The 50504-nt window shown below is 44.8% G+C and carries 39 protein-coding genes and 1 other RNA gene (1 of these 40 only partly in view); 19 read left to right on the plus strand and 21 right to left on the minus strand.

Going from position 1 to position 50504, the window contains the following annotated elements; genetic code table 11:
- Positions 1 to 2550 carry the 5' portion of a TonB-dependent receptor gene (locus KYS23_RS17080; protein ID WP_218397418.1) on the minus strand. It extends 96 nt beyond the left edge of the window, so 2550 of the gene's 2646 nt are visible here — the first part of the coding sequence; its start codon is at positions 2548 to 2550; the stop codon falls past the left edge of the window.
- Between the two features lie 197 nt (positions 2551 to 2747).
- Positions 2748 to 3776, minus strand: a complete 1029-nt coding sequence (locus KYS23_RS17085; RefSeq protein WP_159532636.1) for a LacI family DNA-binding transcriptional regulator — start codon at positions 3774 to 3776, stop codon at positions 2748 to 2750.
- A 189-nt stretch (positions 3777 to 3965) separates the two neighbouring features.
- Here KYS23_RS17085 and KYS23_RS17090 point away from each other — a divergent pair, with 189 nt between their 5' ends.
- The 6 genes from KYS23_RS17090 to KYS23_RS17115 all read left to right on the plus strand — a co-directional run bounded on the left by KYS23_RS17090 (position 3966) and on the right by KYS23_RS17115 (position 10380).
- On the plus strand, positions 3966 to 5051 hold the full coding sequence (locus KYS23_RS17090) for an acyltransferase family protein (protein ID WP_159532638.1): 1086 nt from the start codon (positions 3966 to 3968) through the stop codon (positions 5049 to 5051).
- Positions 5052 to 5061: 10 nt separating this feature from the next.
- Entirely contained in the window at positions 5062 to 5940 is an 879-nt protein-coding gene (locus tag KYS23_RS17095) for a glucosamine kinase nucleotide-binding domain-containing protein (RefSeq protein WP_159532640.1), read from the plus strand.
- Between the two features lies 1 nt (position 5941).
- Entirely contained in the window at positions 5942 to 6943 is a 1002-nt protein-coding gene (gene nagB-II / locus KYS23_RS17100; protein WP_246604473.1) for a glucosamine-6-phosphate deaminase NagB-II, read from the plus strand.
- Positions 6944 to 6945: 2 nt separating this feature from the next.
- Positions 6946 to 8070: an N-acetylglucosamine-6-phosphate deacetylase gene (nagA, locus tag KYS23_RS17105; RefSeq protein WP_159532644.1), complete on the plus strand. Its 1125-nt coding sequence runs from the start codon at positions 6946 to 6948 to the stop codon at positions 8068 to 8070.
- Positions 8071 to 8108: 38 nt separating this feature from the next.
- Positions 8109 to 9431, plus strand: a complete 1323-nt coding sequence (locus KYS23_RS17110; RefSeq protein ID WP_218419549.1) for a sugar MFS transporter — start codon at positions 8109 to 8111, stop codon at positions 9429 to 9431.
- 100 nt (positions 9432 to 9531) lie between these two features.
- Entirely contained in the window at positions 9532 to 10380 is an 849-nt protein-coding gene (locus KYS23_RS17115; RefSeq protein WP_159532648.1) for a LysR family transcriptional regulator, read from the plus strand.
- A gap of 152 nt (positions 10381 to 10532) precedes the next feature.
- Here KYS23_RS17115 and KYS23_RS17120 read toward each other — a convergent pair whose 3' ends face one another.
- From KYS23_RS17120 to KYS23_RS17155, 8 genes are all read right to left on the minus strand, one after another.
- Complete coding sequence (locus KYS23_RS17120; protein ID WP_159532650.1) at positions 10533 to 11345, minus strand: NPP1 family protein; 813 nt, start codon at positions 11343 to 11345, stop codon at positions 10533 to 10535.
- Positions 11346 to 11590: 245 nt separating this feature from the next.
- Positions 11591 to 12898: a M24 family metallopeptidase gene (locus KYS23_RS17125; protein ID WP_218419551.1), complete on the minus strand. Its 1308-nt coding sequence runs from the start codon at positions 12896 to 12898 to the stop codon at positions 11591 to 11593.
- Positions 12899 to 12949: 51 nt separating this feature from the next.
- Entirely contained in the window at positions 12950 to 13861 is a 912-nt protein-coding gene (locus tag KYS23_RS17130) for an EamA family transporter (RefSeq protein ID WP_159532654.1), read from the minus strand.
- Positions 13862 to 13932: 71 nt separating this feature from the next.
- Positions 13933 to 15705 (minus strand): M28 family metallopeptidase, encoded by a 1773-nt coding sequence (locus KYS23_RS17135; RefSeq protein ID WP_218419553.1) that lies wholly within the window; start codon positions 15703 to 15705, stop codon positions 13933 to 13935.
- Positions 15706 to 15833: 128 nt separating this feature from the next.
- Positions 15834 to 17039, minus strand: a complete 1206-nt coding sequence (locus KYS23_RS17140; protein ID WP_218397409.1) for an FAD-dependent monooxygenase — start codon at positions 17037 to 17039, stop codon at positions 15834 to 15836.
- A 162-nt stretch (positions 17040 to 17201) separates the two neighbouring features.
- Positions 17202 to 18443 (minus strand): FAD-dependent oxidoreductase, encoded by a 1242-nt coding sequence (locus tag KYS23_RS17145; protein ID WP_218419554.1) that lies wholly within the window; start codon positions 18441 to 18443, stop codon positions 17202 to 17204.
- Positions 18440 to 19786, minus strand: a complete 1347-nt coding sequence (gene pepP / locus KYS23_RS17150) for a Xaa-Pro aminopeptidase (protein ID WP_218419555.1) — start codon at positions 19784 to 19786, stop codon at positions 18440 to 18442. Before pepP ends, KYS23_RS17145 begins: the two co-directional genes overlap by 4 nt.
- 151 nt (positions 19787 to 19937) lie before the next feature.
- A complete protein-coding gene (locus KYS23_RS17155; RefSeq protein ID WP_159532662.1) occupies positions 19938 to 20504 on the minus strand; it encodes a UPF0149 family protein in 567 nt (188 codons plus the stop codon).
- Between the two features lie 394 nt (positions 20505 to 20898).
- On the opposite strand from KYS23_RS17155, the gene ssrS reads away from it, so the two are divergent.
- The 7 genes from ssrS to serA all read left to right on the plus strand — a co-directional run bounded on the left by ssrS (position 20899) and on the right by serA (position 27504).
- Positions 20899 to 21080: non-coding RNA, 6S RNA (ssrS, locus tag KYS23_RS17160), on the plus strand.
- A 21-nt stretch (positions 21081 to 21101) separates the two neighbouring features.
- Positions 21102 to 21998 (plus strand): ribokinase, encoded by an 897-nt coding sequence (locus tag KYS23_RS17165; protein ID WP_218419557.1) that lies wholly within the window; start codon positions 21102 to 21104, stop codon positions 21996 to 21998.
- Between the two features lie 23 nt (positions 21999 to 22021).
- Positions 22022 to 22963: a nucleoside hydrolase gene (locus KYS23_RS17170; protein ID WP_218397407.1), complete on the plus strand. Its 942-nt coding sequence runs from the start codon at positions 22022 to 22024 to the stop codon at positions 22961 to 22963.
- A 70-nt stretch (positions 22964 to 23033) separates the two neighbouring features.
- On the plus strand, positions 23034 to 24653 hold the full coding sequence (locus KYS23_RS17175; protein ID WP_218419559.1) for a hybrid sensor histidine kinase/response regulator: 1620 nt from the start codon (positions 23034 to 23036) through the stop codon (positions 24651 to 24653).
- A gap of 30 nt (positions 24654 to 24683) precedes the next feature.
- Complete coding sequence (locus tag KYS23_RS17180) at positions 24684 to 25295, plus strand: 5-formyltetrahydrofolate cyclo-ligase (RefSeq protein WP_220100332.1); 612 nt, start codon at positions 24684 to 24686, stop codon at positions 25293 to 25295.
- An 81-nt stretch (positions 25296 to 25376) separates the two neighbouring features.
- Positions 25377 to 26033, plus strand: coding sequence for a ribose-5-phosphate isomerase RpiA (gene rpiA / locus KYS23_RS17185; protein WP_013782974.1), 657 nt, complete (start codon positions 25377 to 25379; stop codon positions 26031 to 26033).
- Between the two features lie 241 nt (positions 26034 to 26274).
- Positions 26275 to 27504, plus strand: a complete 1230-nt coding sequence (gene serA, locus KYS23_RS17190) for a phosphoglycerate dehydrogenase (protein WP_159532672.1) — start codon at positions 26275 to 26277, stop codon at positions 27502 to 27504.
- A 109-nt stretch (positions 27505 to 27613) separates the two neighbouring features.
- Here serA and KYS23_RS17195 read toward each other — a convergent pair whose 3' ends face one another.
- The 5 genes from KYS23_RS17195 to KYS23_RS17215 form a co-directional block, all read right to left on the minus strand.
- Positions 27614 to 28357: a DUF481 domain-containing protein gene (locus KYS23_RS17195; RefSeq protein WP_159532674.1), complete on the minus strand. Its 744-nt coding sequence runs from the start codon at positions 28355 to 28357 to the stop codon at positions 27614 to 27616.
- A 185-nt stretch (positions 28358 to 28542) separates the two neighbouring features.
- Positions 28543 to 29346 carry a DUF481 domain-containing protein gene (locus KYS23_RS17200; protein ID WP_159532676.1) on the minus strand — a complete coding sequence of 268 codons (804 nt, stop codon included), beginning with the start codon at positions 29344 to 29346 and terminating at the stop codon, positions 28543 to 28545.
- 228 nt (positions 29347 to 29574) lie between these two features.
- A complete protein-coding gene (locus KYS23_RS17205) occupies positions 29575 to 30399 on the minus strand; it encodes an HDOD domain-containing protein (RefSeq protein ID WP_159532678.1) in 825 nt (274 codons plus the stop codon).
- Positions 30400 to 30456: 57 nt separating this feature from the next.
- The gene (locus tag KYS23_RS17210) at positions 30457 to 30759 is read right to left on the minus strand and encodes a DUF1289 domain-containing protein (protein WP_218419561.1); all 303 of its coding nucleotides are present in this window, start codon (positions 30757 to 30759) and stop codon (positions 30457 to 30459) included.
- A gap of 167 nt (positions 30760 to 30926) precedes the next feature.
- Positions 30927 to 31637 carry an SIMPL domain-containing protein gene (locus tag KYS23_RS17215; RefSeq protein WP_218397403.1) on the minus strand — a complete coding sequence of 237 codons (711 nt, stop codon included), beginning with the start codon at positions 31635 to 31637 and terminating at the stop codon, positions 30927 to 30929.
- 530 nt (positions 31638 to 32167) lie between these two features.
- Between KYS23_RS17215 and KYS23_RS17220 the strand changes: the two genes are divergently transcribed.
- Positions 32168 to 33037: a DMT family transporter gene (locus tag KYS23_RS17220; RefSeq protein WP_218397401.1), complete on the plus strand. Its 870-nt coding sequence runs from the start codon at positions 32168 to 32170 to the stop codon at positions 33035 to 33037.
- A 232-nt stretch (positions 33038 to 33269) separates the two neighbouring features.
- Here KYS23_RS17220 and KYS23_RS17225 read toward each other — a convergent pair whose 3' ends face one another.
- Both KYS23_RS17225 and KYS23_RS17230 read right to left on the minus strand, forming a co-directional pair.
- Positions 33270 to 36392: an efflux RND transporter permease subunit gene (locus KYS23_RS17225; RefSeq protein ID WP_218419562.1), complete on the minus strand. Its 3123-nt coding sequence runs from the start codon at positions 36390 to 36392 to the stop codon at positions 33270 to 33272.
- Entirely contained in the window at positions 36392 to 37633 is a 1242-nt protein-coding gene (locus KYS23_RS17230) for an efflux RND transporter periplasmic adaptor subunit (RefSeq protein WP_218397396.1), read from the minus strand. The genes KYS23_RS17225 and KYS23_RS17230 overlap by 1 nt, the downstream gene beginning before the upstream one ends.
- A gap of 326 nt (positions 37634 to 37959) precedes the next feature.
- On the opposite strand from KYS23_RS17230, the gene KYS23_RS17235 reads away from it, so the two are divergent.
- On the plus strand, positions 37960 to 39039 hold the full coding sequence (locus KYS23_RS17235) for a LysR family transcriptional regulator (protein WP_232370671.1): 1080 nt from the start codon (positions 37960 to 37962) through the stop codon (positions 39037 to 39039).
- Positions 39040 to 39085: 46 nt separating this feature from the next.
- Here KYS23_RS17235 and manD read toward each other — a convergent pair whose 3' ends face one another.
- On the minus strand, positions 39086 to 40294 hold the full coding sequence (gene manD / locus KYS23_RS17240) for a D-mannonate dehydratase ManD (RefSeq protein WP_218419564.1): 1209 nt from the start codon (positions 40292 to 40294) through the stop codon (positions 39086 to 39088).
- 109 nt (positions 40295 to 40403) lie between these two features.
- On the opposite strand from manD, the gene KYS23_RS17245 reads away from it, so the two are divergent.
- The 3 genes from KYS23_RS17245 to KYS23_RS17255 all read left to right on the plus strand — a co-directional run bounded on the left by KYS23_RS17245 (position 40404) and on the right by KYS23_RS17255 (position 44193).
- Positions 40404 to 41132 (plus strand): FadR/GntR family transcriptional regulator, encoded by a 729-nt coding sequence (locus KYS23_RS17245; protein ID WP_218397394.1) that lies wholly within the window; start codon positions 40404 to 40406, stop codon positions 41130 to 41132.
- A 79-nt stretch (positions 41133 to 41211) separates the two neighbouring features.
- Positions 41212 to 43554 carry a GH92 family glycosyl hydrolase gene (locus tag KYS23_RS17250; protein ID WP_159532692.1) on the plus strand — a complete coding sequence of 781 codons (2343 nt, stop codon included), beginning with the start codon at positions 41212 to 41214 and terminating at the stop codon, positions 43552 to 43554.
- A complete protein-coding gene (locus tag KYS23_RS17255) occupies positions 43555 to 44193 on the plus strand; it encodes an HAD-IA family hydrolase (RefSeq protein ID WP_218397390.1) in 639 nt (212 codons plus the stop codon).
- Between the two features lie 88 nt (positions 44194 to 44281).
- Here the strand turns inward: KYS23_RS17255 and KYS23_RS17260 are convergent, their stop codons facing one another.
- The 3 genes from KYS23_RS17260 to KYS23_RS17270 are packed head-to-tail and all read right to left on the minus strand — an operon-like array spanning position 44282 to position 49566.
- On the minus strand, positions 44282 to 45784 hold the full coding sequence (locus KYS23_RS17260) for a CoA-acylating methylmalonate-semialdehyde dehydrogenase (RefSeq protein WP_159532696.1): 1503 nt from the start codon (positions 45782 to 45784) through the stop codon (positions 44282 to 44284).
- Positions 45785 to 45816: 32 nt separating this feature from the next.
- Positions 45817 to 47655 (minus strand): 3D-(3,5/4)-trihydroxycyclohexane-1,2-dione acylhydrolase (decyclizing), encoded by a 1839-nt coding sequence (gene iolD, locus KYS23_RS17265; RefSeq protein ID WP_159532698.1) that lies wholly within the window; start codon positions 47653 to 47655, stop codon positions 45817 to 45819.
- Entirely contained in the window at positions 47656 to 49566 is a 1911-nt protein-coding gene (locus tag KYS23_RS17270) for a bifunctional 5-dehydro-2-deoxygluconokinase/5-dehydro-2-deoxyphosphogluconate aldolase (RefSeq protein WP_159532700.1), read from the minus strand.
- 148 nt (positions 49567 to 49714) lie between these two features.
- On the opposite strand from KYS23_RS17270, the gene KYS23_RS17275 reads away from it, so the two are divergent.
- Positions 49715 to 50504: MurR/RpiR family transcriptional regulator (locus KYS23_RS17275; RefSeq protein WP_218419566.1), on the plus strand; the 790-nt coding region annotated here is incomplete at its 3' end.

Here is a 50504-nt window from a genome sequence, read left to right on the forward strand (position 1 = left end):
ATTGCCATTTATATTTAGTGCACCAAATCGCATATTAAGCGCTTCGGTAACGTTGTAGCTAAGCAAAATATCTATTTGGTTTCTGCCATCAACAACACGCCCTTCCCTTGCAAAAAACGCATCGGTATTGTCTTGAATGTAAGGGCTTCGGTGGTTTAATGCTATGCGAGCACTAAAAGTATCATTTTCCCAATAGCCAATAATATTCCAGGTCTCTTCAGAAGAATTTGTTAACACGAAGTCTTCGCTATCTTCTGCATCAATAAAGGTATAGTTAGCAGAAAAACCAAAGCCTTTTATTGGCAGTAGCTGATCTAGCCCTTGATTCCAGCCTAACTCGTAGCCTTTTATACTAGTGCCTGAATCGTCGTTGTAGGTACTGGTAATTTCATAAATATTGCCGCTGGTATCTACACAATCGGAAGGCGTACCACTTAGCGCCACATCGTTGTAATTGTCAGGGCAAACAAATTCAGACACAGAACCGTTCTTTATTTCTTTCCAGAACAAGGTTAACGCTACACTATCACCCTCACCGTAATACCATTCAAGGCCTACGTCGGCTTGATCGGCCGTCATCGCTTCCATGTTAGGCTGCCCAAGGTCAACCGTATACGTAGTTGTACCGAAAGAATTGCTTGCCGAGGTTTCAGAAGCGGCAATTTGCGTATTTGACGTTAGAATGGGGCGCACCAATACTTTAGCCGCCGCAAAGCGAGCTTGCACATCATCGGTTAGCTCTAACACCAAGTTTACACTGGGTAAAAAGTTGCTGTAGTCGTAGTCGTCTGCGTACTCACCCACAATCAGTCGAATTTCGCCGTTGTCTGGGTGACTGTCACCAGTAAGATAGGTGTTCACGGTTCTATCGGTGGTTTCATAACGCCCGCCTACATTACCGCGCAGAATTAAATCGCCCAAATAGGTTTCGAAATCTAGCTGCGAATATAACGCTAATACATCGCGGGTAATCCCATAAGACGATTGCGCCGCAAAGAACGTAGGCACAGTAACGCCTTCGGCAACAAGCGCATCTCGATAAGCTTGAATATCAGGTGCAACCCACCCATGTCCAATCGACATTTGGTTATCGAGAAAGTCGGTTACCATAAAGTTATAATCAGACATTAGCGGTAAATCGTCAGGGTCAGCATCGCCTATCGCGAATCTGTCTGTACGGTATATATTACGGTTAAACTCTTCTTTGCGGTATTTGGCTCCGAAAGAAAAACCAGTAAAAACTTCACCTTGTAAAGCACGTTCAGCGTCAAACTGAAGCGCTGTCTCTGACGCGTCCATATAGCGAGTGGCACCATTTGGGTATTCGTTACGTGGCATATCTGCTGGGTATAACGCAGGGTCTGTTAAGTCTTCATCTACGTTAAACACCACATTATTGCGGTCAGAAATATCCATGGTAGCAGACACGGTAGTGGCCAGAATAACAGCCTCTTCCGCGTGCACAGCGTCACCTTTGGTATAATGGGCAACGCCTGACAGCGTCCAGTTTTCTGTTTCGTAGGTAGACGCTAACGTAAACGCCTTACTGGTGGCTTGCTTGTCTTCTTCTTGACGGTTGTTTTCAAGGGTGAAATCGTCAATTCGAACGCGGTTATATACGCCATTTTCTGGTTCGCCCAATAAAGTTATATCTTCACGATCGAACAAAAATACCTGCTGATTTAAATCTTGCTGAGTGTCGTCGTCAGCATAAATCACCGTGAATACGGTTTCGAAATTATCTGTTGGACGCCATTGAATTGCGCCATTCATAAGGTAACGCTTGGTTTCCCGGTCTATCCTGCGATAACGAGGTCTTCGCGGTATGTCGTTCCCTTCATCATCACTGAACCAGCGCCCCATCCAAAAGTTATCAACGCGATCGTCAAGCTCCTGATAACCCGCATTTAAGAAAACACCTACCGTGTCATCAGCAAATTGGTCGATATAAGTAATGTTACCCTTTGGCGTGACATCGTCAGTGGGCGAAAACTCTGAATACTGCCCTTTCAAAGATGCCACCACTTTACGTTCGCTGTATGAAAGTGGCTTGGTCGTATCTATGTTGATAGTGCCAGATAAGCCGCCGGTATCCATGTCGGCACTTGGCGATTTGATAACAGAAATGCTTGACGCTAATTCAGATTGAATAATGTCGTACCGAAAACCACCCGTGAAATCGGCACTGGCCATGGTTTGCCCGTTAATAGTGGTACGCGCATATTGTGCGCCTAATCCACGCACACTAATTGTCGATCCTCGCCCATTAATATTCGAAATTTGCACACCCGGAATACGCTGAATGGCCTCGGCGATATTTTCAGTAGGAAACTTACCAATATCTTCTGAGGTGATAATGTCAGCAACTTTGGTCTCGTCTCGTTTCATTGCGGCTGCTTGTACCAGACTTGAACGATAGGTAACGTCTATACGTTCAATATCGTTGTTTTCACCTGATGGACTGTTTTGTGCCACGGCATGTATGGGCGCACCAAGGGCGCATACTATGGCAGTAGCAAGTATGGTTCTGTTTGGAAGTGACTGGTTCATTTGTGGTTCCCACATTCATTCACACTGTTGTTGTTTTCAGCTTCAGGCAACCAGCTGAATAGATTTTATTTATTATTATTTTCGGTGACTTTTTCATCACTCCATTTTGACGCTACCAACTTATGTCAACGTTGTCAAACGTGAGCAATAAGTTTTTACAGCAAAATTTCAGTGTGGGAATAGTGGTTACAGAGACCTTATTTGTCGTTCTGCGGCTTACTGGCAGAGTCGCGCAACACCACATCTAATGTAAAACCTGAAGAATCAACCGAATGTACATCTTTGCTTTGCATCATTTTGATGACCATTGCAGCAGCAGCAGCGGCTATTTCAAAGTTGGGTTGATTAACCGTAGTTAAGTGTGGCCATGTTTGTGTTGAAAAGGGGCTATTTTCAAATCCAACAATAGAGATGTCTTCTGGCACTCGAAGCTCTTTTAGCCTTGCCATAAACACTGCACCGGCGGCAATTTCATCGTTACAGGCAAAAATAGCCGTGGGTCTCGGCGACATTGAGAGCACTTGCTTTGTCATCGCCATACCAGATTCGAACGTAAACTCGCCGTCTACTATTAGGTTCTTATCAACCCTTGCGCCAACCTCTTCATGGGCATCTTTAAAGCCCTGCAGCCTACCTAAGCTAGATTCATGCGACGCATGATAGCCCAAAAACGCTAAGTGCTTATGCCCTAGCTCTAATAAGTAACTTGTCAGCTTGTGTCCTGCCTCTACGTCGTCGACATGCACAACAGGCGCAAGGTTATCAGGCGCAGATGCACCCGACAAAATACGTACTACTTTGGCATCACGGTTAAGCAAAAACGTCACCAGCTCTCGGTTTTCTGACAATGGTGGGGTAAGAATAATACCCCCTATTTGGCTTGAGTTAATCATCGCGGCCAACTCTTTACCCACCTCCTCAGAACGAGAATCTGTAGGGTGAATAACTAACTCAAATCCTTGCTTACGGCACTCTGAAATAATGCCATTTTGCATTTCAATTACATAGTGGCTATTTGGGTTATCGTAAACGAAAGCCAATGAAAACGGAGATTTCCGCATAACCCTGGCAGTATGATTGGGCTGGTAATTGAGCTGTTTTATACACTCTTGAACGCGTAATTTTACTTCTTCACTTACATTTTGTTCTTGGTTTACCACCCGTGACACGGTTTTGAATGACACGCCAGCTAGTTTAGCGACATCCTTGATCGTTGGCTTTTTCATGAAGGTAATCTTACGCGTTAAAGTTAAGTGCTTATCTTTTAAAAGCATAAAGATATTAGTAGTTACAGGCAACTGTAACTATCAATATCTACTTACACGAACAATTGAATGAAAATCCAATTTATTATTGACAACGTTGACAACAAAAAGATAACGTAGATAAATTGGTTATTTATAAAGCACTTCAACATGACAAACTCAAACCCCAAACAACGTTTGCTGTCGCTGGATGTATTTAGAGGTTTAACTATTATCGCGATGATAGTAGTAAACAGTCCCAACACGTACGGTGAATTCTCACATGCACACTGGATAGGTATTCATTTTGCCGATCTTGTTTTCCCGTTTTTTATCTTAATTGTTGGCGTAGCCATTAGCCTTGGTTTTAAAAATACCAACGCCGCCTCGCCGCAACTTCCCAGCGTGTTAAAGAAAGTATGGCGCCGCGCACTCATACTTTTTGGCTTAGGACTTATTGTAAATTTGTTCTACACCCATTTTGAGCAGGTACGAATTTTAGGCGTACTACAACGCATTAGTATTGTTTATTTGGTGTGTTGTTATTTAGCTATCTATTGTCAGCCTCGCACGGTGGTAAAAGTAGGCATTGGCATATTGGTGGGTTACTGGGTATTTATCTTACTGGTACCGGCACCGGGTTTGCCAATGGGCCATTTAGAACGTGGTGAAAATATTATTAACTGGGTAGATCGCTTTGTTCCGGGCATGTTGTGGCGCGGCGAATGGGATCCTGAAGGGTTACTCAGTACGTTTCCAGCCATAGTTACCGGCATTATGGGTATGGTAATTGGTCGAATTATTATTCACGCAAAGGGCGACCTTACAGTAGCAGTGATGAACTTATTCTTGTTTGGCTTTATTTCTTTTTGTCTGGGTTGTATTTGGAGCTTAGGTTTTCCGTTTATCAAACAAGCATGGACCAGCTCTTTCGTGCTGGCCACCGGCGGAATAGGCGCCATGCTATTAGCTACCATGATGTGGTACACCGATATTAAAGGTTGTCGTAAAGGAACAACACTAGCCGTTATCTTTGGTGCAAATGCAATTACAGCCTATGTGTTACATGTGATTATTGAAAAGGGCCTCGATAGGCAATTCGGCGGCATATCAGTCCATCATGCCTACGAATCTTGGGCAGCAAGCATAGGGCTAAACAGCTTTTTTAGCGCAACCGTATGGATCATCTTGTTTGTGGGTATTTGTTTCTTGCCGGTACTCGGTTTATATCGCAAACAAATCTTTATCAAAATCTAAGGTGGCACTTGTGAAGCGAAAATTCTTTCTTGGTATTGATGGTGGCGGCACTAAGTGCAAGGCTCGACTAGAATCGTTTGATGGAGAGCTGTTAGGAGAAGGACTATCAGGCCCATGTAATCCGGCTCAATCTGCCGACACGGCACTTTCTTCAATTATTGATGTAACAAACCAGGCGCTAACGTCGGCTAACCTACCGTTACCAACAATAAGTGAGTTAGACGTGTGCTTGGGCTTAGCGGGTGTGAACATTCCTGTTTATCGTAATCTTGTTGAAAACTGGCCGCTTCCTTTTTTATCTACCCATATTACTACCGACCTCCATATTGCCTGTATGGGCGCTCATGCAGGTAAAGAAGGCGCTATTATAATTAGCGGCACCGGAAGTTCCGCATTGGCGAATGTAAATGGTGAGCTTTCCAGTATTGGGGGACATGGTTTCCCGCTAGGAGATAAAGCGGGCGGCGCTTGGTTGGGATGGCGGGCGCTAAGTTACACACTGGAAGCCCTAGATGCTTTGCAACCTAAAACACCACTTGTCGACCTTGTTTGCGAAGCCTTAAATACAAATTCGGCGCAAGAAATTGTTGGCCAAGCACTGCATTACACCTCGAATGAGTACGGTAAGTTAGCGCCCATTGTGGTTCAACTTGCTAAAGAAAAAGAGCCTGCTGCGGTATCGATAGTAGAAGAAGGCAAACACTATCTAATGAGCGTTATTTCTCGCCTTGATACGTTAGGTGCAAAGCGGATCTCAATGATAGGCGGTTTAGCATCACACTGGTGCGAGTGGTTTCCAGAAGCAACTCTACAACGTTTAAGCCCAGTAATGTGTTCGCCAGAATATGGCGCTGTGGCGGTAGTTAAACAAATCATGAAGGACTTGTAGTATGAAAGAAGTAACTAAAATGGCCACTGAGGCCAAGCAAACGCCATTGGTTATTGCCCGCCAGTTTGTGAGCAATAGAAAAGAATACGATACATTGGCGCAAAACATAAAGCTTCACGATCCAGAGTTTGTTTATATTATTGGTCGCGGAACCTCAGATCATGCTGGCGTATTTGGAAAATACCTTATTGAAACAGAAATGGGATTACCCGTTGCCTCTGCCGCGCCTTCGGTAAACAGTGTTTATGGAAAATCGCTACGCTTGAAACGTGCACTTGTTTTTGTTATTTCTCAGTCGGGCCGTAGCCCCGATATTATCGCACAAACCGAAATGGCAAAGCGTGAAGGCGCACTGTGCGTAGCACTGGTAAATGATGAAACATCACCGCTAAAAGACATTGCTGATGTATTCATTCCTTTGTGTGCTGGGCCTGAAATTGCTGTTGCCGCCACGAAAAGCTATATGGCTACACTTTCTGCTCTGCTCAGTATTGTGGCAATTTATACCAAAAACAGCGCCTTAATTTCTGCCTTAATTGAGCTTCCTGCGTCACTTATCGCCATAATAGAAAGCCCCCCTATTTTAAGTGCTAAACAACTCGCGCCGCTAGACCGATGCGTAGTGCTTGGCCGCGCCTTTGGATACGCTATTTCTCGTGAAATTGCACTTAAAATGAAAGAAGTATGTGGTATTCAGGCTGAGGCATTTAGTAGTGCAGAATTTCTACATGGCCCTATCTCTTTGCTCAATCGTGATGTGGCCATTGTTAACGTGCATATTTCTGACGCATCTAGCGACCACCACATGGCACAAATTGCTGAAGTTGAAAGAAGAGGCGCAAGCGTCTATCCGCTACTTTACACTTCAAACGATATTCATCCTCTTATCGCCCCCTTACTTATTATGCAGCGTTTCTATTTAGATATTGAAATGGCCGCTCGAGAGCTGGGAATGAACCCCGACAGCCCTACTGGCCTTAAAAAAGTTACAGAGACAGTGTAGTCATGGCGGGATATTTTACTGAACAGCTTTTCGATGGGTACGTATTTCATACTAATACTCGCTTTGAGGTAAAGAACAGCCTCATTACGTCGCTTACCCCCAATAGTACGCCAGGAGATGCGACTACATTAGAAGGGTTAGTCATGCCGGCAATGGTGGATGTTCAAGTGAATGGTGGTGGGGGCGTGCAGTTTAATGAAGCCCCCACATTAGCCACGCTACAACAAATGGCTAATGCATACCTAAGTAAGGGGACTGGCAGTTTAATGCCCACACTCATTACCGACAATATCAACACCATGCAGCAAGGTGCCGATGCCATTGCACAAGCTCTTCAGTGGAATGCGGGCGCTATCGTGGGTGTTCATTTCGAAGGCCCACATTTAAGTATTGCCAAGAAAGGAATGCACAGTGCGCAGGTTATTCGCCCCTTGGGGGAGGATGAATTTGCTCTTTTCACACGAAAAGATGTAGGTAAAGTGATGGTTACCTTGGCGCCTGAAACGGTTTCAATTAACGATATAAAAAGACTTACCGAAGCAGGCGTTATCGTGTCTCTGGGTCACAGTAACGCTAGCGCAGATGAATGCTTAGCGGCATTTGATGCGGGCGCGACGGGTGCAACTCACCTGTATAATGCCATGTCACAGCTTACTGGCCGCGCACCGGGTTTAGTAGGTAGTGCTTTACACCGTAACAACATTTATTGCGGGCTGATAGTTGATCATCAGCATGTTCACCCAATCAGTGCCGAATTGGCAATTCGCTTAAAAGGCGACAATAGATTGATGTTGGTAACCGATGCCATGGCGCCTGCTGCTAGTGAGGCAGACCATTTCAGCTATCATGGTATGAAAATTTATAGAAAAGACAACGCGTTGAAACTCGACGATGGCACGCTGGCTGGCTCAATACTCACGTTAGAAGAAGCCATACAAAATACGCATTTCGATTTAAACGTTGCGCTGCAAAGCACACTAAAAATGGTTACCTCTACACCGGCTTCCTTTTTAGGTTTGCAGTCTAACATCGGAATATTGGCGCCTGGCGCAATAGCAAACTTCACCACACTTGATAAAAATTTAGCCGTTCAGCAATGTTGGCGAAACGGAATAAAAGAATATTAAAAAGCGCTAAACGTATACCCTTAATAAAAGGAATAATAATGATAACAACTCAAACCACCTCCAAAGCGCCACCTACCTTGCTCCCCATGGTAATTATTGGCACGCTGTTTTTCGTTTTTGGTTTTATTACTTGGCTAAATGGCGCCCTCATTCCTTTTTTGCAGATTGTCTGTAGTCTCTCAAGTACCGAAGCATTGCTTATCGCCTTTAGCTTTTATATTGCGTATGTGGTCATGGCACTCCCCATGTCTTTTGTACTCAATAAAATAGGCTACAAAAATGCAATGTCGCTTGGCTTAGTCATGATTGCGTCGGGGTGTGTTTTGTTTGTTCCTGCGGCAACAAACCAAACTTTTCTGCTATTTATTGTTGCGCAGTTCGTGGTGGGCTCAGGGCTGACCATTTTACAAACCGCGTCTAACCCCTATTTAGTAAAAATTGGCCCGGCTAAAAGTGCCGCTGTGCGCATTTCTATTATGGGATTATTGAACAAAGGGGCTGGCTGGTTAGCCCCAATCGTATTTACCACATTTGTACTTGGCGAGTTCGCAGGCATTAGTGAACAAAGTATTGCGGCACTTCCAGCAGCGGAACGCGCAATTCAAATAGAGCAATTGGCAGATAGCCTCATTAAACCTTATATGGGTATGGCAATTGCGCTTATTCTCTTAGCCATAGGTTTACGCTTTTCGAAGCTTCCCGAACTTAATTTAAATAATGAAGATGCACAGCTTGACGAAAGCGGTAAATCAAAAGGCTCAATATTACAGTTTCCCCAATTGATACTTGGTGTAGTGGCTCTATTTTTCTACGTAGGGGTAGAGGTTATTGCAGGAGACACCATAGGGTTAGCAGGCTCGAAATTGGGCGTTCCCGGCGCACTTGGCCTTACTTCTTACACTATGTTTTTCATGGTAATAGGATATACGCTTGGACTTGTATTGATTCCCCGATTACTCAATCAACACCAACTTTTAATGCTCTCTTCTGCGCTTGGAATGCTATTAGCGCTGACCATCCCTTTTACTTCAGCTGATAGCCATTCCATTTCAAGCTTACTCTGGGGTTGGACCGGCATTACCACCTTACCCAACCCTATTACGTGTATTGCGCTATTAGGCTTAGCCAATGCGATTGTATGGCCCGCTGTATGGCCTCTGGCGCTAGAAGGGCTGGGTAAGTTTACAGCAAGAGGTTCGGCGTTATTAATAATGGCCATTGCTGGAGGCGCAATTCTTCCCATGGCGTTTGGCTTTATTGCCGACAGTTACGGTGTGCTCAATGCCTACTGGATGACGATACCATGTTATGGCTTTATTCTTTTTTATGCAGTAAAAGGCTGCCGAATAAAGCAGTGGTAACCACACGTTATAAGCCTACTTTTGAGTAGGCTTAATTTTTCTATTTTTGCGTTTACCTTTATACTGCGTTAACTTTCCCATTTAGACACTCTTATACTGCATGAAACAGCTATCGCTAGATAATTTGCGCACTTTTGTGAGTGTTATTGAACTTGGCGGCTATGCCAAAGCCGGTGACTTTTTGGGTCGGTCGCAGCCCGCTATTAGTTTGCAAATTAAAAAACTTGAAACCCAGTTAGAGCGAAAACTGTTCACTAAAGTAGGTCAACGGCACTTACCTAGCGCCGATGGCAACTGGCTGTACCCTAAAGCCAAGGAGCTACTAGAGCTTAACGACAACATATTTAAGAGCCTAATTCCTGCCCCGCTAAGTGGCCGCTTACGTTTGGGTATTCCTAACGAATTTGCGTCCACCTTGTTACCTGGGCTAATTGGAGAGTTTTCGAAGCGCTACCCAGATGTATCTCTAGAGGTTACCTCATCGCTAAGTCGCGATTTACTGCACCCTAGCCAGCGCGAACATTTCGATTTAATTTTAGCGCTGGTCAACCCCAATGAAGATACGGAAGGGGAAGTGGTACTTGAAGATGAAGTAGTATGGGTGGGCGATGCTAGCCACCCGTTAGTAGGCGACAGCATTCCGTTAGTACTCGCCCCCGATGGATGCATGTACCGAAGCCGAGTCATAGAAGAACTAAAACAACAAACTTTTGCGTGGAAAATTACTTACACTAACGCCGATTTAAGCGGGCTGGTCGCCGCTATTCAGCAAGGCCTAGGCATTACCGCCCTCGCCCGCTCAAGTTTGCCGCAAAATGTATCCCCCCTTAACCACCCTAAGCTCCCCAAACTAGGCAGAGTGAATATTTGTCTATTCAACCAAGACACTCAACATCCTGTCATTAGTAAAACGTTAGCAGAGTTTATTACAAGTAGATTACGTGGGTAGTGCAGCTAACCAATAATTGATTAAACTAGGCGAGCTAGACACGATTTCACAAACTACACAATAAAACTAAGCCGCAATCTATAAGCACGATTGCGGCTTAGTTGTTTGCATCAAAAGTGAGTTTTTGCGTAACGCAAACTAGAACGGCGTTTTCAATAGATATCTAAATAAAACAAAGACTGTAGTGTCATCGTTTCATCTTGAAGGTAACTTGGGTTTCTTTCGCACGTATTTTCGGTGCCATCAATGATACCCGCTAACACTTGCCCACCATCTTCTCTGCACACGGTGCGCTCATGAGGTCGCTCGCTTCTCAGGTTAGGGTTCGTTGAGCCTGGGAAAACGTCATCGAAACCCACTGAATCAAGGGTTTGCGCTACAGGTGACCACGTTTCGCCTGGCCCACGGGGATCTTTCCAGTAATAGCAATATCCCCCCGTTAAAAACGTCCAGCTATCGGCACTAGCCCGTGAACGTTGGTCATGATAGTTACCATGAGAATATTTACCAACATAAACAATAGGGTGCTCACCATCTTTTTCTATTGTGTCAGCAGGTTTAGTATAACGACCATTGTGCTGCCAATAAGTCACATGCTCAAGCTCGTGCTCTACTACATGTACCGTAATAGCCTCCCAATCATCTGCGTGCCCACTATCCCAGGTAGTACATCCGTTTTGGTCACCGTAGTAGTTCCAGTAAGTAATCAACTTGTGTGTTTTACCGTTAACGTTTTCTTCGTATGTTTCCCAAAAAACGGGAACATTTGTGGCTTGATACTCACTTCGAGTAACACATTCTCCGCTATTTGCGCCATTAGCTGGGCTGGTTGGCCAACATTCATTATCAGTTCTTAATTTGTAAACAGGTTTGAAGTCATTCACGTCATCTGCATAGGTATTTTCAATCTGCCCTGCCAGCCCAGCAACAACGCACATTACGCTTACATAGAAATGTAGTTTCATTTCGTGCCCTTTTCTATTTAGGTTATTTGTTGGTTGTACATGCTTATCTCAAATAGCTCATTGAGATAATAAGAAGAGCGTTTACTTGCGCATATTGGGGACAATAAACAGCATGAAACTTATGTGACAGCCCGACTACCTTTTACGATAGTGGGAGAGAAGCCTGAAGGGGTGAGAAAAGAAAAGACTCGCACTCGCTACACACAAAGAATGGTAGCGAGTTTTTATTGCATTGCGCGAACGGATTAGACGGCTAGTGGTATCAATTTACCCAACGGTTTTTCAATACTTTCTGGTGGTTCGGTAAAGTAAACGGGCGCTTTGTCGGTCATGTATAAACAGTCCTCAAGCCGTACGCCAAATTCACCAGGTATGTACAAGCCGGGTTCGTTAGAAAAGCACATGCCTTTGTTAAGTGGCGTGGTTTCGCCGCGCACAAAGTTCACGCTTTCGTGGCCTTCCATACCAATACCATGGCCGGTACGGTGGCTTAAGCCGGGCAACGCGTAGTCTTTGTCGAAGCCTTGGGTAACATAATATTTGCGAACCGCATCATCTACTTTGCCAGCAGCCGTACCTATTTTAGCGGCAGCAAACGCCACGTTTTGGCCTTCACGCACGGTATTCCAAACATCTACCACCTGCTGTGATGCTTTACCAAATACCAATGTACGGCTAATGTCCGACTGATACCCATGTACGCTACAGCCGCTGTCTAACAATATTACCGAGCCTTCACTAATGGTTTGTTTGGCATTGGTGCCGTGCGGGTACGCACTGGCGTCGTTGAACAATGCTAAGCACCATGCGCCGCTACCGCCCAATTGTTGCTGTGCGCTATTCATTAAACTTTTCACTTGGGCTTGGCTCATACCAATTTCAAGCTTGCTGAATACATACTCGTAAGCACGAAGGGTGACTTCGTTGGCTTTATGCATAAGGGTAAGTTCAGCCGCCGTTTTATACATTCTACAGCCGCGGGTAACTGGCTCGGCTGCCACAATATTCATGTTTGGCAGTGCATTGGTTACGCCTGTTACCACAAAATAGCGAACGCTGCTTTCAAAGCCAATATTGCCTTTTTCGATACCGCGAGATTTTAAAATGTTAGCAACAACATCGAACGGGCTTTCGTGTTCTTGCCATACCCGTACGTCGTTGCCCACTTTTAAACTTTCTAGCACACTGGGTTGTTCGAAAAAGGGCGTCACTACGGCTACGTCGCCTTTTTGCGGAATAATCAAGGCGGTTAGGCGCTCGCTGCGCCACCACTGAATACCCGAGAAGTAATCCATGGCTGCGCCCGGCTCTATAATGATGGCGGCCATATTATGCTGCGCCATTAACGCCTGCGCCTTTTTAATACGCGTTTCGCGCTCGGCATTGGTAATGGGCGAAACACCAGAAGTAATAGATTGCAACGATGATGGGCTGGCACTGACACTCGCAGTTTCACCAGCACCAGCGAAAGTCGCAGTAGACATCATGGCCAGGGGGGCAAGCGGTGCGAGTGTTGCTGCGCCAGAAAGCTTTAGAAAATCGCGTTTGTTCATCATCATTCCTTTTTATAGATTTTTTATCTGCCGAAAGACTATTTTTGAGGCTTAAGCCCACATAACTAGCACCGCCGCCACGGCAATCAGTAACAACCCGACTATTTCTTGTAAGGTTACTTTATTCTTAAGCCAATAGTGCGCGAGCAGCAAGGTTAATAATACTTCTAATTGCCCTAAGGTTTTTACTAACGCCACATGCTGCAGCGCCATGGCAGTAAACCAACAGATTGAGCCGAAGCAACTCACTGCACTAATAGTGATGCAGTGGGGTAAACGCCCAAAAATCTGTTTAAACACTTGAGGTTTGGTAACCAAAATATAACTGCTTAAACCAACAGCCTGAGTACATAACACCCACAGCAATACCCAAGCAGCACTGTGCACAAAAGGCATGGCTAGCATATGGCTGGCTTCGCGAACAAACAACGAGGTCAGTGCAAAGCAGGTTCCACACGCTATGCCTATCAATAAGGTTTTTAAGCTTAAGCCCTGCGCGTTGTTGCCACTACTTAAAACAAATACGGCTAACCCACCTATACCAATGCCTATCCAACCGAGTAACGTTAAATAGCTGCCAAAAAAAAGCATGCCTAGCACGCCAGCCACCAACGCTTCACTTTTGGCCAGCCCTGCTCCTATGGCAAAGTTCTTTTGTTTGAATAACACCACCATAAAGGCTGTGGCGGCAATTTGCAGTACCGAGGCTAGCAGTACAACTACTATAAATGAGAGGCTAAACGAAGCGCTTGATGCTTCTCCTAAAGAGCTTCCAAAAGAAGGGAGTGGCTGAGGTGAAGCCGTGTGCAGAATAATTAAATAAATTAGGGCTATGGGCGGAGCAAATAAAAAACGTGAAAGGGTAACGCCCACGGTATCGACGTGAACGCTGAGTTTGCTTTGCAGGGCATTGCGCACGGTTTGCATAAATACCGCACCAAGGGTGAAAAATACCCAGCTCATAGATGTTGATTCGCTTATTGTTTAGATGTTTTAAACCGCCGCTTTAGAACGGCCGTTAAATATCAGCCGTACTACTGTTTTGGTGCTTCAGACTCTGCTGTTTCAGCCGCTGATTCAACTAAGCCGGCGGCCGGTGCCTCTGGTCTGTCTATCAAGCGTTTTTTCTTAAAGTCTGAATCACGTTTCCAAACCGGCCATTGCTGGCTATTTGCTAAACCGGACATCATAGTGCCAATTAAAGCTAGGTCTTGCTGTACGCCGCCCAATGTCCAGCTTGGTAGGTAATCGTCGTCGGCTTTGTGATAGCGATTCGCTATAAAATTAGGATCGGTATCGCCTAAGCTCATAAACAATAATGAAGGCACGCCTTGACGAGCAAGCGCGAAATGATCAGAGCGAAAGAACAACCCATTTTGTGGGCGCGGATCGAGCTTCACCGTGCGCCCTTGCGCTGCGGCAGTAGCACTTAAATCATCTTCAAGTGAAGAGTACCCTTCGCCATACTGCAAAATATAATCTACCGCGTTATTTACGTTCATGCCGTCTATATTTAAAAACGCCACCATATTAGCGGTTGGAATAGGCGGATTTTTGGCAAAGTGATCGGCGCCCAGTAAGCCGGTTTCTTCGGCAGTAAATGCACTGAACATTAGGGTACGTTCAAACGGTGTTTGCTCGCTTTGTGCTACCAAGTTATTGGCTAGGGTTAGCACTCCGGCCACGCCCGAGGCATTATCTACCGCGCCATTATAAATCACGGTTTTACCGTTTTTCTCACTTTTCCCTAAGTGATCCCAATGGGCATGCAACATTACCCACTCGTCTGCGGCCGATGCGCCGGGCAATATGGCGGCTACGTTCAGCGACTGAGCATGGGTGATGGTATTTGAAAAGGTCAGCGAGGCTTTCACTTTCATAGGAATAGGTTTGAACCCTGGCGTTGATGCTTGTTCTTTAAGTGCGGCGTAATCTAGCCCAGCTTGCTCGAACACCGTACGTGCCGTATTAAGATGTAACCACCCCATTACGCCAACTTGAGATAAGTTTTTATTGCTATCTACTAAGGTGAATTTGGTATTTGAGTTAGAGTTTTCAACCACGCCCCAGCCATAACCAGCAGGCATGGTTTCGTGAACAATAAATACGGCTTCAGCGCCTTGGCGGGCGGCTTCTTCGTACTTGTAAGTCCAGCGGCCATAGTAGGTCATGGCATTGCCTTGGAATAAGTCAGGGTCTTTTGACGCAAAGCCAGGGTCGTTCACCAGCATAACCACTGTTTTGCCTTTCACATCTAACCCAGCGTAGTCATTCCAATTATATTCAGGCGCATTAATGCCGTAGCCCACAAAAATGACATCACTATTTTTTAATGCGATGTCTTTCACCATTCGTTGAGTTCTGGCGGTAAATGCACTGCCACCAGCAAAGGTGTGCTGGCCTAAGGTTAAGGCCATATCACTTGAAGGGGTAATTTTTGCCAAGGGCACAGGCTGAGTATAGCTATCGCCAAAAGCTGGTTTTAAACCAAGGGCTTTGTAGGCTTCCACTAGGTAATTTACGGTAAGGGTTTCGCCTGCTGACAAGGGCCCGCGGCCTTCAAACTTGTCGCTTGCTAACGTACTAACGTGAGTACGGTATAAGTCTAAGTCGCTGTCGCTGATGGTAACCGTTGAAGGCGTATCTGCCTGCGCTAACGCGGGTAGCGCTACACTGGATGTTCCTATACTGGCTAGCGCCAATAAGGCAAAAGCCGTCAGCGTAGACTGACACCTGGAAAGTGAAGAAGTGCGAACAGCACACGAAGAGGTAAAACAAACTTTCTGGATAAATTGACGAATTATCATTAATTTAGGCGCTTGTATAAAACAGATACCTTAAGAGTATCGTTATACAGCGCCTAGCTCAATCGTTGGTATGCATTTGGGCGTATTTGGTTGCTTTTACATGTGGCTGAGAATGTGACTCAATGTATTTAGAGCCCCATTGCATGGCTGACAAAAGCCTGTTTAACCGCGCTAAGCTTATCGGTAGCGGCTAAGCCTACACCTCGAATTAGCTTTTTAAGGGGGTCGTTGCCATCGAATAGGAACTTAAACCCATCCATAGCGGCAATCATTTTCATCGCCTCGGTTTTACGTGCTCGCTCGTAAGGGCGCAAATAACGAAGCTGGCCTATGTCTTTTTGTTCCTCTAGCAAAGTGCCTAATAATGCAGCCAAAGCTAACGCATCTTGCATGCCTAAGTTGGCCCCTTGCCCCGCCAACGGGTGAATAGTATGAGCAGCATCACCCACCAGTACTATGCCCTCTTTAGCCCATTCTCGGGCGTAACGCATAGTCAGCGGAAATGTGGTTCTTGGGGTCTCTAACGTGACTGGCCCTAATGCGTTGTTGCTTGCCGCTACTAGCGCATTACAAAATGCGCTATCGGAACACCCTCGCAATGTTTTAGCGGCGTCTGGGGTTTGCGACCACACAATAGAACACACATTAGGATCGCGCATGGGTAACAATGCTAAAGGCCCTGTTGGCGTAAATGCTTGGCGCGCCACGTTTTCATGAGGCTGCTGGGTACGAATGTTGGCAACAATGGCGGTATGTTCGTAATCGCGAAACGTAATAGGTAAGTTCGCGTTTTTGCGTACGAAGGAATTAGCACCATCGGCACCCACTAATAATCGGCACGACAGCGCATCGCCATTTTCTAGCATTAGCATGTTTTGCTGTGGGCTACTTAATACGCGCTCTATGGTGGTATCTATCACCACAACGTTATCTTGCTTTAGTACCGAATGGGCCAAGCCATTAACTAATGCCTGATTTTCAATAATAACGCCCAAGGTATCGCTTTCTAAGTCACCCCCAGTATCGTTACCCACAAAGTGAGTATCGTTACCAGCAAAGTGAATATCACCAAAGCTGTCTTTATCCCACACATGCATTGCATTATACGGGTTTGCCCTACTTTCATCGATATGCTGCCAAACATCGGCTTTTTTTAATGCGTTAATATTGGCCTGATTAATTGCGCTAACTCGTGCACCTGGCTTGTCGCCAAGGGGCTGGTCTATAGAGCCTTTATTTAGAATGGCGATGCGGCACGGCGCGCCTTTTAGTACTGCGGCCAGGGTTAACCCTACTATTCCACCGCCTACAATGGCGATATCGGCATGTTGCATATCGGCTCTCTTATTCTCTGTTCTTGGTGCTAGCTTTATCGGGCTAGATTCATCGTACTAGCAATATAATGCTAACTATCCACGCTGCCCAAAGCGGGTTCACCTATCACTAAGGAACATCACTTTGAATTATCACTAAAGCGCATATATTAAAGCTGTCTATTAAACGCTGCGCCCATATCCAGTGGCTTGTTGCACAAACGCGCGCTTCGCACTTGGCATCACATTTAATGCAGTTAGTGCCATGTTTCTTGCTGCCACCAACGGAAAGTGACTATTTGAAAACGTACGTACTAATGTATCGGTTAACGTAATAGTGGTGGCTCTGTCTTTACTGCGCTTAACCGCGTATTCGTTGAGTACGTTAAATTCCCCCGGATCGGTCACGCCTTTAAGCGTGTTTACCAAAGTAATAATATCGCGAAGACCAAGGTTAAACCCTTGCCCCGCAATAGGGTGCAATGCTTGGGCAGCATTACCTACCACTACCGCTCGATGACTGGTAAGTGCATCGGTGTAACTTAATGCTAGTGGGTAGCTAGCCAATTCACTGATGGCCATTATATGCCCCTGCCGGTAACCAAACTCTTGCTGTAACCGATGAATAAAGGCTTCTTGGCTAAGTTGAATAAGTGATTCCGCGTGCTCGCGAGCAACCGTCCACACTACGGAAAACCCTTTCCCTTTCGCCACATGCCCACTTATTTCACTGTCGAAAGGCAAAAACGCGACGGGGCCATTTTCGGTAAAACGCTCGTAGGCTTTGTTGTGATGCGGCTCGCTAGTGTGGGCATTGAAGATAATAGCCACTTGCTGGTAATCGTCAGTGTGGCGGGTAAGCCCTACTTGCTGAGCAAGTGAAGAGCGGCCGCCATCGGCAATCACCAACAGCTTTGCAGTAATAGTGCTGCCGTTATTAAGGGTGACTGCAGTAGTATCAGTTTCGCGAGTTAAGTGAGTGACGGTGGCTGGCGCAATGTGCTGATACTGCTTGCTTTGCGACATCACATTATGGGTAAGCGCACTTAGCGACACCACTTGCCCAAAGGTATTAATACCAAACTCACTGCATGATAAATTCGTTAGGCCAATACCGCCTTTATCGCTTACTTCAATATGCTCAATTTTACCTTGGTTTTGTTTTGCTAATTCGGCTAACCCAACGCCCATGGTATTTAATTCATTTACCGTTCGCCTAGCAAGAGCGATTACCCGAGTATCGGTTAACGGGTTAAAGGTGTTGCTTTGCTTGGAGGAGCGGCTTGCATTGGAGGAGCTAGCTGCATTCGAGGGACTGGCGGCATCGACCAAAGTCACCGAAAGGCCGGCTTGTTCAGATAAGCCTTTAGCCAATACGCAGCCAACTATTCCACCACCTACAATGACGACATCTTGTTGGCTCACGTTATTGAACCTTCTTTCGTACTTTCTTTATTCGCTGGCTGCATAAGGGCTTCGATGTCTTTCACGGTTTTAGGTACATCCGTGGTTAGAATATCTACACCTGTTGCGGTAACGACAACATCATCTTCAATACGCACGCCAATGCCTTTATATTGTTCTGGCACATCGCTGTCGGTAGCAATATAAATACCGGGCTCTACGGTAAGTACCATGCCAGGTTTTAATAAGCGGTCCTGACCATTAATTTTATAATTTCCTACATCGTGCACATCTAAGCCTAAAAAGTGCCCTAACCCGTGCATGTAAAATTGCTGCCAGGCTTTATCGTCAAGATTTTCAGCTACAGAACCTTTTAACACGCCAAGGCCAACCAAACCTTCGGTGATGACTTCGGCGCTGTGCGTCATAGCGTCGGTTAAGGTAATACCTGGGCCAAGCATGGCCAATACGCTTTCTTGTGCTTTTAACACCAACTCATATATTTCGCGCTGGGGCTTAGAAAATTTACCATTTACGGGGAAAGTACGGGTAATGTCAGCGGCATAACCCTGAAATTCAGCGCCTGCGTCTATTAGCACTAAATCGCCGTCTTGGGTTTGCGATGAATTTTCGGTGTAGTGCAAAATACAGGCATTTTCACCGCTACCCACAATCGTGCTGTAAGCCGGAGCGCGAGCACCCGCCATAGCAAATTCGTGATGTAACTCAGCTTCAAGTTGATACTCAAAGCAGCCCGGTTTGGCATATTGCATAGCCCGCTTGTGCGCACTGGCGGTAATTTCAGCCGCGGCTTTCATCATGGCTACTTCACAGGCCGACTTAAACACCCGCATTTCATGCAAAATGGGGCGAACGTCGGTAATAGTTTTAGGCGCTAAGGCTTCTTTAGGTGCATTGCGCAAAGTAGCAAGAGCGCTATTTACCTGTGCATCTGCTTCGTCATTTTCACCTAAGGCGAAATAAAGATGGTCTTGGCCTTGAAGCGACTCAAGCAAAGCATCGCCTAGCTCAGACTGTTCAAACGCTTCATCTAGGCTGAAGCGTGATAGTGCCGCTTCTGCACCTAAACGTCTGCCTTGCCAAATCTCAGCGTCTTTATCTTTTGGTAGACACACCATGGCACGATAGCTTTCACCATAGCGTGGATGATTCGATAAAATTAACCAAGCGTCGGCTTCTTCGAATCCGGTTAAATACCAAAAGTCGCTGTTTTGTCTGAACAGGTATTCAGTATCTCGGCTTCGGGTCACTAAACCCGCTGCCGGGATAACACAGACACTATTAGGCAAACATTGCGCTAACAGTCTATCTTGACGAGCGATAAATTCTTGCGCACTAATCATCTCATTCGCCTTTCTTCATCAATATTTTAAATCTCATGCATCTAATGACGATCATGCTATTCTGAGCATTACCATTGCTTGTCACTTCACTCATGCCTTATAGAACAACGTTTTATTGCTTACGCGTTCCGACAAGCTTGAGATTATTTATTTAATGAACAGATGGCTTATCTTGCTGATCATCAAGTAAAGACTGACCTAACTCGCTGAAGCACAAAATAGCGGAAATCTTCACATATTCCATCACTTCAAATAAGGCGCGTTCTGACTCTTCATCAGCATCCATAGGTTCTTCCATACGAGCGATGTCAGCAAAATCTTCTAATGCTTCTTTTACATCGGCAGAGCACTGCATTAGGTCTTGCTGGTGTAAGCCAAACCCTAACATAAAGCCGTGCACCCAATTAATCAGCGCTTCGCCTCTATCATTTATAGGGGCTTGGTCGTCTGGTAGCATTAACTGTAAGGCGAACTCTGGTTCAAGTAACTGCTGACACGTTTGATTAAACAATGTGTTTAAAAGATAAGTGGTCGCATCGTTGAAGTTTTCACCTTGGTGAATAGTGTCACTTAATGCAGAAAGCCACTTCTGATCGGTTAGCGACATACCGCCACACAACATGCCACATAAAATACCGTGAACTTCGGCGCCATCTACTACTATGCCGTGTTGCGATAACTTGTTGCTAACGCTGTCGTAATCGAGCTGTTTTTCCACAAATAGGTTTCCTTTTTCGTTGAAACTTAATATTAGCAAAATAGCGCTATAAAACACACCATTGGTGATTTGGTCAGATGTTATTCAAGTAGTACTGGTCTTATGGGTTTTAACTGGCAACCTAGGATCAATTGCTCTATGATCGTCGTTATTGGATAAGGAACTTCCTTTGCAGCAGATTAAGGTAAATGAGTAAGGTCGACCTCACTTAAGTGAAGCAAATTTGAGCTTAAGTGAATAGCGTGTATAATTGCTGACCAACTGGTCAAGATTAGATTTATCGAATCTCATCAGTAATGGTTAAATTAGCTACGCAAATAATTCATTGGCGCTTTGGTGATCTACTTCACCCCACACCGCGTTTGATATACCCTGTTGCGTTATACAATAACAATGTTTCCTGGAATGTTCGCCAGTTCACTCTTGTCCCTGGCCGATGCTATTAAACTAGGAAGTTGAAACCATGGCTACTGTGCAAGCTCGGCTCGTATCGAGAAGCCTACGGCCATAGTGATGCTTCCGCCCTGAACTTTCGGTTCACGGGCGAACGATGAACAGCGGCATTTCGGGAGACGCCCTCTTTCGACGGAAGAAGAAATGGCAATAATAAATTTTGGCTCTATAAATATCGATCATGTTTATCAGGTAGATCACTTTGTTCAACCTGGTGAAACCCTTGCGTCTACTCACTATCAACAACTGCTTGGTGGTAAAGGTGCGAACCAATCAATTGCCCTCGCGCAAGCGGGTGCTGATGTTCGTCATGTGGGCAGCATTCATGAAAATGACGCAACGTTCAAACAAACGCTAATTAAAAAAGGCGTAGATTGTCGCGGCGTTAGATGCTCTGAAACCCCTTCAGGTCATGCCATTATTCAAGTAACGCCCAGTGGCGAAAATGCTATTGTGTTATTTGGTGGCGCAAACCAAACCATTACTGCCGATACTGTAAACAAAGCGTTGTTAGATACGTCGTCTTCCGATTGGGTTTTAACCCAAAACGAAACCAGCAGTATTGCTGACGTACTTCGCTTGGCAAAAGAAAGTCAGCTTAAAGTTGCGTTTAACCCTGCACCTATGAGCGAGTCGGTTAAAGGCCTTCCTTTAGATTGTATCGATTTACTGATTGTAAACGAGACGGAAGCAGCAGCATTAACGGATAAAGAAGAATTAGACGATATTCTTACGGTATTTAAAGAGCAATGGTCTCATTGCGAAGTTATTATTACACTCGGTAAAGCGGGTGTGATGATGTTAAGAGGAAACGATACCATTGAAGTGGAAGCGTTTTCTGTTGATGCAGTAGATACCACAGCCGCTGGCGATACGTTTATAGGTTACTTTTTGTCTGCTTACAGTACTCACACTGATGCCAAACGCGCATTAATTCGAGGCTGCGCAGCATCTGCTATTGCGGTAACACGTGAAGGCGCTGCGCAAAGTATTCCTACGCAGAAAGAAGTTGACCGTTTTTTGGCAAAGCACACTAAATAAGAAAACGCACTAGAGTATTATTAATGGCACATAAGATAATTTTAGATACGGATCCTGGCATCGATGATGCGATGGCAATATTTTTTGCGTTTCAATCTCCAGATATCGAAGTACTTGGTTTAACCACTGTTTACGGTAACGTACCGGTAACCATGGCGGCACAAAATGCCCTTACCCTTTGCGAAATGGCAGGTAAAGACATTCCGGTAACCAAAGGCGTTGGTATGCCTTGGGTAGGCCCTGAATCAACTTACGCGCATTTTGTACATGGCGACTATGGTTTCGGTCACATTAAACCTGAAGCCCCTAAAACCGAGTTAGACCCTCGTAGCTCTGCTCAGTTTATTGTGGATATGGCCCGTAAATACCCTGGTGAAGTTACCCTTGTGGCTATTGGCCCTTTAGGTAACTTAGCGCTAGCACTACGTTTAGAGCCAGAACTGCCTAAGTTAGTGAAAGGCGTTACCATTATGGGTGGTGCTGCATTTGTACGTGGTAACGTAACACCACTTGCCGAAGCTAACATTTGGAACGATGCCTACGCTGCCGAAATTGTATTTGGTGCAGATTGGGACCTAACTATGTTCGGCTTAGACGTGACTAACGACACGCCGTTTTCTCCTTCTTTTGTTGAAACATTAGAAGAAAAGAATGCGAAGCTTGGTGGTTTTGTGAAAGACACTGCCCAGTTCTACATGGATTTCTATTCAGCCAATCGTGAAGATCGTGTTTGTTTCTTCCATGATGCATTCCCGCTTGCCCACTTGCGTCACCCTGAGTTATTTGAACTCACCGAAGGTCATGTGCGTGTTGGTACTGGCGAGCTAGATCGTGGCCAAACAGCAGTGGCACCTAAGGGGACAACCCCTAGCCCACTGTGGAACGATGCGAACACCATTAAAGTTGCTACTAAAGTAGACCACGCTAAATTGGAACAATTGTTCATAGACACCTACGCTTTATAGATGTGGAAGGAGGCCGTTCTACGGTAGTCGGCCTCCTACTTTCACATTTCAGTTGAGGTAATGTGAAAGAATGATCCCTGCCAAAGTTCCTGAAAACGAAGAGCAGCGTTTAAGAGAGCTACTAAACTACGATGTACTTGATACAGACGCCGAGCAGCTCTTCGACGATTTAACTCAACTTGCTTCGCAAATTTGCGATTCCCCCATTGCGTTAATTAGCCTCGTTGACCCAAACAGACAGTGGTTCAAATCTCGCGTGGGAATTGAAGCCACAGAAACTTCTCGCAATATCGCCTTTTGCTCTCATGCTATTTTACAGCGTGAAATATTTGAAGTGCCCAACGCAAAAGAAGACCCTCGCTTTCACGACAATCCTCTTGTAACGGGCGAGCCGAATATTCGATTCTATGCAGGGGCGCCTTTAATTACGCCCTCGGGGCATGCCATTGGCACGCTATGCGCAATAGGCCATCAACCAAAAACCCTTACCAGTCTTCAACGCCATGCACTTAAAACACTGAGTGAATCAGTGGTTGCGCATCTTGAATTAAAACGCAAGAACCGAGAGCTTGAGCGAACCAGCCAGTTTAAATCTGACTTTCTTTCCTACATTAGCCACGAAATAAGAACGCCGCTAAATGCGATAAACACGTTCAGTCATTTACTTGAAGGAGAAGCGAGACAACATTCACTTCCCGCTAACTTTACCGACTCACTCGGGCATATAAGCAAAAGCGGTGAGCGTTTACTTGAAATAGTGAACTCTGTGTTAGACATGAAGCAAATAGAAGCGGGTAAAATGCGCGTTATGCCGCGCCCGGTAGGCACAGCTGACTTTTTCACTCATTTATTCTCGCTAACCCGAATTCGCGCTGAAGATGGGAATGTTATTTTTAATTCTGTGATTGATGACAATGTTCCCCACTCTCTGTATTTTGACGACACTAAATTTGGTCAAGTAGCCTTAAACTTATTATCGAACGCCATTAAGTACACTCATGCCAACAAGCACGTTTCCATTCAGGTAAAATACAAGCAAGGGAAATTGTTGCTGGCGATTAAAGACGAAGGCATTGGCATTAGTGAAGAGGAACAAAAGAAGCTGTTCGCACCATTCGAGCGAATGGAGAACGCGCATCAATTTGATGGTACAGGCTTAGGCTTAAATATTACCAAGAAGCTAGTAGAGTTGATGGGGGGGGTTATAAAGCTTAGCAGTAAGTTAAACGAAGGCACCCGTGTGAGCGTAGCCATTCCGGCAGAAGAAGTTAGCGCCGATACCATTAAGCACGCCCCCTCGCTTTTACAGCCCCAAAAGCTAAATGTTCCTGCTGACTCTCACGTATTGGTAGTGGAAGATCATTATATTAATCAAATAGTGATTAAAACCATATTTGATAAATTTGGTTTACCATTATCAGTTGTAGGTAGCGGTGAAGAAGGCGTAGAGTATGTAAAATCGAACCCTGTAGATTTGGTGCTGATGGACATCAACTTACCGGGTATTGACGGAACAGAAGCCACTCGGCAAATTAAGCTCATGCGTGCAACACTGCCTGTTATTGCCTTAACCGCAGATGTTATCACGCAACGAGACCTGTTATTAAAAAATGGCTTAGACGACCTACTCACTAAGCCTGTGGAAAACGCAGAGCTTATTAGGGTACTTAATCGCTATTTAGGAAAGTAAGACAACGTGGAGCCACTGGAAGCCCGCTGTATGGTAAAAAGTACATCTCGAAAGACACTACGAAAGACATTAAGAGCATTACGCAACGGATTATCTGATTCACAGCAGCAGCACGCCTCGTTGGCAGTACGCGATAGCCTTTTAACATTGCCCGAAATTACCTATGCATCATCGGTTGCCTGTTACCTGCCTAACGACGGAGAAGTAGACTTACGCCCCTTTATGCACGCATGCTGGGGCTTAAATCAAGCATCTGAACGTCATACTTCTTTGCCCGTATTGCATCCAGTTTGTAAGGGCCATCTGCTGTTTCTTCGTTACACAGATAAAACGCCAATGCGTGTGAATAAATACAACATTGAAGAGCCAATACTAGCCTGCCCTGATGTTATCCCTACCTTTCAGCACCAGGTAATACTTATGCCGTTGGTGGGATTCGATGCCAATGGAAATCGCTTAGGCATGGGCGGAGGCTATTATGACCGCACGCTAGCCAGCATTCAAACTCGAACTATAGAGCCAAAACTTATTGGTATTGCCCACGATTGCCAACAAGTAGACAAACTTCCGGTTCAGTCTTGGGATATTCCTGTAAACGCAATTGTCACCCCCACACAGCAATTGAGCTTTAATCGTACATAACGCACCGTAAATTCCCCTATCACGGTGGGTTAGCTAGCGGTTTTCCGGTAAACTGATGAAAATTTAGTTAGGAGAGTCACTATGGATCAGAATGCAAAGAAGCAAGCAGTAGCTAAAGCAGCCATCGAATATGTTGAAAACGGCAGTATTGTTGGCGTAGGTACTGGCTCCACAGTTAATTTTTTCATTGAAGAACTCGGCAAAATTAAAAACAACATCGAAGGAGCAGTATCAAGCTCTGATGCCTCTACCAAGTTGCTAGAAGCCCTAGGCATTGAAGTATTCGCACTAAACGATGTTAGCAATATTTCAGTGTATATCGACGGTGCTGATGAAGTTACCGAACACAAACACATGATTAAAGGCGGCGGTGCAGCCCTTACCCGGGAAAAAATTGTGGCGGGTGCATCAACTACATTCGTGTGTATTGTAGACGATAGCAAGCGCGTTCCCGTGCTTGGCAAATTCCCTCTTCCTGTTGAAGTTATTCCAATGGCGCGATCGTTTGTGGCTCGCGAGTTGGTAAAACTAGGCGGCGATCCTGAATACCGTCAAGGCGTGGTAACCGATAACGGTAACGTTATTTTAGACGTACATAACCTTGAAATCTTAAACCCAAGAGAGCTTGAACAGTCGATTAATAATATTCCTGGTGTGGTCACCAACGGCATATTCGCCCTACGTGGCGCAGACATCGTACTATCGGCCACCGAAACCGGTGTTGATACCTTTAAATAATAGCTTTCAAGTTAAACTGATTTCTGTTAGATTTCCGTTTAGACGTCTAGATGGCCTTTCGAGAGTTTGAGGCTAGTACTAGTCGGGGTAGGTAAGACTTCCGCAAACACGCTGTGAACCCATCCATGGGAGCTCCGCCGCCGCATCCATGCGGCGGAGGGTTTGCTCCAGTCTTACCTACCCCGCCTGCACCAGCCTCGAGCTCTGTAAATACTAATACTTTTTAAGAGATAGCAAATCCATGAGCAAAGTTTCACTAGAGAAGGATAAGATCCGGATATTGTTGTTAGAGGGTGTGCATCAAAGTGCACTAGAAACCTTTAAGAATAATGGATACACCAATATTGAGTATCTCAAAACGTCCCTTCCTGAAGAAGAGCTTGTTGAGAAAGTGAAAGATGCACATTTTATTGGCCTTCGTTCGCGCACTCAAATTACTGAGAAGGTGGTAGACGCCGCTCAGAAATTGGTGGCTATTGGTTGTTTCTGTATTGGTACTAACCAAGTTAATTTAGAAGCAACACAGCGCCGTGGTATTCCGGTATTTAATGCCCCATTTTCTAATACTCGTTCAGTAGCAGAGCTTGTGCTTGGTCAGCTTATTCTTTTGCTTCGCCAAGTGCCTAGCAAAAGTGCTAAAGCGCACCGTGGTGAGTGGGAAAAAACAGCAAATGGTTCATATGAAGCCCGTGGAAAAACACTGGGTATTATTGGTTACGGGCATATAGGTACCCAACTAAGCATTCTTGCTGAACACCTTGGTATGCGCGTGCAGTTTTTCGATATTGAAGATAAGTTGGTATTAGGTAACTCAACCCAAGTTAAGTCGTTAGAGAAACTATTAAATACCTCTGATGTGGTATCGCTTCACGTGCCTGAAACTCAGCAAACGCAAAACATGTTTGCAGCTGAGCAATTTGCGCAAATGAAGAAAGGCAGCATTTTTATTAATGCTTCTCGCGGTACGGTTGTAGATATTGACGCTCTAGCCGATGCGCTTGAAAGCGGCCAGCTAAATGGCGCAGCTATTGATGTATTCCCTGTTGAGCCTAAATCGAATAACGAAGAATTCCAATCGCCTCTACGTAAATTCGATAACGTTATTCTTACGCCGCATGTAGGTGGTAGCACTCAAGAAGCGCAAGAAAACATTGGTATAGAAGTGGCGGGTAAATTGGCGAAGTACAGTGATAATGGTTCTACCTTATCAGCAGTTAACTTCCCCGAAGTATCATTGCCAGAGCACATTAGCCGCTCTCGTTTACTTCACGTGCACAAAAACCAGCCGGGTATTCTTACTCAAATTAACCAAGCGTTTGCAGAGAAAGGCATCAACATTGAAGCCCAGTACCTTCAAACTAACGCAGAAATTGGTTATGTAGTGGTAGATGTTCAGCAAGACAGAGCTTATGACGCGCTTGCACAGCTACAGCAGATTGACGGTACGATTAAGACCCGTATTCTTCACTAATGCTATGAATGGCGGCAGTGAGCTACCGTCATTCGTTAATCAATGTTGAAGACATAAAAAAACGCTGCCAATGGCAGCGTTTTTTGTTTCTACAATCGTTAATACGATTTTAGAAGAAGTTGTAAACTAGCGTTACTGCCGTTTCAGTATCAAGCTTTTCAACGTCGTCAGATACGTTTGAGTTATGGTCTAACTTGAACGACACCTTCATAGAAAGGTTACCGCTAATGGTAGCCGTAAGCGCCGACTCAGCACGAGATTTTGTGTTGTCAGACCCCACTTCCGTACTTACTGTTTGAGTAAATTTAGCTGTGTCAGAAATTCTCCAAGAGTAAGCACTTGAAGCACGAACAATCATGCTGTTCTGCTCTTCGCCTTCTTGCGTTTCAGCAAACGAGTAACCAGGACCGATTGAGTACTCTAAAGTGTGACGTTTATTTTCCAGCACTTTTTGGTTCCAACCTACAGCAACTGTTGATTGATAGTCGAAGTTACTTAAACGGTCATCTTCATATGATGCGAAACCAAACAAACGGTAATCCGGGTTTTCTAACTTGTAGTTACCCTGCGCAGAACCGTAAAATTTTTGTGCCGATGTGTACTCTTCTTCGGTACCGTCGTCGTTATCTACCGTTTCTTTCTTGTAAAGACCTTCAAGAATGTAGTCGTTGCTCCACTGCTGCAATTCTTGGTGAGCAGTAATACCGGCACTGATTGATGACGTTTCAGTGTTACCTGTTGTTGCGATAATACCGAGTTCACCTTCCATCGTGAAAGGTTTAACGTCGTCTTGAGCAAAAGTAACAGAAGAGAAAGACAAGGCCAAAAGTGAAGCGAGAAGCTGTTTTTTCATTAGCAATCCTAGTAGTGTTTTATCCTTTGCCATGCTGTGAATACCTAGCGTAAGCACTAGCCAGCATAGCCTGAAAAATCTGCGCCAATAGTACCTACCTAATAGTGCGAGTCAATGAGGGTCGAATAGAAATTAGACTATAAGACGTAAAATTTACACTTATTGATAAGCTTTAAGCGAACTTATTAGAAGAATTGATAAACCAAAGCAACTGACGTCTCGGTACTTAACCCATCTACATCTTCGGTAGTGTCGGTTTCATGATTCAAAATAAACGACAGCTTCATGGCTAAAGAGCCGAAAACATTGGCCGATAAAGACGTCTCAGAACGAGATTTAGTATTTTCATCACCCGCTTCAGTACTAACAAATTGTCGAAGGTTAGCACCTGATGCCCAATGGTATTTGTATTCAGCAGATGCCCTTACAATTACACCGTCATTGATATCTTCATCTAACGGCTCTTCAAGCTCGACAAAGGCATAACCCGGCCCAACACTGTAACGAAACTCACTGACTTCGTCTCGCCACACCCGCTGTGACCAACCGGCTGCAAGTGAAGCACGATGGTCATACCCGCTAAAGGAGTCATCTTCATAATCGCCGTACATGAATAAACGTCTACCAGGCTGGTTTAATTTATAATCGAACTGAGCGCTGCCATAGAAGCGTTTGGCCGATACCTCGCGACCAGTGCCATCGGCGTTACTTTCTTGATAAAGCATTTCTGCAAAGTACAGACTGCTCCAACTTTCAGTTTCATGATCGGCGTTAATACCCGCTTTAATACTCGCTGCAGATGTATTTCCAGTATTTGACAGAATACCTAACTCACCGTTCAGCGAAAACCTAGGTACTTCGTCGTCGGTGTCTGGCGTAAAATCGGCGTGATAAAGCGTTTGAATTAGATCACGTTCTGCTGCGAAGACGGCAGTACTTATACCGAGTAGACAGCATACTGCACAAAATAATTTTGTTAGATTAAGCATAATTTTTAATAAATTTTTATAGGTTCGGTGTTGTTATGGCATAGCCATTTAACACCCTATTATGCCCTTCCGTGGGTATTACGTAAGCTATGTGTCTTTTTACCGCTTAGTTTTACAATCGAGCGCTTGTAGAACGGTCTCTGAATTCATATTCAACAACCATCAAGCTGCTTTGCGCCACATGAAGCTTAAAACTGCCTACCATTGTTTTACCTCACTGCCAGTAAATCAATGTATAAGCATGGAAATTTTTGCTGTTTCTCTATCGGCGAACTCTATGGCATTTGCCACATCATCTAGGTTAACGCCAATATTATTGGCTATGTCTTCTGCAAAAAGTTCAACGTCACCGTTAGTTTTTTTATTTTGCTGCATAATAGTGACTTTTGATGCTAATGCCAGTAGCGCAATATCGCTATCCGCAGCCTGTCTAGACATATCATTCGCATGCATAACAGGATAATAAAGCACAAGAGGAAGCTTCCAGTTTTCTAATATGGTACCGCTACAGTTTGAAAAGGTAAAACCAAAATGTTGAATTTGTCTTGCCCCTAGCAGCATGTCGCTTTCTTGCTCAATGTAGCCTTTGTAAAGCTCTGGCGAGCGTTTAGCGATGACCAACTCACTGAGGTTTTGCAAAATGCCCATTACGAAGAAGCGCTCACTACCTCTTTTATTGCTAGCCTTAGCCAGATGCTTCGCCACCATTCCACAATAAACCGAGTCGAACCAATGTTTATCAAGGTTAATAAGCTGGGTATCAAAATATTTAAAAGCAGTGTTAGCGGTTTCTGCCACTACCAAATTATACAAAGCTTCACCACCAATAATGTTGATGGCTTTCGAAACAGATTCTACTTGAGATGGAAACCGGAACAGTGAGCTGTTTGCCAATCGCAACACCTTGGCTGTTAATGACGAATCTAAACTGATCAAATCGCCAAGATCGCTTGCACTTGAACGGGGGTTATCTAATACCGAGCGGATACGTATACATATATCTGGCAAGGTAAACGACTTTGTAGCAAACGACACATATTTATCTAAGGACATGCAAAGGTTCCACTTTTAACTATTACATAGCGGTGTATAAAAGAAAAACTACACCACTTATGCTTTATCAATTTTCTCGGGAGACGTATCAAACATAGAAATTTGACTAGGCTCTCGGACTTCTTTTATTGCTTCGTTTTGACGGCGGGCTCTGCTTAAGGCCGCTTTTTTACGGCGCTGACATGCCACTATGACTTTTCGGCGAGTTCCATCATCAATCTTGAGCCAATACAATCGCTCTTCTCGGCTGCGGTAACATCCTTTGCAATACCCTCGCGGTCCAGACTCACAAACACCAATACAGGGGCTTGGAATTTCAAAGAACTCCAGTTGCTGTGCTGGTGGCGTTTGGTCTGTCATGTTTACCTGTATGCGTTTGCTAAAACGCGTTGCGTTAAATTAAAAACATTCTCTTAATGCCACTAACACCTTATTACTGGCCACGTAAACTAAGATGACTTTTACTTTACTCCACTATATTTTGGGCAAACTCACCAAAATAGCAACTCTGTAATAATACACCAGTATTAATCTACCAGTGTATAGTCAATAGTCGAAACTACCCGCACCTGCTTGATATGTGGGTGATGATGGTCTCTACTCGAGATAGAAAACCGTCCCTGATTAGCCCGTTTTATTTTCCCTAAGGTACTGTTTGAGTCTTGCGCGAATTTCTCAGCAACCTCTCTGGCGTTGACTGTGGCTTCCTCTATCATTGCCGGCTTTACTTCATTTAAACGCGTAAATACATAGTCGGGCTGCGCTTGATAGTGTTGATTCGTTAGCACCACACCAGACTTTAATAAGCGACCTATCTGGCTCATGACTAAGCGCACATTTTCTACATCGTTTGAAAACACGGTAATGGTTTGCACTGCGCTATAACGAAATGGCGCCTTTTCTGTTCCTCCATATTGCTGAGCTAGCTTATCGGTAATGTCTGGCTTACCGATGGTAATTCCCTCTTTGGCAATACCGTTATTCTGTAAGAAGGTAGAGACTTTCATGCTGTTAGTTTCAATGTGGTTGTAGAGGGCGGGTAAATCATTGCCTGCATCTACAAATTGAATAGGCCAAATCACGCGATCAGCCACGTATTCACGTTCTGATAATCCTTTAACGGTAACTATCCTATCCCAGGTTTGCATGTCGTTTAAGGCCGAAGACACCTGTTGACCCAATACGCCAAGCGCACTCACCATGCCTATTGCCACCACCACTGCTGCACCTATTTTCATAATCCTCATTTCCATTTTTTATTGTTGGTAGTGTTAGCCTACGTTCCATTAAGGTCGATATTAGGGAGTAAAACAGCCGACATTATTGATACTTAACGATACATAGTGACCAATTGTGGCATTAAAGAGGTTGAATAAAAGGTGAAGGAATAGCGTTCGAGGGGCGCGAGGAGAACCAAGACAGCTTTTGAAAATACTAAACAGGAGGGCGCTCTGCATTCACCTATATTGTTTATTTTATGCCCCAATAGCTCTACATAAACCGAACAGTTATGTGACACAGTCTTTAGGGTGATTTTTCTTAAATAGTGAGACTAAGTAAAGTAAACGCTATTTATGAGACTTACAGCCTCACTAATACACGTTTAAATTTCAATTAGATGAAATAAATTAATCATCAATAGAGCATACACTCAAATTATGTAAATTTATTGCCGCATTTATATAAAATAACAATAGCTTATTAAGGTAAAAGTCCAGTTTCTTCAAATTAAGCTATCAGATCCTAACGACTACGAGACTCATTTTTTATGTGGATTATTTTTGCATTGCTCGCAACATGTTTTTTTGGTTTACGTGGGATCTTGTATCAATGGACATCGCAGAAAAACTTGAATCGGGATCTACTGTTATTTGGTGTGTTTTTTATTGGATTTATGATTAGTCTGGTCGGTGTACTGTTGTTAAATCAACGTTGGTATGGTTGGGCTGATGTGGCTGTTGGTCTGGGCCTAGGCTTTGGATCTTTTGCTGCGAATGCGCTTTTACACAAGGGATTTTCAGTAGGAAAAGCATCACTCATCAGCGTTCTGTCAGGATTGACTCCTTTATTTGTACTAATTTTTGCATTTTTAATATGGAAAGAGACGTTAACAGCTATTCAATTACTTGGATTTTTTATTATTTTTTGTGGTCTTTGTATTATTAGATATTCGTCGGATATCTCTGCAGATAACTTGAAAGGAGCACAATGGGGACTACTTGCTGCATTGTTCTTTACGTTTACTGATTTAATGGGGAAACAATCCACACTCTTAGAGGCTGATGTTTTTGCTACTTTAACCTCTATGTTTGGATTCGGAAGTTTCCTTTTTGCCGTGACGTGGTTGGCAAAGCGTAAGAAATCTCTAGCTACTCAGTATTCAGTTACCACTAATTGGTCGGAAATAAAAACGTTCTCTTGCGGACTGATAGTTGGGGTGGCAAACGTAAGCGGTATGGTGGCAATAATATCCGCTTTTTCTATTGGTAATACTGGGCTAGTTTCTGCGATTTCAGGAATGAATATCTTACTTATTCTCCTTTATTCTCGTGTTGTTTTGAAAGAAACATTTAGCCGCCAAGAAGTGCTAGGGTTAACTGCTGCATTCGTCGGCCTTATGGTACTTAGATTAAGCTAAACCTTTTTCTATCAGTACCTTACGTCACAGTATTTTTAGTGAAGTGCAGTAAGGTATATTCAATAAATAACTAAAAATTATTATTACAGCCATGAAAACTCGCTTATTGCCTTCAACAGACTGATATATTAGTCGTTCCGAAAGGCCTACCACAAAAAAAGGCCACTTAAATAAGTGGCCTGAAGTGCCTCCAAAGTACGAGGAGGAGGCAACGCTTGGGTAAACGGGAGCGTTAACCTTTACGTTTCAACAAGTAGTAAAAAACAGGCGTTAGGATTAAACCAAAAACAGTCACGCCAATCATGCCGGAGAAAACCGCTACTCCCATAGCTTGACGCATTTCAGAGCCCGCGCCGGTAGAAAGCACCATAGGTAACACGCCCATAATGAATGCAATAGACGTCATCAGTATGGGGCGAAGACGCAACTTACTGGCCTCTTTAATGGCTGATAGTGCATCCATGCCGTTGTCTTGTAGCTCTTTAGCAAATTCCACAATAAGAATGGCGTTTTTAGTAGCAAGCCCCACTAACACTATTAAGCCAATTTGGGTAAATATGTTGTTGTCGCCGCCGTATATCACCACGCCAATTAACGCACTTAGCAAGGTCATAGGAACAATTAATATAATAGCCAGTGGTAAGCGCAAGCTTTCATACTGCGCAGCCAAAACTAAAAACACCAACAGTACTACCAGCGGGAAGATAAAGGCTGACGCGTTACCTGCCAATATTTGCTGATACGTTAGCTCGGTCCATTCGTAGGTCATACCTAACGGCAGGGTTTCATCAAGAATTTGCTCGATAGCCGCTTTTGCCTGATCTGAACTGTAGCCCGGAGCCGGAGAACCATTGACTTCAGCAGTAACATAACCGTTGTAATGCATCACTCTGTCTGGCCCTGCACTATGTTCAATATTAAGGAACGAACCTAGCGGGATCATATCGCCTTTATCGTTTCGCACTTTAAACTGAGTGATGTTTTCAACGTCTTGGCGGTACTGGGCATCGGCCTGAACATTCACCTGATAGGTTCTACCGAACAAGTTGAAGTCGTTCACGTACACCGAGCCTAAATACGCCTGCATGGTGTCAAATAAGGTGCCAATATTTACCCCTTGGCTAACGGCTTTCTCGCGGTCTACATCCACATTTAACTGAGGTACATTAACCGTAAAGCTAGTGAAACTACCGGTTAGTGCAGGGTGCGCCCACGCTTTGCCAATCACCTCTTGCGTTACTTTTTCAAGTTCAGCAAAACCTAAGTTTCCTCTGTCTTGCACTTGCAGCCTAAACCCACCAATGGTGCCAAGCCCCATTACCGGTGGTGGCGGGAATATAGCCACATACGCACCTTTAATAGAACCAAATTGCTGGTTTAATTGCATCGCAATAGCACCGGCGGATAACTCTGGACTTTGGCGTTCACTAAAAGGCTTTAACGGCGTAAACAGCACACCGGAACTTGGGCTATTGGTGAAGCCATTAATATTCAAACCTGGAAACGCTACTGCATCAGAAACCCCAGGGTGCTCCATCGCAATTCGTGACATTTCACGTACCACTTCCTCGGTTCTATCTAGCGACGAGGCATTGGGAAGCTGAGCAAATGCAATAAGGTACTGCTTATCTTGCGGCGGTACATAACCGGTTGGCGTGTTAGCAAACTGGAAGTAGGTTAGGCCTAATAAACCGGCATAAAGCACCACTACCACACCGCTTTTGCGAATAAGCCCACCTACAGCGCCTGTGTATTTTTTGGCACCGCGATCGAACATTTTATTAAATGGCGTAAATACAAAACGGCCAAATAATTTATCCATACCACGGCTTAACCAATCTTTCGATTGCCCATGAGGCTTTAATAATAATGCCGACAGCGCTGGGCTTAGGGTTAGTGAATTAATGGCCGAAATAAAGGTAGAAATGGTAATAGTTAACGCAAACTGCTTATAAAATTGACCGGTTAAGCCACTCATAAAGGCAGTAGGGATAAATACCGCAGCCAATACCAAGGTAGTGGCAATAATAGGGCCTGTTACTTCTTTCATGGCTTGTACTGTAGCGTCGAATGGCGCTTTACCGTCGGCAATATTTCGCTCTACGTTTTCCACCACCACAATGGCATCATCAACCACAATCCCGATAGCGAGTACCAAGCCAAACAACGACAGCGCATTTAATGAAAAGCCCATCAATTGCATAAACGCAAAGGTACCTACCAACGAAATGGGAACGGCCACTAAAGGAATAATGGAAGCGCGCCACGTTTGTAAAAACAGTACAACAACCAAAACAACCAATAACACAGCTTCAAATAACGTATTCACCACCGCTTCAATTGAGCCGCGCACGAATACCGTGGGGTCGTAAACGATGTCGTATTCCAACCCTTCTGGAAACATTTTTTCTAGCTGAGCCATGCGCGCACGCACGTCATCAGAAATTTGAATGGCATTAGAACCTGGTGCCTGAAATATAGGTAATGCAGCCGCAGGATTGTTGTTTAACAGTGAACGCAAGGTGTAGTAATCGGCACCTAACTCAATTCGTGCTACATCTTTTAAACGGGTAATTTCACCATTATCCCCGGCTTTAATGATGATGTTTTCAAACTCACTTTCATCTTCTAGGCGACCGCGTACATTGATAAGCAGTTGAAACTCGCTGGTGCCCGTAGGCTGTGCACCTAGACTTCCTGCCGCAGCTTGTTGGTTTTGTTCGGAAATTACCGCCACCACATCGCCTGGGTTCATTTGCAGTGAGGCTAACTTGTTTGGATCTAGCCATACACGCATGCTGTATTCACCAGCACCAAATAAACGAACTTGCCCTACCCCTTCAACACGAGCGAGTTCATCTTTTACGAATTGGTCAGCATAGTTAGACAAATAGAGCATGTCGTAACGTTTATCAGGCGACGTTAAATGCACCACCATGGTTAAATTGGGTGACGATTTTTCGGTAACAATGCCTAAGCGCTGTACTTCCTGTGGCAATCGCGGTGTGGCGCGATTAACCCGGTTTTGAACCAGTGTAGTGGCATCATCAGGGTCGGTACCAATGGCAAACGTGATGGTAAGGGTCATACGCCCATCAGATGTAGCCTGCGAAGACATGTAAATCATATCTTCTACGCCGTTAATTTCCTGCTCTAAGGGGGTAGCAACGGTTTCAGCTATAACCTTGGGGTTAGCACCTGGATAGTTAGCCGTTACCACTACCGTAGGCGGCACAACTTCAGGGTATTCTGTAATAGGAAGCTGCCAAACAGCAATGGCCCCGCCAATGAAAATGAGCAGGCTTAGTACACCTGCAAAAATAGGGCGGCGAATGAAAAATTGCGAAAAGTTCATTAATTAATTCCAGTACCCGCTGCGCTACCAGTAAGGGTATCAGCGCTAGCCAAATTTGTTACGTTATCTACTCGTGCCTGCCAATTTTGTAGGCTTGCAAGAGCTTCTTTATCACCCATATCAACCTGGTTTGGCGCAACAACAGCACCTGGACGCACACGCTGAAGGCCATCGACTACAATGGTGTCGCCAGCTACTAAGCCATTTTGAATAATGCGCATACTACCCACTTTGTCACCCAAGGTAACCGCGCGGTATTTCACCTTATTTTCGCTGTTTACCACCAACACAAATTTGTTGTTAAGGTCGGTACCTATCGCTTTTTCTTTAATGAGAATGCCTTGCTCGTTGGTATCACCCGCTAGTTTTAAATGGGTAAATAAACCCGGCATTAAACGACCATTTTCGTTATTGAATACAGCACGAACACGAAGGGTGCCGGTACTGCCATTCACTTGATTATCGACGAAATCGATTTGCCCCCAGTGGCCATAATCTTGCTCATTAGCAAGACGCATCGCAACCGCCTGGTCGTTTACCGTAGCGTCGGTTTTATCATCACTGCTAATGTAATTTAGGTAAGTTTGCTCATCAATATCGAAGTATGCGTAAAGCTGATGGGTAGATACGATGCTAGTAAGCTCTGACTGCCCTGCCGTTACATAGTTACCTTCGGTGATATTCGCGCGAGACACACGGCCAGAAATCGGCGCTTCAACTCGAGCAAAACCACGGTTCAAACGGGCAACGTCTAACGCCGCTTTCGTTTGGTTTATGCTAGCAAAAGCTTGATTCTTACCCGCTAAACGTTCGTCTAGCACTTCTTGCGAAACCGCTTGGGTTTTACGAAGCTTTACGACTCTGTCATAGCTTTGCACAGATAAGTCATAGCGGCTTTTTGCTTCTTCAAGTTGCGCGGTTAAACGCTCAACTTCTGCTTTAAAAGCGCGGTTATCAATAAGGAATAAGGTTTCGCCCTGCTCTACATATTCGCCTTCTTCAAAAGCAACAAATTCAATGTAGCCTGAAACGCGGGGGCGAAGCGATACCGTTTGCGGCGCTTCTAAACGGCCAGTAAAACTGTCCCACTCAGTTAAACGCTGCGAGACCACTGGCGCAACATCTACAGGAATGCCTGCATTAGCATGCATTTGCTGGCCAGGATCCGTGTCGTCGCTGCCACATGCGGCGACAAGTGCTGTTAGGCTTAATATTGCCAAAAATCGAGTTAAAGTCGTCATTGCAAGTGTCTCTAAAAGTTTGAAGGCCTGCATTATGCACATCGCAATACAATAAGAATAATTATATTTTCGCATGCAACACATCATAAAATGATATACATTAAAAAGTATGAAATTTGAGCTATTTCGCCCAAGGTGTTACATGAAAGTTGGCACCACGACATGAAGCAAAAAAGTGTTGTGATAATAGCTAGACGCGCCGTATAGAGATAAACTGAAGCGATAAAAAGTGATGGGTTCACCGCGTGTTTACGGAGTATTTCCATACCTCGGCCTTGAACCAGAACCCAGGTACAGAACTAATTTACGAATAACGGGAGAGACTGATGCGTCCACATGATTTAAATTTATTGATGATATTTGATGCCATCATGACAGAAGGCGCGATTACCCGTGCTGCTGATAGGTTGTCGATGACCCAGCCAGCAGTTTCAAACGCCCTTTCTCGCATGCGTACCGCATGGAAAGACGAGTTATTCGTAAAGGATGGTCGTGGTATTCAACCCACCTCTTTTGCCACAAACCTGTGGAGCCAAATTCAAGGCCCATTAGGACAGCTTGAAGTTGCCGTAAGTCCTGCGGAATTTGACCCTGCAACGGCGAAACGTACCTTTCGTATATCGGCCACCGACAGCATTGTTGCTATGGTGTGGGGGCCGCTACGTAAGGTAATTGAAAATGAAGCGCCAGGTATTAATATTCATGCGATCCCCAGTTACGATTTAGGCACTGATAAGGTATTGAAAGACGCTGAGGCCGAACTAACCTTTTCTAAATACCATCAACCTGATGCGGTGATACGTTCCGAGCACGTGTTAGATCCTAGTTGGGTAGTGGTGATGCGTCCCGATCACCCGCTAGCGAAAGCACAGCTCACGCTAGAAGACTTTATTGCTGCAGATCACCTGTTAGTGTCGGTAACGGGTGATGTCACCGGCCCTACCGATCAGGTATTGGCTAACATGGGGTTAAAACGCCGAATTGCCATGTCGGTCAATCAGTTCTACAACGCTACGCCGCTGCTAAAAGAAAGCAACTTAATATGTGTTGCACCGTCACTGGTTGTCGAGAAGGAAATCTTCTCTGGTGAGCTCGCGGTGTTTGAAACCCCTGTTGAAATTAAAGGCCTGCCAATGTCTGTTATGTGGCACAAACGCCAAGACTTAGATGCAGGCTTACAGTGGTTGCGTAAGTTAGTGGTGAAGTTCATTCGTGAGCGTGTAGAACGCCATGAAATGCTGCTATCTCAATGCTGCCGTAAAGCCTATTGCGCCGAAACCGTAAAGCGCATCTTGACACAACGTAATAGAGAAAATAACGATATGACGTCAACTGGTGTTCCGCAAACGGAGGTGTTGGAAGCTGATTGTGCGGTAAACGATGAAATCAGCAAGGTAAAAGCATAGGTTCAGCTGCTGATTTCAACGTTATTATTAGTGCAGTATAGGGTTTCTACCAATTATACATAGTGCCATCTTCAAGTCGGTTCACAGGTAAGTAAGCCGGCTTGTAGGGATACTTGGCCGCGAGCGACTCATCAATATCTACACCATGTCCGGGCTTTTCACCCACCTTCATAAACCCCTTTTCGAAACGATAGTCATGGGGGAATACAGCGTCGGTTTCTTCGGTATGACGCATGTATTCTTGAATACCAAAATTAGGAACCCAGGTATCAAAATGTACCGCAGCTCCCATGGTAATTGGACTTAAGTCGGTAGCACCATGGAATCCAGTGCGAATATGGTAAAGCTCGGCTAAATGCGCAATTCTGCGCAAGTGTGAAATTCCGCCAGCGTGTACAATTGTAGTGCGAATGTAATCGATTAATTGTTCACTAATAAGCTGTTGGCAGTCATGAATTGAGGAGAATACCTCCCCAACGGCAATTGGGGTAGTGGTATGTTGTCGGAATAACCTAAACCCTTCTTGCAGTTCAGCGGGAACGGCGTCTTCTAGCCAAAACAACTTGTAAGGTTCTAGAGACTTACCTAATTGAGCCGCCTCTAGCGGTGTGCAACGGTGATGGGCATCGTGTAACAAATGGTGATCGTATCCATAAGTATCACGCAATGTCTCAAATAATTTAGGGACGCTGTTTAGGTACTTACTGGTAGACCAAATATTTTCCGACGGTAAATTAGCGTCAGCGGGTTCATAAAACAGTTTATCTTTGGAAACACCATACGTGCTACTAAGGCCAGGAACACCTGTTTGCGCACGAATGGCTTTATAACCCATATCAATATACCTGCCCACTTCCTCGACGGTTTCTTCAATGGTGTTGCCATTTGCATGGCCATAGACCATTACCCCATCACGGCTGCGGCCGCCGAGTAATTGATACAATGGCATATTAGCCGCTTTCGCTTTAATGTCCCATAGTGCGACGTCAATTGCCGCGATGGCTGTCATTCCAACAGGCCCTCTGCGCCAGTACGCTCCTCTATAGAAGTACTGCCAAATATCCTCTATACGGCTAGCATCTTTACCTAACAAACAAGGTATTAAATGATCTTCAAGGTAACTAACAACCGCGAGTTCACGACCATTTAACGTAGCATCACCAATTCCATAAATCCCTTCATCGGTAACAATTTTTAACGTCACAAAGTTACGACTGGGGCAAGTAACAATCACTTTTGCTTCAATTATTTTCATACGAGTACCTTTAAGCATTAACGTGCACCAATCTAGGGGAGAGTAACTTGAAGTTACTAAGGTAAACCTTTAAATTGGTCTGGACTATTAACTCTAGAGTATAATCGGCTTGACCAATTTACAAGATCAATTTTCATCCGTTGACAATACAGGTGCTAAACGTCTGTATTTGCAAATTGCGGACAAACTCGCTCAACTTATTAGTGATGGAACAATAAAACCTGGCGAACGCTTGCCAGCAGAGCGTGAATTAGCCAGCCGCTATGATGTGAGCAGACAAACCGTACGCGAGGCATTAATTGCACTAGAAGTGTCAGGCATTGTTGCAATACGCCCTAGTTCTGGCATTTACGTATTAAAGAAATCAACCCTAAGCCCCGCCCTAATTACCGAAGATGCCCCTGGCCCTTTAGAAATTATGGAAGCGAGACGGCTACTCGAAGGGCAAGCGTGCGAAATGGCGGCTTCACGTATCAGCAACGAAGAACTACGTAAGCTTCAAGCTTATATCGAACAAATGTCGGTGTTAGTTGGTAAGCAAGATTTAACCGGGGCAGAACAGTTTGATGGTAGGTTTCACCGGTTAATTGCGCACGCAACACGAAACAGTGCTATTTACACTATGGTTGATTGGCTGTGGACCTTGCGAGATTCATCTGAAATTAGTCGTCTCTTTGCTGAAAAAATGCGAAGACATGGCGCCAACCCCAACATTGAAGCCCATCAGGCTATATACGAAAATTTATGTAGGCGCGACGGAGATGGAGCAAGGCAAGCAATGGAAAGCCATCTCAAACACGTAGAAGACATGTTTATAATTATGATTGGAGACGCTTAGTTTGGACAGTCCAATTTGACATTGGTCTGCAATGTTGATATTTCTGTGCGTCCAGATTTCGATAACGCAGAGCATTGTCATGAAAAAAGATTTTAAATGTATGGTGGCTTTATTGGCCGTTACATTGTCGTTATGTTGGCAAACACCGTCTTTCGCCAACCAGCAACCCGTCGATTTGGTTTATCCTTTTGCCGATACGGCAAACAGTCGCTGGTTTTTCTTTGACTCTGCATCGTTACCTTTTGGTATGGTTAACTTAAACCCTGATACAGAAACGGGCGGCGCATGGGGAAGCGGTTATCGCTACAATTCCAGCGAAGTAAAAGGTTTTAGCCATGTTCACGCGTGGCAGCTTGCAGGCTTGTCAGTTATGCCCGTATCAACCAAGCTCCCCATTACACAATTAAAATCGGACTACTATTCTGCGTTTAATCACAATGATGAAATTGTAAAACCTGGGTTTCATCAGCTACAGTTATCCCGCTATAACATCGATGTAAAATTAACGGCCACAACACGGGTGGGATTTCACAGTTATCAATTCGCTAACAGCGAAAACCAGCAGGTTTTGTTTAATTTAGGTGGGCAACTGGGCCCTAGTCATCTTGGCCATGCTGAAGCGCATAAGGTTTCACAGACGTCTATTAATGGCTATATAACGAATTTACCCACTTACCGTCGATCCCGTCCAACCAAAGTCTTTTTTCACGTTGAATTCAGCCGTCCTATTGAGGATATGGATAGTTGGCGCGGCGAGCACCATTTTGAAAAAGTAGATTTTATTAATGGCATAGACGCAGGCCTACTGGTCAATATATCACCGTCAAAACAACCGCTGCTAATGAAAGTAGGGATATCCTACGTGTCAGAAGAAAATGCAAAATCGAACATTGATATTGAACTCCCACACTGGGAATTCGATAAAGTGAAAGAAGACGCTTTTGCAATTTGGAATCAACAGCTGAGTAAAATTTCGGTGTCTGGTGGAACCCGCCAGCAGCAGCGCAGATTCTACACTGATCTTTGGCACGCATTACAGGGGCGACGCATCATTTCTGATGCCAATGGTCAGTATATGGATCAAACTTCTAGTACCCCCAGAGTGAAACAGATACCGCTTTTAGACAGTGGAGAGCCCTTGTTTAATCACTACAATTCAGACTCTTTCTGGGGAGCTCAATGGACAATATCAACGTTGTGGCCACTTGCCTATCCAAAAATTGCTTCAGAAATGACAAATAGCTTACTCAACTATTACAAAGACGGCGGTATGATTGCACGTGGTCCATCAGGCGGAAATTACACCTATGTGATGACAGGCGCGTCTTCCACCCCTTTTATCGTGTCAAATTATATGAAAGGCATTCAAGACTTTGATGTTGAACTTGCCTATGAAGGACTCAAGAAGAACCACAGCACTGCTGGCATGATGGCAAAAGCGGGTTACGAGCATTACACCAATACTGGCGGCGGCATGCGCTTTTATGAGAATGATGGCTATGTTCCATTCCCACTTCCTACAGGCGAAAGTATGTATGGTAATCACAAACGTGGCCCAGGAATGACGCTGGAATACGCTTTTCAGGATCATGCTCTAGCACAATTAGCCGGTGCACTAGGCTATAACGACGACTATGAAATGTACGCTAAGCGCTCAAAAAATTACCGTCACGTATTCGATGCAAGTAGCGGTTATATGAGACCAAGAAATCCAGATGGTTCGTGGCAAACCCCTTTCGATCCATTTCAATATGAAAATGGATTCGTTGAATCTAACCCAGCACAAGGTACGTGGAATGTGGCGCATGACATTGATGGCCTCGCGTCCTTAATGGGCGGAAAAACAACGCTGATTGAAAGGCTCGACAACGCCTTTAACGAGGCTGAAAAGCAAGGATTTACTGCAGGTAACGCACATGCAGATGAAGCGAAAGACGAGTATAGAAGAATTCCTATTAACTATGGTAATCAACCAAGTATGCAAACCGCATTCATTTTTAGCGCTGCTGGCGCACCTTGGAAGACCCAATATTGGTCGCGAAAAGTCGTCAATAAAGTCTACTCTGATTTGTCACCACAGCGTGGTTACAGTGGTGACGAAGACCAAGGACTAATGGGTAGTTTGGCCGTACTGATGAAAATTGGACTTTTCCAGCTTACCGGGGGGGTAGAAAAGGATCCTATTTATTATATTGGTAGCCCTCTTTTTGACACTATTACCATTACGTTGGATGACCACTATTACACCGGAAAAACCTTTACTATTCGAACACGTAACAACAGTGCAGACAATGTATATGTCAGCGCCATAACACTGAACGGCAAGCCATTGACTCGCACCTATCTGCTCCATAGTGAAATAGTTAACGGTGGAACACTTGTTCTAGATATGTCTGACCGACCCAATAAGCAGCTTCACTAAATGTCGAAATCTTGCCTGTTATTCGATAATGACGGTACGTTGGTAGACAGTGAGTATCTTTGTAATTTAGGTATTGCCCACGCGTTTCTTGAACTCGACGTAACACTAGATGCAGATGACTTGGTAAAACACTATCGCGGTATGAAACTGTCTGAAATAATGGCATCTATTTCACGGCAGTATTCTGTAGAATTGCCTGACGATTTTATCTCGTCTTATCGTAAGCGTGTTGCGTCTTTGTTCGATAAGCACTTAACACCTATTGAAGGTGTCGTTTACGCACTTGACCACCTCCCTCATCGAAAAGCCGTAGTATCTAATGGCCCACGGCAGAAAATTGAGCATGCCCTAAATGTTTGCCAACTTCGCGGTTACTTTAACGACAACATTTTTAGTGCCTACGACATAGGCTACTACAAACCCAATCCTCAGATATACCTTGATGTGGCCGCTATGATGAAGGTATCGCCTAATCAATGTGTGGTTATTGAAGACAGTAAAGTGGGCGCAGAGGCGGGTAGCCGCGCTGGGATTACTACCCTGTTTTATAATCGCTACAATGAAACGCTTTCATTACCCCACGTGACCAGCTTTAACGACATGAAACAATTGCCTAAAATGATTGCTAACGTAAGTTAGTATTCACTTACTATCATTCACACTGTTAAGCAAAAAAACCAGTCAGGAGAAACTGACTGGCTTTTAATAAATGATAAATGCCCGGGTTTTACTTCATAGTAGGCATCGTAAAGTGATTGATGTTTTGCTGACCTTTGGGCCAACGTGCCGTCACCGTTTTCATTTTAGTGTAAAAACGAACGCCATCTGGCCCGTGCATATTTAGTGGGCCAAAAATAGATCTTTTCCAACCACCAAAGCTATGGAACGCCATTGGCACTGGTATAGGTACATTAACGCCTACCATACCCACCTGCACTTTGTGACAGTAAGCGTGGGCTGCTTCTCCATTTGCAGTGAAAATAGAGGTGCCATTACCATATTCATGACGGTTAACCAGTGCTAGCGCTTCTTCAAAACTACTCACTCGAACAACGCTGAGTACTGGCCCAAATATTTCTTCATTATAAATACGCATTTTAGGGGTCACGTTATCAAACAGTGTCGGCCCCACAAAATAGCCTTTTTCACATCCAGACACGCGATAGTTTCGGCCATCAGCAACTAGTGTGGCCCCTTCTTCCACACCATCTGAGATATACTCTTGCACCTTAGCGGCGTGTTCCCGGCTGATTAGCGGCCCCATATGAGGTTCGTCACCTTCACCTAAACCTGGGCCTACTCGCATTTGCGCTATTTCTTGCTGCAATTGTGCAATTAATGCATCTGCGGCTTCGTCACCCACACACACAGCAACTGAAATTGCCATACAGCGCTCGCCGGCTGAACCATACGCCGCGCCCATCAGTGCACCGCTAACCAAGTCAAGATCGGCATCGGGCATTACAACCAAGTGATTTTTTGCGCCACCTAATGCTTGTACTCGCTTACCGTGCTGATTTCCCACATTGTAAACATATTCAGCAATGGGGGTTGAGCCGACAAAGCTAATAGCATCAACATCTTCATCTGTAATTAGTACGTCGACCGATGTTTTGTCACCGTTGACGACATTGAATACGCCATCGGGTAAACCGGCCTCGGTAAGTAATTCGGCAATTCTTAATATAGTACTGGGGTCTTTTTCTGACGGCTTCATGACAAACGTATTTCCGCAGGCAATCGCTACAGGAAACATCCAAAGTGGTACCATCGCAGGAAAATTAAAAGGGGAAATGCCGGCACAAACACCTACAGGCTGCATTAGACTAAAACTGTCTACGCCTCGCCCCACATTCATCGACTGCTCACCTTTGAGTAAATGTGGAATGCCGCAGGCAAATTCCACCACCTCGATACCCCGCGTTAACTCACCTTGAGCATCAGAGAACACTTTGCCGTGCTCTTTGGTAATTAAGGTAGCAAGTTCATCTTTGTGCGTTTCTAACAACGCCTTAAACTTGAACATAACTCGGGCTCTGTTTAGCGGAGTTACTTCACTCCATGTCACAAACGCCTGCTTAGCGGCAGTAATGGCCGCTTGGGTTTCTTCAACTGTAGATAGGCTTACTTTTCTGATTACCTCACCTGTGGCCGGATCGTAAACTGAATTATCGCGATCACTTGTGCTGTCGACCCGCTCACCATTTATATAATTACCTAACGTTTGCATATCTCTACCTTTTAAACCTAGATCCTGAAGAATTAGTACGGTTGTTTAACTTGCTGCTGTGTATAGTTTTCATGCGCATCAGCAACAGCTTTTCTTTTAGACGTTTGGGGTATTGCGACATCCCACCAACTGCCATTGTCGGTGCTGATATGTGGGTCTGTATTAATCGCGATTAACGTGCTGGTGGTATTACTCTTAGCTTTGGTTAACGCTGCTTCTAATTCACCTAATGAGTGAACATGTTCGGCATTCGCGCCCATTGAACGAGCATGTTGAGCGAAATCAATTTGCATCAACTCAGGCGCACCTTCACAGTCGTCCAATAAATTGTTGAACGGTGCATTACCCGTTCCTTGCTGCAATCGGTGGATACAACCAAAACCTCGGTTGTCTAACAAAATGACGATAATCTTTTGCTTAAGCATCACAGATGTTGCTAATTCGGCATTAAGCATCATGTATGAGCCATCACCAACCACCACTATGACGTCATTGTTTGGCTTGGCTAATTTAACGCCTAAACCGCCCGCTATTTCATACCCCATGCAAGAAAAACCATACTCTACGTGATAACTACCGGGTCCTTCTGCTCGCCATAGTTTGTGAAGTTCGCCGGGTAATCCACCTGCTGCACACACAATCGTATCGCCAGCATTTGAACCGCGCTTTACCGCCCCTAATACTTGCGCATCGGATGGTAAACCTTGGGTGTCTGAAGTCACATCTTCATAATGCTGCTGCCACTTTATATTGAGTACTTGGGCTTTTTCCAACCATGTTGTTGGCGCCGACCATTGCGCTAGCGCGCTATGCAGCTGTGTTAACGTTTGCGTCGCATCACCTACCAAAGACACCGCATCGTGTTTATTGGCATCGAAAGCGCCTATGTTTAATTGAAGTAAGACTGTATTGTCGCGGTTCCAAAGGGTTCGAGATGACGTGGTGAAATCTTGTAGCCGAGTGCCTATCGCAATAATTAAATCTGCTTCAGCGGCAATTTTATTTGCAGCTTCACTTCCTGTCACACCTACCCCACCCAATGCACAAGGATGTTGCCAAGATAGGCAGCCTTTACCCGCTTGGGTTTCTGCAACCGGAATCTGATGAGTTTCAGCAAATTCTGATAGGGCTGCTGCTGCGCCAGAATACAGCACTCCACCACCGGCAATAATTAACGGCTTTTGCGATTTCTTTATCGCAGACACGGCTTGTTCAACTTCAAAAAGCTCAGCCAAAGGCTGACGAATTCTATGCACTCTTTTAGTGAACAATGAGACTGGGTAATCGAATGCCTCTGCCTGAACATCTTGCGGAAATGCCAAAGTAACGGGCCCACAATTCACCGGGTCGAGCAGTGTTTGCATGGCCACCGGTAAACTATTAATAAGCTGTTCGGGTCGATTAATACGATCGAAATAGCGACTTACCGGTTTAAAACAATCATTCACTGAAATATTCGGGTCACTGAAGTGCTCAATTTGTTGTAAAACAGGATCAGGTTTACGGTTCGCAAAGTTGTCGCCCGGCACAAATAACACCGGTAAACGATTTGCGTGAGCAAGCCCAGCGGCGGTCACCATATTGGTTGCGCCGGGCCCAATTGATGACGTACACATCATCATTCTTCGACGGTTATTAGCTTTTGCATACGCAATTGCGGCATGCGCCATGCCTTGTTCGTTATGCGCTCGGTATGTTGGAAAAGTCGCTTTGTTGTCGTGTAGTGCTTCACCTAGGCCAGCCACGTTCCCATGACCAAAAATAGCAAAGGCTCCGGCAAATATAGGGAACTCTTCGTGATCAATTACAATGTACTGCTGTGTAAGAAATGCCAACATTGCTTGCGCAGCAGTGTATCTAATGGTCTTCATCTAAATGTCCTTACGCGTGTTCCATGCTGAGACTAAAGTAAGATAGTTTTCAGCTACCACCTTCATCAGCACCTCGTCATCGATTTTTCCCGCCAACCAGTCTTTGCTGGGTGCGGAAAATATAGAGCGGCCTACTGCAAAGCCTTTACATAGCGGATATTTAGCACTATTAGAAAACCCTTCTATAAGTGCATCAATTGGCGCATCTAAACCTAAAAGAATAATGCCTCTACAATGTGGCGAACGCTTATTCACCAGGTCACTAATGCGCTTCCATGCGGCAGGCGAAGGGGGAGGCAGCTTCCACCAATCGGGCCTTACATTGAGGTCGTAAATCATTTCCATTGCCCTTACGACAGACGTATCGTCAGCGGGAATATCACTAGGCGGAATTATTTCTAGTAGCAGTTCATGACCACTTTGACAACACGCGGCATAAAGCTCTTCAATCTGCTTAGATTGTGCTTCCCACATGGCAGCGTCGTCATCTGGATGCATAAACACTAAACATTTAACGATATGCTCCTGAGGCCAACTGACCAAGCGAGAGCCTATAGAACGCCCGCCTTCTAGCTCGATAGGACGGGAACCCGGCACTTCCACTGGACGCCCCACCCACCAGCGTTTTCCGGTAACAGCGTTCAATGCATCTTGACCGAAGGTATCGTCTATCAAAACCCCAACTTGATTATTACCTTGTACGCCAGTCTGCTCTAACGCCTGTAAAATAAGCGCTTTTAGGGTTTTTATTTTTGACAAATCGGCACCCGCTTCATTTGCCATTTCGACAAATTGTTTACGATGGTCGAATGCTAAAATACATAAGTCTTGCCACTGCGAAGTTTGACGCGTGGTAACCCTATGTAAATAGTTAAGCTCTGGATGAATATCGGGGCGCTCAATGGAATGTTGATTGGCAATGTAATAGTCAAGCTCGTCAGCCGAAGGAATGGCGGGGGCACAACCATGGCGAGATACCACAAGTGCGCCAGCGGCGTTGCCGTAGGCACATGCTTTTTTAAACCCTTCTTCACGCAACCATCCTCTCAAGAAACCAGACATGAAAGCGTCGCCCGCACCAAGCACATTAAGGACATCAACCCTCACCCCTGGTGCAAAAAAAGCATCATCAATGTGGGGGGGAATGGCGTCATCGAAAATAGAACATCCTTTCTCGCCGCGCTTTAGCACGATGGTGGCGTCAGTAAGTTGCCTCACGTTTTGAAGTGCTGCTAATGTATCTGTCACACCACCAGCAATATGTATTTCTTCTTCCGTACCAACAATTAAATCGCACAGTGGAATAATAGACTGTAAATGCTCAGAAACGCTGCTATTGGAGACAAATCGATTGTCGCCTTCACCTGGGCGGGTTAACCCCCAAAGTACCGGTCGGTAGTCAACATCCAAAATAACTTTAGTATTGTTTTTTCGTGCATATTCAATTGCTTTACGAGCAACAGCATCAACATGGGGAGTTGAAAAATGTGTTCCGGTAATCAATAAAGCCTTTGCTGATGCAATATACTGCTCATCAAAATCACTGATATCTACTGCCATATCGGCGCAATCAGCACGATAAAATAGTAACGGAAATTCTTCCTTACTTTTTATTGATAAAATGGCCAACGCTGTGAGACGCTGTTTATCGGTAACAACGTGGCTTGTGTCTACGCCAACTCGGTCTAATTCTTCACGAATGAATTGCCCAAACTGCTCATCGCCTACACGGGTAAGCATAGAAGATTTCAATCCTAAGCGGGCTGCACCAAAGCAAATATTGCACGAAGAACCACCCAGAGATTTTGCAAACGTAGAGATATCTTGAAGGCGGTTACCGATTTGCTGTCCGTACAGATCCACAGACGCTCTACCTAGGCAGATCAGATCTAATGTTTTAGCATCTTGCATTGATACAGGTACTCTCAATTGATTGGATAATTAACTTTCTAAAAACAAAATAGAACAAATATTCCAATTTATCAACACTGGAATATTTATTCCTTACATGCTAAATTTAGAACACCTAGTATGAAATTATGATGACACCATCAAACCAATGGCAGAAGATCAGTTAACGTTAGAACACCGAATCGAACAGGAATTTGCTTCGTTGAGCAATCGGCTTCAGCAAGTTGCTCGGTTTATCTTAGATAATCCTAATAGTATTGCCTTTGGGACTGCGGCCAGTATCGCAGAAGCTGCGGGGGTACATGGTTCTACGCTAGTACGATTCGCCCATGCGTTCGATTTCGAAGGTTTTAGCGACATGCAGCAGGTCTTCAAACATAAGCTCATTTCTTCCACTCCTACCTATGAATCTCGAGTGCAATCGGTATTAGATGCGCCAGAAACCCATGATGACCAGTGTGGGCTGAGTTGGCTTAAAAAAATTACAGCGGCAAACGAGGCTGCACAAAAAAGTGCGTTAGATAAGATTGACCCTGAAGCCTTAAACTTAGCCATAGTAGAACTACAAAAGGCAAGTATTATTCATGTACAAGGGGTAAGACGTGCGTTCCCCATTGCGAGTTACTTCAGCTATGTACTTGGAAATTTAGGTTATCGAGCACACCTTCTCGACAGTGTGGGGCAAATGGACAGAGCCCAATGTGGATTAATGACAAAAGACGACGCGTTATTTGCTATTAGTTTCGCACCTTATGCCCCTGAAACAATCGAAACGGTCACTCAAGCCAAATCAAAAGGCGTAAAAATAATTGCCTTAACCGATAGTGTATTGAGCCCTATGGTAGAACTTGCTGATGTATGCATAAAAGTTAAAGAAGCGGAGATCCACTCATTTCGTTCGCTTAATAGCAGCTTTAATATTATTCAAGCATTAATGC

It is taken from the genome of Alteromonas lipotrueae (assembly GCF_019249255.1).
GTDB classification, from domain to species: Bacteria; Pseudomonadota; Gammaproteobacteria; order Enterobacterales; family Alteromonadaceae; genus Alteromonas; species Alteromonas lipotrueae.

What these genes read in the sequence shown, in the direction of transcription:
- KYS23_RS17085 (WP_159532636.1), bottom strand. Translation starts at nt 3,776, where the DNA reads ATGAAAAAGCCAACGATCAAGGATGTCGCTAAACTAGCTGGCGTGTCA.
- KYS23_RS17090 (WP_159532638.1), top strand. Translation starts at nt 3,966, where the DNA reads ATGACAAACTCAAACCCCAAACAACGTTTGCTGTCGCTGGATGTATTT.
- nagB-II (WP_246604473.1), top strand. Translation starts at nt 5,942, where the DNA reads ATGAAAGAAGTAACTAAAATGGCCACTGAGGCCAAGCAAACGCCATTG.
- nagA (WP_159532644.1), top strand. Translation starts at nt 6,946, where the DNA reads ATGGCGGGATATTTTACTGAACAGCTTTTCGATGGGTACGTATTTCAT.
- KYS23_RS17110 (WP_218419549.1), top strand. Translation starts at nt 8,109, where the DNA reads ATGATAACAACTCAAACCACCTCCAAAGCGCCACCTACCTTGCTCCCC.
- KYS23_RS17115 (WP_159532648.1), top strand. Translation starts at nt 9,532, where the DNA reads ATGAAACAGCTATCGCTAGATAATTTGCGCACTTTTGTGAGTGTTATT.
- KYS23_RS17120 (WP_159532650.1), bottom strand. Translation starts at nt 11,345, where the DNA reads ATGAAACTACATTTCTATGTAAGCGTAATGTGCGTTGTTGCTGGGCTG.
- KYS23_RS17125 (WP_218419551.1), bottom strand. Translation starts at nt 12,898, where the DNA reads ATGAACAAACGCGATTTTCTAAAGCTTTCTGGCGCAGCAACACTCGCA.
- KYS23_RS17130 (WP_159532654.1), bottom strand. Translation starts at nt 13,861, where the DNA reads ATGAGCTGGGTATTTTTCACCCTTGGTGCGGTATTTATGCAAACCGTG.
- KYS23_RS17135 (WP_218419553.1), bottom strand. Translation starts at nt 15,705, where the DNA reads ATGATAATTCGTCAATTTATCCAGAAAGTTTGTTTTACCTCTTCGTGT.
- KYS23_RS17140 (WP_218397409.1), bottom strand. Translation starts at nt 17,039, where the DNA reads ATGCAACATGCCGATATCGCCATTGTAGGCGGTGGAATAGTAGGGTTA.
- pepP (WP_218419555.1), bottom strand. Translation starts at nt 19,786, where the DNA reads ATGATTAGTGCGCAAGAATTTATCGCTCGTCAAGATAGACTGTTAGCG.
- KYS23_RS17165 (WP_218419557.1), top strand. Translation starts at nt 21,102, where the DNA reads ATGGCAATAATAAATTTTGGCTCTATAAATATCGATCATGTTTATCAG.
- KYS23_RS17170 (WP_218397407.1), top strand. Translation starts at nt 22,022, where the DNA reads ATGGCACATAAGATAATTTTAGATACGGATCCTGGCATCGATGATGCG.
- KYS23_RS17175 (WP_218419559.1), top strand. Translation starts at nt 23,034, where the DNA reads ATGATCCCTGCCAAAGTTCCTGAAAACGAAGAGCAGCGTTTAAGAGAG.
- KYS23_RS17180 (WP_220100332.1), top strand. Translation starts at nt 24,684, where the DNA reads ATGGTAAAAAGTACATCTCGAAAGACACTACGAAAGACATTAAGAGCA.
- rpiA (WP_013782974.1), top strand. Translation starts at nt 25,377, where the DNA reads ATGGATCAGAATGCAAAGAAGCAAGCAGTAGCTAAAGCAGCCATCGAA.
- serA (WP_159532672.1), top strand. Translation starts at nt 26,275, where the DNA reads ATGAGCAAAGTTTCACTAGAGAAGGATAAGATCCGGATATTGTTGTTA.
- KYS23_RS17195 (WP_159532674.1), bottom strand. Translation starts at nt 28,357, where the DNA reads ATGAAAAAACAGCTTCTCGCTTCACTTTTGGCCTTGTCTTTCTCTTCT.
- KYS23_RS17200 (WP_159532676.1), bottom strand. Translation starts at nt 29,346, where the DNA reads ATGCTTAATCTAACAAAATTATTTTGTGCAGTATGCTGTCTACTCGGT.
- KYS23_RS17205 (WP_159532678.1), bottom strand. Translation starts at nt 30,399, where the DNA reads ATGTCCTTAGATAAATATGTGTCGTTTGCTACAAAGTCGTTTACCTTG.
- KYS23_RS17210 (WP_218419561.1), bottom strand. Translation starts at nt 30,759, where the DNA reads ATGACAGACCAAACGCCACCAGCACAGCAACTGGAGTTCTTTGAAATT.
- KYS23_RS17215 (WP_218397403.1), bottom strand. Translation starts at nt 31,637, where the DNA reads ATGAAAATAGGTGCAGCAGTGGTGGTGGCAATAGGCATGGTGAGTGCG.
- KYS23_RS17220 (WP_218397401.1), top strand. Translation starts at nt 32,168, where the DNA reads ATGTGGATTATTTTTGCATTGCTCGCAACATGTTTTTTTGGTTTACGT.
- KYS23_RS17225 (WP_218419562.1), bottom strand. Translation starts at nt 36,392, where the DNA reads ATGAACTTTTCGCAATTTTTCATTCGCCGCCCTATTTTTGCAGGTGTA.
- KYS23_RS17230 (WP_218397396.1), bottom strand. Translation starts at nt 37,633, where the DNA reads ATGACGACTTTAACTCGATTTTTGGCAATATTAAGCCTAACAGCACTT.
- KYS23_RS17235 (WP_232370671.1), top strand. Translation starts at nt 37,960, where the DNA reads ATGCGTCCACATGATTTAAATTTATTGATGATATTTGATGCCATCATG.
- manD (WP_218419564.1), bottom strand. Translation starts at nt 40,294, where the DNA reads ATGAAAATAATTGAAGCAAAAGTGATTGTTACTTGCCCCAGTCGTAAC.
- KYS23_RS17250 (WP_159532692.1), top strand. Translation starts at nt 41,212, where the DNA reads ATGAAAAAAGATTTTAAATGTATGGTGGCTTTATTGGCCGTTACATTG.
- KYS23_RS17255 (WP_218397390.1), top strand. Translation starts at nt 43,555, where the DNA reads ATGTCGAAATCTTGCCTGTTATTCGATAATGACGGTACGTTGGTAGAC.
- KYS23_RS17260 (WP_159532696.1), bottom strand. Translation starts at nt 45,784, where the DNA reads ATGCAAACGTTAGGTAATTATATAAATGGTGAGCGGGTCGACAGCACA.
- iolD (WP_159532698.1), bottom strand. Translation starts at nt 47,655, where the DNA reads ATGAAGACCATTAGATACACTGCTGCGCAAGCAATGTTGGCATTTCTT.
- KYS23_RS17270 (WP_159532700.1), bottom strand. Translation starts at nt 49,566, where the DNA reads ATGCAAGATGCTAAAACATTAGATCTGATCTGCCTAGGTAGAGCGTCT.